This window comes from Methylobacterium tardum, assembly GCF_023546765.1.
Classification (GTDB): domain Bacteria; phylum Pseudomonadota; class Alphaproteobacteria; order Rhizobiales; family Beijerinckiaceae; genus Methylobacterium; species Methylobacterium tardum.
This window is the reverse complement of the sequence record NZ_CP097484.1, coordinates 5700001-5757671: the sequence shown is the minus strand read 5'-3', so window position 1 is coordinate 5757671 and position 57671 is coordinate 5700001. Positions and strand designations below refer to the sequence as shown.

The window sequence follows — 57671 nt, the reverse complement described above, 5'->3', positions numbered from 1 at the left end:
ACCTACACGCAGGGTGCCGTCTGGAGCGCCAATGACTGGGGTATCGATCCGAACCATCAGACCGGCTACACCACAGTCGATGGGACCTCGATGGCGGCGCCGCACGCCACTGGGGCGCTGGCGGTCATCATGCAGCGCTATCCGTACATGACCAACACCCAGGCCCGCGACGTCCTGCTCACAACCGCCTATCACCGTGATGCCGTCGACGGCGTGCCCGACGCCAACCCCAATGCGCCCAACGCGGTCTGGGGCTGGGGCGTGATCGACCTCGACAAGGCCATGAGGGGTCCCGGCCAGGTCCTGGGCCCCGTCGCCGCCAACCTGCCGGCCGGCATGAAGGATACATGGTCCAACGACATCTCCGAGGATGCGCTGATCCAGCGCAGGCAGGAGAACGACGCCGAGACCGCCGCCTGGGCCACCCGCAAGGCGGCCCTTGATCCCCGCCTTCAGACCCCGGTCCTCACGGCCGGTCTTCCGGCCAGCCGGACCGCGCTGGACGGCGTCGTCAGCGCGCTGCGCAACGGCAGCCAATCCGCGATCCTGGGCGCCATCACGACCGCCATCGCTGATCCCGTCGCCAATCAGGTCCTGGCGACCTTCGTCCGATCCAACGGCTATGACGGCGTCTGGCCCCTCACGGACCCGGCCTACGCCTCTTCCCGCGCCGACGCGGGCAATCTCCTGAATACCTATCTTTCAGGGCTCACGGACGCCGATTACGACAGCACCATCGCTTTCATCGTCCGGGATTGGAAGGCCGAGACCCGGATCGAGACAACGCGGATCGCCTCGTTCGCCGACATGCCCACGCAGGGCAGCCTGATTAAGCTCGGGCTGGGCACGCTGACGCTGAGCGGGACCAACACCTTCTCGGGCGGCGTCATCCTGGCGGGCGGCACCCTCTCGGTCGCGCGCGACGCCAACCTCGGCGCCGCCCGCGGTCCCCTCGCCTTCGACGGCGGAACCCTCCAGGTCACCGGAACCGCCTTCACCGCCACCACCCGCCCGATCACCTGGAGCCAGAACGGCGGCGGCCTCGACATCGCCGACCCGGCCAACACCTTCACCCTCGCCCAGGCCCTCTCCGGACCCGGCAGCCTGACCAAGCTCGGCCCAGGTACCCTCACCCTGGCGGGCACCAGCACCTACACCGGCCCCACCACCCTCGCGGCCGGCACCCTCCTGGCTCGGGGCGGGCAGGCCATCGGCGACCTCAGCGCGGTCACCGTCGCGGCCGGCGCCACCCTGGCGCTTGCCGACAGCGAGACCGTCGGATCCCTGGCCGGACAGGGCCGCGTCGCGCTCGGCGCCGCCCGCCTCACCGCCGGAGGGGACGGCACCTCCACCACCTTCGCCGGCACCCTCGACGGGACCGGAGGCCTGACCAAGGCCGGGGCCGGAACCCTCACCCTCACCGGCACCAGCACCTACTCCGGCCCCACCACCATCGCAGCCGGTACACTCAGTGCGGCCGACGCTGCGGCGCTGGGCACCTCCGTCGCCTCCGTCTTCGCCGGTGGCACCCTCGAAGAGAGCAACGTCATCCTCGCCAACACCCTAACGCTGGCGGGCACCGGCGCGGGCGGCGTCGGCGCGCTCACCGGCACCGGCACGGCGGGCGTGTCGGGGGCGATCACGCTGGCCGGCAACGCCGCGCTCGGCGGCCGTGGTATCCTGACCGTCTCCGGCACCATCGGCGACGGCGGCAGCGGCTACGGTCTGTCGAAGGTTGGCGGCGGCGCCGCGATCCTCACCGGCGCCAGCAGCTACACGGGCGCCACCACGGTCTGGAGCGGCACCCTCGCACTCGCCGGGGCCGGGTCGATCAGCGCCTCCAGCGGGGTGGCTTTGGCCACCGGTGCCAGCTTCGACATCTCTGGCCTGACCGGGACCGGCACCACGATCGCCGGCCTTACCGACACGGCCGTCGGCCAAGCCGGCACCGTGACCCTCGGCGCCAGAACGCTCGCGATCTCCAACGCCAGGGGCAGCTTCGGCGGAAGCATCACCGGCATCGGCGGCCTGACCCTCACGGCGGGCACCCAGACGCTGACCGGGGCCAGCACATACGCCGGCCTCACCACGATCGCGGGCGGTACGCTGTCCCTGGCCGCCGCCGGTACGATCGCCGCCTCCAGCGGGGTGGCTTTGGCCGCCGGCGCCAGCTTCGACATCTCTGGCCTGACCGGGACCGGCACCACGATCGCCGGCCTCACCGACGCCACCGGGCAGGCCGGCACCATCACCATCGGCACCAAGACCCTGACCCTGGCCGACGCCAGCGGCAGCTTCGGCGGTACGATCACCGGTACCGGCGGCTTGAGCCTGACCGGCGGCCGGCAGATCCTGACCGGGACCAGCACCTACACGGGTGCCACCACGGTGGCGGACGCCACGCTGGAGATCGACGGCGTGCTCACCGCCTCGGAGGTGACCGTCCGGCGCGGGGGTACGCTGTCCGGCACGGGCAAGATCGGCGACCCGCTGATCGAGGCCGGCGGGCGGCTGGCGCCGGGTAGCGCCGCGGCGATCGGCACCCTGTCGATCACCGGCCCGCTGACCTTCGCGCCGGGCGCGTTCTACACGGTCCGGATCACGCCGACGTCCGATGACCGCACCGCGGTGACCGGCCCGGTGACGATCCAGGGCGGCACCGTGCAGGTGCTGGCGGGTTCGGGCACCTACACGCCGGCCCTGCGCTACACGCTGCTTACCGCCACCGGCGGAATCACCGGCCAGTTCACCAGCCTGCAGACCACGAGCAACCTCGCCTTCCTGACGCCGTCACTGAGCTACGAGGCCCACGGCATCGCCCTCGGCTTCGCCCAGACGGCGCCGCTCACCAGCGCGGCCACCACCACGAACCAGGCCAGAATCGCGAGTGCCCTCAACGGCACCGGGCCGACCGTCACCAGCACGCCGACCACGGCCGGCGGGGCGCGCCCCGCCGTGACGACGAGCGTGTCGGCCACGGGCACTGTCACGACCGCGGTGAGCACCGGCACCGGCACGACGACGGTCGTGTCGAGCCCGGCCGCGCAGGTGACCACGGCGCTCCTGAACCAGACCGCGTCCGGCGCCGTGCGGGCGCTCAACAGCCTGTCGGGCGAGATCCAGGGCTCAGCCGTGATCGTGCGGGCGCAGAGCGCCCTCGCCGCGCAGGGCACCCTGCTCGAACACCTGCGCTTCGGCGCCGGTTCGGCCGGCAGTCCCGGCCTGACAGGCGCTGCCGGCCAGCACTTCGCCCCCGGCACCACCCTGCCGGCCGGCTACACTGCCTTCACTCCGGACGAGCCTGCCACCGGCCTCGTGCCGGTGCGGCCGCTCGCGCCGCGCTACACCGTCTGGGGCCAAGCCTTCGGGGTATTCGGTGCGAGCGACGCCACTCGCAACACTGCCCGCCTCAGCCGGGAGACCGGCGGCTTCGTGCTCGGCGCCGAGACCGGCCCGGGCGTGCTCGGCGACAGGCTGGGCTCAGGCCTCGACGGCTGGCGCCTCGGCGTGGCGGGCGGCTCCGGCGTCACGCAGTTCGACGCGACCACCCGCCAGTCGTCCGGTCGGATCGAGGGCAGCTTCGGCGCCGCTTATGTCACCGGAACGCTCGGACCCGTGCAGGTCCGGCTCGGGGCCATGTATGGCAGGGACGCTCTCGACACCCGCCGTACGGTGCTGTTCCCGGGCTTCTCGCAGGCAGTCAGCGGCCGCGACGGAGGCAGCACGCTGCAGGGCTTCGGCGAGTTAGGCTACCGAATCGGCGGGGCCGAGCACTATGTCGAGCCGTTCGTGGGCGTGGCGGCGCTGCGCCTGCGCCAGGACCGCTTTACCGAGACGGGTGGCTCGGCGGCGCTGGCAGTATTCGGGCGGACCGACATGATCGAGACGGCCACGGCGGGCGTTCAGGCGCAGACGGTGGTGGCAGATCTGTTCGGGGGCGCCGGCCCACTGTTGGCGCAGGGTCTGATCGGCTACCGGCGGGCGTTCGGGGACGTGGTGCCGGCCGCGCTGCTGGCGTTCCGCGGCAGCACGGCCTTCCGGACGGCCGGCGCGCCGCTGGCCCCGGACGCGGCCATGGTGACCGCAGGCCTGAACTGGGCGGTGGCGCCGGGAACAGTGGTGGGTTTGAGCTACGACGGCCAGATCGGGGCGCGGACGAGTGACCACGCCGTCAAGGGCAGCCTCTCGTATCGCTGGTGAGCGGGGTTAGTTTCAGATCCAGTTTCATACCGTATGTTATGAAAATGTAATATAGGAAATCGAGATCTGGATCGTCGGAGTGGAATAACCGCTCGGTAGACGTTCCAATGGATCGAAAGACCTATTTTTGGCTTGAATTGATCAGGTCTATTTGATCGGAGCAGACCGTACTCACCGATTGGCTTGAGCTGCTGATACGCCCGAACGTACAAGTAAGTTCTTCGTCGGTAATTTCGTAATGTGGTGAGTACCGAGTCTAACATCCATCTCGACACTTCGGAACCTTCGCCAGACTTCTGAAGAGAACATCGATGTGCTGGCCCGCGACTTCGACATGTGTGAGAACCAGACCCCAGCATGCCGGGCTTTAACTGCCGCTGTCGACCACCCTCGGGGTTCGGAAGGTTTGCTTAACGGCGGCCTGACCCGCCCTAACGACCGGATCCGACCGAAAGCCGCCGGTCCGCTTCGGAGCGGTCCCACCGAAAAGCAGACGCTCCTCCCGCGATCCAATCAGGTCTCACCGCTACTTTCGGCACCACACCGCGGGAGGCATCTGATCCGGTCATTTCAAACTGCGGTCACACGACGTTAAGGATTTAGGGTGGTCATCCTGCCGCAAACAGGAACTAGCAAGGTCTATTCGTTCAGATAGGCCAGGGCGAGCTGAAGCCTTGAACGGGTCAAACCTCGCCCGTCGCTTCGCCGCATGGAGGCCTGCAGTCGCTCGATGTCTGGGAACCTGCACACCGGGCGGTTTGAGGAAGAGCGCCTGATCGCTCTTCAGCAGCTCGATCTGCTCGACACGCCGCCGAGCGAGAGCTTCGACCGCATCACGCGGATGGCTAGCCAGATCTTCAACCTGCCGATCTCCGCGGTGTCGCTGACGGACCGCGACCGGCAATGGTTCAAGTCGCGCGTCGGCGTCGAACATTGTTCGATCCCGCGTGAGAAAGCACCTTGCGGACAGGTGGCCGAAACGGCCGACGTTCTCGTGATCCCCGACATCCAGGAGGATGCCTGGTACGCTGACAGCGTGCTCGGCCGAAGCGGCATCCGCTTCTATGCCGGCGCGCCGCTGGTCACGCGCGAAGGTTACGGGCTTGGCGCCCTGTGCGTTCTGGGTACCGAGCCACGCTCCGTCAACGAATCCGAGGTTGCCGCCCTCAAGGATCTCGCCGCGATGGTCATGGCGCAGATCGAGTTGCAGCATGCCTTCGGCAGGGTCGACCCGCTCAGCGGTTTGCCGAGCCGCAACCAGTTCCTGGACGATTTGGCCGATCTCGCCGCCGAGCATCCGGACGAGGCGAGGCTTGTCGTGCTCGTGGACCTCGCCCGTCCCGAGCAGATCAGCGACTATGCCCGCGTCATGGGCCCGGGGCGCGTCGACGATCTGGTTCGAGATGCGGCTCGGCAACTTCGGGGGCTACTCGGATCGGATCGCAGGCTCTACCACACGGCGGCCACGCAGTTCGCCTTCCTGGCGCCCCGGGGCGTCAGGCGGGACGAATATGTCCCGCGCTTGGCGGATGGCCATCGGCGGGAGCGGCAGCTCTCCATGACCGGAACGCTTCTGACCAGCGCCATCGGCGTGGCCGTATTCACGCCCCGATCCACGGGTCCGCAGGACGTGCTTCGGGCGCTCTACAGCGCGGTCCAGGACGCCCGCTCGTCGCCCGATCTCGTCAGTGTCTACTCACCCGTCGCCGACGAGGCTTATCAGCGCCGATATCGGCTGCTGCAGGACTTCGGACCGGCGCTGCTCGCCGGTGACCAGTTGCGGCTCGTATTCCAGCCGCGCATCGATCTGCCCACAGGGCGGTGCGTCGGCGCGGAGGCGCTACTCCGCTGGAGTCACCCGGACCTAGGCCCGGTATCCCCCGGCGAGTTCGTTCCGGTCATCGAGCATTCGCCCCATGCGCAGGCCATGACGGCCTTCGTCTTGGAAACGGCGCTCGCGCAGGCGCGGCGCTGGCGTGAGGACGGGTACGAGATCGTGATCTCGGTCAACGTTTCGGCCGCCAACCTGCACGAGGCGGATTTCGGCAGGTCCGTCCAGGACGCGCTCCGGCGCCATGGTCTGGAACCGGAGCGGCTGGAATTGGAGGTCACCGAGAGCGCGATCATGCAGGACGCTGCCCAAGCGCGGCGCCAGCTGGACGAACTCGCCGCCGCCGGGGTGCGCCTCGCCATCGACGATTTCGGCACCGGCTACAGCAGCCTCGCGTACCTCCAGGATCTGCCAGCTCATGTCGTGAAGATCGACCGCAGCTTCGTGCTCAAGCTTGACGAAGGTGACAGGGAGTCGTCGCTCGTCCGTTCGATGATCGGCCTCTCGCACGATCTCGGCTACCGGGTGGTCGCCGAGGGGGTCGAGACCGTCGAGGCGGCCCATCGGCTCCTCTCGATGAGGTGCGACGAGGGGCAGGGCTATCTTTTCGCACGCCCGCTGGAAGTCGGGCAGTTCGCGACTTGGCTTCAGGAACACGAACCGGGTATCCGGCCTGCAGCTGAACGCAACGTCTGAGTCACGGCCTTTTGGTGCGCGCTGCTTCGGGAGGGCGCACTCACGGTGTGGCTCCGGTTTACCAAATAGCGGAAATTGGGCCCACCGGGTCGTGCTACGGGTTGGGAGCGGGCGCGGCAGCCATGTCCGCTTCCATGCGTCGTCGCCCGGCAACGGACTGGTGGTAATCCACCCATCGGAGACGTTCCCGCGGGCGCTTCGCGACGACTGATACTGGCCGAAAGCGGCTGGTCCGCTTCGGAGCAGGCCCACCCCAGAAGCGGACGGGCGCCTACCGACCCAATTTAGTCATACAGCCTCATGTCACAGCCGCCCGAAAGGGAGCTCGGGATCCGTCGACATCAATGAGAGGAAGTGGACGGAAGCGGCTGTCTACCGGCTCGTGGCGTTGCACCTGGCTGGCCGTCACGCATGAAGCCGCTCCACCTCCGCATCCCGGTCAAGCTTTTGAAGAAGGTCGACGATCGGCATCGGCTTGCCGAGGAGATAACCCTGGACATAGCGGCAGCCGTGCCGCTGGGCTGCGTCCAACTGGTCAGCCGTCTCGATACCTTCGGCGATCCCGTCAAGGCCGAGGTTCTGGCAGAGGTCGATGATCGTGGAGATCAGACTGCAGCCAAGGTCGGTGTCGATATCGGCCATGAAGCTGCGGTCGATCTTGATCTTGTCCAACGGCAGACGGTGGACGTAGCCCAAGCTGGAATAGCCCGTGCCGAAATCATCGAGGGCGACCTTGATGCCCAGGGCCCGCAACGTGATGATGGCGTCCTTGGCCTGTTCGAAGTCGCGCATCAGCGCGGTCTCCGTGAGTTCCAATGTCAGCCGGCGCGGGTCGAGACCGCTGAGGCGCACCGCGGCGAGGATCGCGATCACCGTCTCCGGCGAGGCGAGATCGTGGGCGGAAAGGTTAAATGATAGGCCCACCGCTGGCGGCAGCCGCGCACAATCGCCGAGCGCTTTGTGCAGGAGCAGCAGCGTCACGGTGTGGATCATGCCGCAGCGCTCCGCCGCGGCGATGAAGCGATCCGGCGAGACACGGCCGAGCGTCGGGCTGGTCCACCGCGCCAGCCCCTCGACGAGCGCGATGGCGCCCGACCTAGTGTCGAGGATTGGCTGGTAGTGCATCTCCATCTCAGCGGCAAGATCGGCCACGCGCAGAGCGGCCTCCACAGCACGCTCGGCTCGGATCGCGTCTTCGTGCTCCTGTGAGAAGAAGGTTGTGCTGCCGCGGCGGTGTTCCTTCGCGTGATAGAGCGCGTAATCGGCACGATCGAACAGCGAGTCAGCTTCGCGTCCGGCTCGGGGATATTTCGCCAAGCCACCAGAGCACCCCGTGATGACCTGGATATCGCCGACACGGATCGGCGCCTGCAACGCCGAGCAGATGCTGTCGCAGAAGGCGATGATCTCTGCAGGCGGCCCCGGCGCACGGACGAGCAGTCCGAACTCGTCGCCGCCCAATCGCGCGACAATAACGCCAGTGTTGGTGAACGCCGCGAGGCGTCGCCCCGTCTCAGCTAGGACGCGGTCGCCGACGTTGTGTCCGTACGTGTCATTGATCGGTTTGAAGCGATCGAGATCGAAAATGGCCAGCGCAAAGAGCGAGTCGGCCTCACCGGATGTCTCCAGCAACTCGTTGAGCTTCTGAAAGAAATAGCGTCGATTGGGCAAGCCAGTCAGACTGTCCGTGTTGGCGAGACGGGCGTTTTCCTCTGAGAGACGGCTCGCTTCAGCCTGCGATGCGACGAGTTGGACGAAAGCCCGAAAATTGTTGTTGAGAACGCGGACCATAACTACGGTTACGAAGGCCGTGTTGACGGCGATAGCCAAGAAAACATGATTGCCACTCGTGATGCAGCAGTACAGGAAGACGCTCATCACGATGCCGGTCACGAGGAACGCAGCGACGGGCAAGTGTGTCAGGCAGAAGATGCATGCGATCACTGTAACGGCGACGAAGATCGCCACATGGCCCTGCTCATAGGGGCCGCCATACCCGTTCAGGATCATCGCCCAACTCACGAAGGCGATGGAAAAGAGGGCCGTCAAAGCGGTCGTTTGGCGAAGCTGACGGGTAGCCTGCTCTTCGCTGATCGTCTCCGGGCACATTCGCCACCACCGCACCGCGCGGACCATGCAGAGCACGACCAGAGCGCCGGGTACTCCGAGTGTCAGAAAAGCGGGCGCCAGAGGATGATGCGTTATGGCGAGCGCACATGCGTTGACAGAAAGAAGGCCGTAGAGGGTCGGGATCTGCCTGCGCAATTCCACAAGCTGGCGGACGCAGGTCAGATCCGTTTCGGTTCGAGTCCGCGCTGCATTCAGCATCGCGTGCAGGCGGCTAAGGCTGATCATGGTCGGTGCATGCGCGGAGGATCTACAATCCTAGCGAGCAACCGTTAAGAGCAACTTGCGGCCGCCGATGTCGTAGCGCACGGGTAAGATGATCGAGACTTATGTGCTCTTTCGAACAATGTTGTTTTTTGTTCAGTCTAGCCCGAGCCGTGCTGCTCGTGCCGAAGCAGCTGAGAAGCAGTGTTATGAGCTTCTGCCGAGTTCGGTTCACCGTGTTCAGAAAAGGCGAAACCGCCGACCAGCACCATCTGGGTACACGTTCAGTTTTGTGTCGTGAGCTCCCGCAAGCGGACGGGCAGAAACCCACCCATCGCAGACGTTCCCACGGGTGCTGCGCGACGACTAACAAAGTCCGGGAACGGAATATCCGCTTTGGAGTGGACCCGCTGGAGAAGCGGACGGATCTCTACCAACCCACGTTGGCCGAACCGACAGACATCAGCGTTTCCCGAAAGCAGCTGTTCATCGGCCATCCGACAACTTCAACTTGGAGCGGAAAACTGGCATTCCGTCGATCTGCCGCGATACGCCGCTTTGCAACCAGAAGCTGATGTTCCCGGATTGCCCGCTACGCGCCTCACCGCTCGCTGCGCTGTGATGGGCCGACGAGCTTCTCGGCCGCTGCGACTAGGGCCTGTCGTCACTTGAACCATCTGGTGCGGCATGCGTTTTGTGCCTCCGGCCTGAGGAGGGACGATGCTGAGCGACGCGCAATGGGCTGTTCTGGAGCCCCTGGTCGAGGCTTGCCGGCCGAAGGCGAAGACACCGCCGCAGGACCTGCGGCGCACACTCTCGGCCATTCTGTGGCGCCATCAGAACGGTGCCAAGTGGCGTGCAATCCCGCGCGAGCTGGGGCCATGGTTGCGAGCCGCGCAGATCTTCATCCGCTGATCGCGCGGTGGGGTGCGGGAACGTCTGCTCGGCCTTGTGCAGGAGCGCAGCGTTCAGCTGGGCATGGTGTTCCTCGACGGCAGCAACATGCGTGCGCACCAGAACGCGGCAGGCGCCGCTAAAAGGGAGAATCTGCAGCCGAGCGAGACGATCGTGAAGCTCTTGGCCGATCGCGTGGCGGCTATGGCACCAAAGCTTGCGTGATCGCTGACGGCGCCGGCCACGCGATCGCCTTTACAGCGCCCAGGCCGGGTTGGACCTGCTTGAGCGGGATGGTGCCGACATCCTGGTCAGCGACTTGATCATGCACGGCGGCCTGGACGGGCTCGCCTTCGCCAACGAGGCGCGCCGGCGCTGGCCGACGCTGCCGGTGATCCTGGTGGCGGGCTACAGCACCTCGGCGGCACGGGCGACTGAGCTCGGCTACCCGCTCTACATGAAGCCGTTCGACATGGCCGAGCTCGCCAAGGGCATCCGGGCCCAACTGGGCGAGGAAGGCTGGCACCTCGCGGCGGCCGGACCCGGTTGAACGCCGCGGCGAACGCAAGGCGGCATGACCCGGAATCCGGTTAATGCACGTCGCTTCTGGCCGTGTCAGCCTCCCCCTCGGCATCCGTGACCAGCCTCCGCCCTAGGACCTTGCGCAGCATGCGCGAGACCTGGTCGGCCGAGTAGGGCTTCTGCAGCAGCTCGAAGCCGGTCGAGCTCTCCCGTGCCAGGACGTGGCTGTAGCCCGAGGCCAGCACCACCGGCAGGTCCGGCAGGCGCCGCTTGAGGAGCCGCGCGAGTTCGATCCCGCCCATGCCCGGCATGACCACGTCCGAGAACACCACGTCGAAGTCGTCGCCGTCCGGCCCGAGCCTGTCCAAAGCCTCCTCTGCGTTGCCCGCCAGGGTCGTCGCGTAGCCGAGGTCCTGCAGGATCTGGGTGGCGAAGCGCCCGACCTCGATGTTGTCTTCGACCACTAGCACCCGCTGACCCGAGCCGCCGGGTTCGAGCGGGCCAGCCTCGGCGGCGACCACGCCGGGGACGGTCTCGGCCTCGACCTCGGGCAGGTAGAGCGTGAAGATCGTTCCCTGCCCGGGTGCGCTATGCACGTCCACGTCGCCGCCGGACTGCTTGGCGAAGCCGAAGACCTGACTCAGGCCGAGCCCGGTTCCCTTGCCGACGTCCTTGGTCGTGAAGAACGGCTCGAACACGCGGGCGAGCAGGTCTGGCGGGATGCCCGAGCCGGTGTCGCGCAGCGACACAGCCGCGAAGGGCCCGGCCGCTCCGACATGGCCGCGGATCGGCGGCAACGGCACACAGCACCGGAGGGACAGGGTCAACGCCCCCTCCCCATCCATGGCGTCGCGCGCGTTCACCGCCATGTTCACGAGCGCGGTTTCGAATTGGCTGACGTCCACGCGGACGAAGCACGGTTGGTCCGGCAAGTCGGTCTCCACCCTGATGCGGGCGCCGGTGACCGTATCGAGCAGGTCGGCTACCCCGGCGAGTCGCGCGCCGACGTCGAGCGTCTCGGGCTTCAGGGTCTGGCGCCGGGCGAACGCCAAGAGTTGGCCGGTCAGCTTGGCGGCCCGGTCGACCGTCTCGGAGACAGCGTTCAGGTACCGGTTCCTGCGGTCCTCGGCGAGGTCGGGGCGGCGCAGGAAATCCACTGACGAGCGGATGATGGTCAGCAGGTTGTTGAAGTCGTGCGCCACGCCCCCCGTGAGCTGCCCTACGGCCTCAAGCTTCTGCGACTGCCTCAGCGCCGCCTCGGCCTCGACAAGTTGCGAGGTCCGTTCCTCGACGCGCTGCTCAAGCGTCGCGTTCAGGGCTTCGAGGTTCGCGGCTGCCCGCACGCGCTCGATGTGCGCCCAGGAGCGCTCCGTCACCTCGGTGATCAGCGCGAGTTCGTAATCGGTCCAGGCGCGGGCAACCCGGTCGTGGATGGCCATCAGCGCCGTCAGGCGCCCATCCTTGACGAGCGGCATGCAGATTGTGGCCGCGATGCCGATGGCCTGGAAAGTGGCGGCCTCCTCGGGCGCCAGTTCCGCGAGGTTGTCGTGGATGACCAGGGGCCGCCCTGCGCCGAGATCTTGAACGGCACGCTTTCCGAAGTCCGCGAGGCTGTAGTGGCCGACGATGCTAGGCGAGCCCTCAGCCGCCCAGTCGCCCCGGATGGTGAACCCGTCCTCGTCAGGGTCCATGTCGGCGTAGGCACAGCTGGAGAGGCCGAGGTGCTCGGCAACCATGCGGGTGGTCGTGGCGAGGATCTCGTCCGCGTCGGTGACCTTCGCGGTCTCCTTCCCGAGCCGGTCGAGAAACCCGAGGCGCGCCTCGTTGGCGCGCAAGGCCGCCTCGGCCTGGATGCGCCCGGTGGTCTCTGTGCAGGCGCAGAACATGCCCGCGATCCTGCCCTCCTCGTCGCGCAGCGGCGAGTACGAGAAGGTGAACCAAGTCGGCTCGTCGCGGCCATGCCGGTTCATCAGCAGCGGCATGTTCTCCGACCAGGTCGGCTCGCCGGAGAGCGCCTTGTCGACAAGGGGCGAGATATCGGGCCAGATCTCCGCCCAGACGTCGCGGAACCGGTCGCCGAGGGAGCGGGGGTGCTTGTCGCCGAGGATCTCGACGTAGGCATCGTTGTAGAGCAAGCCGAGCTCGGGTCCGAAGGCCACGAACATCGGGAAGCGCGAGCCGAGCATCAGGCTCACGGTCGAGCGCAGGCATGGCGGCCAAGTGTCCGGATGCCCAAGTGGCGAGCCGGACCAGTCGTGGGAGCGCATCATCGCCCCCATCCGCATGCCGCCGGAGAGGAAGAGCGGGAACTCGGACGTGACGCTCTCGGTCATCTGGGTTGGGCTCGACTTACTGGCGTGCTGGTTCGGCTCAGGTGCGGGTCATCCGGTCTCTTTCCCAGTCTTCACCGACCCGGTGTACCTGACGGCAGAACCCGAAGCCTGACAAGGGAGCGCATCGCCCAGGGGATGCGGTATGTTCGCGGCCTCGGGAGCACACGCCGCGTAGCGTCATCGCTCGATTCGCGCCTACCGGCTCGGGAAAGCCTCCGGGGAGGCGCGCACCGTCGGCTCACGTGCCGACGAGGCGGAGCGTCACGGCCGCGGCATCCGAGAAAGTGGGCACCGGGTCTGGTTGCGCCCCCCGGCCTTGGCCTCGTAGAGGGCCACGTCGGCGGCGCTGTACAGCGCTTCGGCTCCTTCCCGGTCTGCGCCGGGGCCGGTCGCCAGGCCGATGCTTACCGTCACCGTGCCGGCGCCACCGAGATGCCGCCGCGCACGCCCGCCCAGGTCAGGAACGGCACGTTGCCGAGCGAGAGGTTGCCGCCCCAGCGGAACAGCAGGACCGGAGCCGAGACCGCGACGAGGCGCGCGACCAGCACGATGGGGACGGCGCAGGCGGCCAGCGCCAAGCTAGAGACCTGGAAGCGCAGGACGAGAACCTCCAAGCCGATCAGCAGGAACAGGACTGAGTTCAGGACCTCGTCGACGAGCGTCCACAGGGCCGAGACGTATTTCTGGGTGGTGTCGCTCATCGCGTAGCGCGGCGCCCGCTCGCCGACGAGAAGCCCCGCCGCGACCACGGCCAGGGGACCGCTCGTCCCGAGCTTCTGGGCGAGCGCGTAGGTCCCGGTGACGAGGGCCAGCGTGATCAGGACCTCGACGGGGAAATCGCCGATGGCCTTCATCGCCAGGTAGGCGACGTAGCCGGTCACGACGCCCAGGAGCACGCCGCCCCCGGCTTCATGCAGGAGGAGTGTCGTGACCTTGCCGACGCTCATTGCCTTGCCACCCGAGCCAGCCGCGTGGGCGAGCAATACCGTGAACAGCACGATGCCTATGCCGTCGTTGAACAGCGCCTCGCCCTGCATCTCCACTTCGAGGGCTTCCGGCACCTTCACGTTCTTCAAGGTGGCCAGTACGGCGACGGGGTCGGTCGGGCTGATCAGGACCCCGAACACCAAGGACCAGGCCAGCGGCACCGGACTGCCGAGCGCCTGCCCCGCCGCCCAGAACATCCCGCCGACCACGGCGGTGGACACGAGCGTCCCGAGAAGCGCCAGGATGGCCACGGCGAAGGCGCGGTCGCGCAGGGCGCCGAGGTCGAGGTTCAGGGCCCCGGCGAAGAGCAGGAAGGCCAGCATGCCGTTCATGACCACGCCGGTGAAGTCGACCTGATCGAGGACGCGGATGAGATCCTCGTAGAGGTGCTGCCCCGGGAAGGTGACGTCGGCGAGCACCAGCGCGAGCGAGGCGAGCAGCCCCATCACCAGCAGGCCGATGCTGTGCGGCATGCGCAGGAAGCGGCGGTTCAGCCATCCGAACACGGCCGAGAGCGTGAGCAGCAGCGCCGCCAGGTCGAAGATCGAGATCAAGGGTTGTCTTTCCCGCCCGCGGCCATCCGGAACGCGCAGAACTGCGCCGGACGGCCCGTCGCGTTCGAACTGCAACGACCGGAACGCCCCTTCGTGCCGGCCGTTGCCGGCGTCGGTGGTGTCGGTCCGCAACGATGAGCGCGCGCGTCAAAGCTTGGCTGGAAACCTTGGGCGACCTGTTCTGGCTTCGCCCGGCCCTCGTCGTGCTCGGCTGCATCCTGCTGGCGCACTTCGGGGTCTGGCTGGAAATGGCCCATGTCGCCGGCTACGACGCATCCTCTCCCGACCAAAACTGGGGGTACTCCGGCGGCGCCGAGGGCGCGCGGGCGCTGCTCAGCGCCATCGCATCCTCGAACATCGGGGTCGCGGGAACGACCTTCTCCATCACCATCGCAGCCCTGACGCTGGCATCGGGCCAGATGGGGCCACGCCTCCTGCGGAACTTCATCCGCGACGCCCGCAACCAGACGGTGCTTGGGATTTTCCTCGGCACCTTCGCCTACGCGCTGATGGTGCTGCGCACGGTGCGCACCGTTGAGGAGAGCCCGTTCGTCCCGCATCTCGCCATCACCGGCGCCATCGTTCTGGCTCTGGTCGCGGTCGGCACGCTCGTCTGGTTCGTTCATCACATCGCCACGAGCATCAACATCGAGACCGTGGTCGATGCCGTCCAGCGCGATCTGTGCGAGGCCATCGCCATCCATACGCGCGACGAGCCGGTGGCCGTCCGTCCCCCGGAGGCGCCAGCCGGTACGGCCGTCGCGGCGACCGGCGGCGGCTACATCCAGGCCATGGACACGGACGCGCTGGCGGATTGGGCCCGCGAGCACCGGGTCACGGTCACCCTGCGGGTCAGGCCCGGCGACTATGTTCCGAGCGGCTACCCGGTCGCATTCCTGTCCGCGCAGGTCGAGGGAGCCGAGGCCGCCATCCTCGACGCGGTGACGCTGGGGCGCCGCCCCGCCGCAATCCAGGACCCGGAATACTCGGTCCGGCAGTTGGTCGAGATCGCGGTGCGGGCGCTCTCGCCCGGCATCAACGACCCGTTCACGGCCGGCAGCGTGGTGGACCATCTCGGCGACGCCCTGTGCCGGATCGCGCCGCGGCACCTGCCCACCGGGGTTGTGCTCCGGGAGGGCCGAGCCGTGCTCGTCCACCCGGTGACGGACTATGACGGCCTGTGCGATGCCATGTTCCACATGATCCGGCAGAACGCCGCCGGATCGGTCCATGTCCTCGGCCGCATGCTCGACGTGCTCGCCCGCGTCGCCGAGGTCGAGAGGCTGAAGGATCGGACGGCCGAACTCTCGCGGCATGCGGATCTCGTCATCGCCGCCGCGCGGCGCGACGTGGCGGACCCATCGGACCTTGCCGACCTGGAAGACCGGCACCGACGGTTTTACGATGCCGCCGCAGTTGGCGCCTAGCGGCCGAAATCCGACGCAAGGCACCTATTCTTGAACCATCTGCTTCCTACCCTCAACTGACGCGCTGCACCCAAGGCGGCGCCCAGCTGCCGTCCAGCAGCGAAGGATTTCCGGCTTTCGGCCAGTACATCCTCAGCATGGGGATAAAATCTCCCTTCGGTGCCGGTAGCCAGTTGCTCTCCCGTTCTGGACCGGGCGAGTCATTTTGAAAATGGAGCGTAATCGAGCCGTCGGTGTTGCGCTTCAGGTCATCGCGCAGGCTGACTGTGAACTTGTTGAGGCGATTGGGTACAAACCACCAGCCTTGGTCGACCTCGTACATGGTGATGGACCAGAAGCCGTTGACGGGGGGCGTCTGCCCGGCGGCGAAAGTGAGCGTGTACTTGTTCGCGCCGTTCAGCACGCGGCCCTCACTGTCTACTGTCGTGTTCGGGTAGACCGCGTCCTCCTCAAGATTGGCGGGCCAGCCGAAGGCGGCGACTACGCCGCGCTTCATGTAATTGATGCCGTAGCGGCCGAGGCCCTTCGTCACGGTCCAGCCATTCACCTCGTTGCCAAGGCTGGAACGACCCGCTCCGATCACGGCCAGCGCCCGCTGCGGAAGGTCGCGCAGGGCTTCGCGCACGGTAAGGTCGAGCTTTGCGGCCTCAAAGGGCTGACCGGGAGCGATGCCTATGCGCGCCATGCGGGCAAGCATAGGCCCATCCTCCGGCGCCGGCGGGGCCGCCGTCCCCATCAGCCGCGCCAGTCGGTTGAAGTAGTCTTCAGCCGACATGCTGAGGATCACCGATTGCGGCTTGTCGGTCATGCTGAAGCCGGGGTTCGGGTCGACCGGCGGTGCGTGGAAGGTGAAGGGTTTTCCGAAGGAGGAGAGCGGAACGAGTTTGTACTGTTCCTGCAGGGCATTGACCGCTGCGAAGTCGGCGTCGGTACCGTTGGCATAGGTGCGACCGAGGATGAGCAGGTAGCGCGTCGGTGACTTAATTTCCCTCATGCCCGACGGAACCTGGCCCGACCAACCAGGCCCAGTGATCAGAAAGCTAGCCGCCCGGCCCCCCGTCGTGCGCGCGCCCGGGCATTCCACCACCGGCATCCAAAGACTGTACATCGGGAACAGGAAATAGCGGTCACCCATATCAGGGTGGGAGAACACCGTCGGCTCAGCGCCGAGATCGAGCCAAGCAGCCGAATAGAGCGTGTCCGCATTGGGCGCCGATACGCCGCGGTAGTCGGCCGGCGGATAGCGTTTGACGTTGATGAACTGCCCCATAGGTCCGTGCAGGCCGCCGAGCGCAGGCACGTTCGACATCTGCACCCGGGTCACCTCCGTGGTGATCAGCGAGTAGCCGTAGATATAGGCGTCCATGGCGATCCGCTCTGCATCGGATGCGCTTCCTACCAGTGCCTCGGAGACTTGCGCCGACACCAGCGACGGGTTGGCGATCAATGGCGCCGCGAGGGCAGCGCCAGTAACGAGGTTGCGCCGGGTAAAAAGAGTCATGGCTTGGCCCCTCCTGCTCGAACGTCTCGCCGTGTGGGCGGCAACACAGACTATCACGGCAACGCTTCGCCAGCCATGCACCAGATCCGATCTGTTCCTGGGTTTTATTATTGTTCATCCAGTTTCCTTCGGAGATTTTGAATTATGAGCTGCCGGTCGGGTACTTGGATCGCCCGACCTGCCAGCCTTTCAGACGTTCGTCGCACGGACGACGAACCGATTCCCACCCGAGCCGAAGTGGCCCGATGGCCGACAAATGGCCGTTTTCGGAAAGCTCGGATCACTGCCGGCAAGGCTGGCATGGGTCGGGAGCAGAACCTCACCACCGGTACCCGGCGCCAGATTTCGACTGCTACTCGGCCCCCTCGTCGGGGATGTTCAGCAGGTTGCCGCAGGCCTTGCAGTGTACGGCGTCCGGCTCGTGGCGCTGCAGCCCGCAGGCTTCGCAGGGAAAGCGCACCTTGTAGGGGCGGTACACCACCTGCGCGAGGCGGAAGAACAGCGTCACGCCGCAGATCATCACGAACACCGACAGCAGCCGGCCCGTCGGCCCCGGCAGTGTAATGTCTCCGTAGCCGGTCGTGGTCAGCGACGTGACCGTGAAGTACAGGGCGTCGACCGGCGTCTGGATGGCTGGGTTGTGGTCGTGCTGGGTCGCGTAGACGATGCCCGTCATCGTGAACACAAACACCAGGAGGTTGGTCGCGGCCAGGATCGCGTCCTCGTTGCGGCGGAACAGCCCGCTGTCCTGTCGCAGCCGCTCCAGCAGGTGGTAGGTCCGCAGCAGGCGCAGCGTGCGCAGGATGCGCAGGAACCCGACGCCCTCGGCGAGCACGGGGGCGAGGAACGAGGCCACCGCCACCAGGTCGGTCCAGGTGCTGAGATGCCGGAACTCGCGCAGCGGCGCGCGGCTGATGCCGAGGCGCGCGGCGAAGTCGAGCAGGACGCACAGGCCAAGCGACAGGTCGCAGGCGACGATCCAGTCCATCAGCGGCAGAAACGAGGTCACGACGACGAAGGCGATGGTCGCCACGTCGAACACGAGCAGGGCGTAGCGGAAGCGGTGCGCGCGCCTCGTGTCCCCTTCGTAGAGCTCGCTCAGCGTCGCGGCGGGTTTCGTCATCGGTCGTCGGGCCGGAAGGGAAGGAGGTCAGGAATCCCGCGTCGCCACGTACCCGGCCACGGCGCCTTCGGCATCACCGGACAGCCACGACAGCAGCATCAGCACCCCCATGCCGAGGAGCAGCACCCCAGCGAGGGCGAGGACCAGGCCCGACAGGCGGCCCTCGATGGCGCCGGGACGACGCCGCGGGAACTGACGAGGCATGATGCTTCACTCGGTTCTGTGAGGTCGAGGGAGGCCGCCGCGGTTCAGTCACGCGACGGCTCCGGCTCAGCGCTGGGACGGACGGGCCGGGGCGAACCGCAGCACCAGCGCCCCAGTGGCCATGCAGGCCAGCGAGCCAATCAGCACGCCGACCTTGGTCTCGGCCTCAAGCTCGGGCGCGTTCGCGAAGGCGAGCAGGCCGATGAACAGGCTCATCGTGAAGCCGACGCCGCACAGGAGCGAGACGCCGTAGACCTGCCACCAGCCGGCATGGGCCGGGCGCTGCGCAAGCCCGAGCTTCACGGCGGCGAGGACGAGGCCGAACACGCCGACCTGCTTGCCGACGAACAGGCCGAGCGCCACGCCGAGCGTGATCGGGTCGAGGAGCATCCCCGGCGTGATCCCCGCCAGCGACACGCCAGCGTTGGCGAAGCCGAACACCGGCAAGATCAGGTAGGCCGACCAGGGATGGACCGCGTGCTCCAGGATGTGGAGCGGCGAGGTCGGGTCGTCCGGCTTGCCGACGCTGAGGCGCAGCGGGACCGTCAGCGCCAGCAGCACGCCAGCGATGGTCGCGTGGATGCCCGAGGCGAGCACGAACACCCAGAGGACGACGCCGAGCAGCAGGTATGGCCAGAGGCGCGCTTCGCCGGCCTTGTTGAGCCCATAGAGCACGGCGAGCGTCGCCGCGGCCCCGCCGAGCATCGGGAGCGACAGGTCGGCGGTGTAGAACAGGGCGATGATCAGCACGGCGCCGAGGTCGTCGATGATGGCCAGCGCCGTCAGGAAGATCTTGAGGGAGACCGGCACGCGCGGGCCGAGCAGCGCCAGCACGCCCAGCGCGAAGGCGATGTCTGTAGCGGCCGGGATGGCCCAGCCGCGCAAGGTCTCGGGCGAGTGCCAATTCACGGCAGCGTAGACGAGGGCCGGCGCGGCCATGCCACCGAGAGCAGCCAGCCCAGGCAGGACCCGGTCGGGCCATGTCCGAAGGCGTCCGTCGAGCACCTCGCGCTTGATCTCCAGCCCAACGAGCAGGAAAAACACTGCCATCAAGGCGTCGTTGCTCCAGTGCAGAACCGAGAGCGGGCCGAGATAGGTCTTAAGCGCGGCGAAGTAGGCGTCGGCGAGCGGAGAGTTCGCGACGGTCAAGGCCAGCGCGGCGCTCGCCATCAGGACGAGACCGCCACCGGCCTCGCTGACGAGGATATCGCGCAAGGCCGACAGGGGGCGGCGAGGCCGCGGAACGGCATGAGACGGCGACGACACGGGCACAGGTCTCCGGCGCTGGCGGCCCGACCAGCGCTCGACCTGCCGATCCGAACTACGGACCGCGCACCCATAGCGGCCTATCGCATCGAAATTGGAGGGGCACAACCCACTCCTGTGCGGCTCGCCATAGGGAGGAGGGCAGCAAGGCAACCTTCGAAGCGAGGCTATCGGGACATTGATAACTACCGAAAGGCAGTCGCCATAGGGCAACGGGCTTTGTTTGCTTTGGGTATGCCGGAAGAGACCGCTGAATGGCCGAGATGGGCGCAAAGCCGAATGTCCGGTCTTACGCGCAATGGCGATCCAGCGTGGCGTAGTCTGGCCGAAAGCCGCCGGTCCGCTTCGGAGAAGAGCCGCCGGAAAAGCGGACGGTCGACTATCAACCCAATGCAGTCGCCTGGAGAGCTCCTGCTGCCTTCCCAAAGCGGCCATTCGGCGGCCATCAGCCAACTCCGGCTTGAGGCGGCAACCGAACCTTGTTCCTCAGTCCGAAAGCAGGCCTTCCTTTCCGATTTTTGCTAGCCATTGCGACGATCGCCTGGGTTTCTCGAGACCAATCATATGGCTGCGTCTGCTCGAAGTCGGCAGGGGTGTGAAGCCTAGGAGCGAAGCTCCGTAACGGTCTATTTGCCTTCGGCACTTATCCGAAAGCGTGACGGTTACAAGGCCCGGTCCTCGGCGGCCGTCGCGCTCCCTTGGCAATTGCGCCGTGCCGTTCCTACCGCGGCATACATCTTCACGATTGGACTCACTGGGCAATGGCACGATCACGCAAGGCTTGGCCTAAACTTGACGCCCCGATTGCGACAGTAAGGCGACGGTATCCGCAAATGAAAGCGTCGGCTCAGCACGAGGATTTCTGGTCGGTGCAGCTCGTTGTCATACCGCTGCTCGCATTTTTAGCCTTTCTCTGGTCGAACAGAACCGATGATCCGATCTGGTCACCGTTATTTGTCGATGCGATTAAATGCATAACGGTGGTAGGCATCCTCTGGTCTCTGTTCAAGATCGTGTGTTCGCATCCTCGGCAGGGGATGTCGCTTCTGGCCGGAATTTTCTTAATGAGCGCGGGCACCTATTTCTGCTCGAATATTTTTATGAAAAATCGTTTGCTGGAGTTCGACCATATTGTTGAGGCGCAACGCGCATCTACAAAACGCGCGATCGTGGGCGCCGCCGCAAAGAGCGTAGAAAGCGACCATGTACCCCTTCGAATGTTTGTTTCCCCGGGGAACTGGCACGGAAATCAGTCGGAAAACGGCGAGTTCTACTACGTTGTTTTCGATGAGACCGACCAAGTGGGACTTTATCCCGAAACGTTGGCGAAATTTCTACCATACCCGGGTACGCATTTCTCGACAGCATCTACTAACGGTCATAAAATCATTTCAAAGATCCGAGATCATTATTATCAGATCATTGAAAACTAGTTTTTGGCACGATCATGAATATTTTATCCCAAGAACTGCGTTCCTTATGTTGAAATGCGCATACGAGGCGCGGTCAAATGTTACAGCAAGGTTCTACAGACCTGCTCGATGTTGGACGCAGCACCTCTGCGCCTCCGTCAGCTGATCCGAGGCGGTATTCGGGGCCTCATCGTTGGATGTGCTTGGCAGCGTAGCGAGCCATGTCTTGAGCGTGAGCTCGGCGAGAGTGGCGCCGTGACTGTGAACGGCGTCGATCATAGTTGAGAGGCAGCGGGAATGCCTTTCCCTCTCCCGACACATGTCGCACCCGGTGGCCTCGTCGCGTAGCGCGTAGCTACGCAATCGTAAGCAAATGATGGCAAGCTTCGGCGCCGGCCAGGGGTTCGATGCCGGTGTGAAGGAACTCGCGTGGCACGTGTTCTTGTAACTGGCGGCTCAGGCTTCCTCGGCTCGCTGCTGATCACGAAGTTGCTCGAAGATGGGCACGCCGTAACCAGTATAGACAGGCTTCCCAGCAGAAATTCGCACCCGAACCTGCGCGCAATCGTTGGTGACATCCGTGACCGGCCCCTACTCGACAAGCTGCTGACAGGCTCCGGTCACGATGTCGTATTCCATTGTGCGGCGCTTCTTGCGCATGGCTCGATCCCGCCGGGCGAGTTGTGGTCGGCCAATGTTGAAGGCACGCGGACGCTCGCGGCGGCAGTCACTACGGCTGGTATCCGGAGCTTGATCTACATCTCTAGCAATTGCCTGTGGGGGCGTGGCTTCAGCCGACCGGTGCACGAGGACGATCCGCCGGAGCCTTGCGAAGTCTACGGCGCGAGCAAGTGGGAGGGCGAGAAGATACTCGCTGACCACGCGGGCGATTTCACCACCACTGTCCTGCGCTCGCCCACCATCATGGACGAGGGACGGCTCGGCCTTCTTTCGATCCTGTTCGAGTTCATCGCGGATGGGCGACGGGTTTGGGTCGTCGGCGATGGATCGAACCGGTATCAGTTCATTGCCGCGCGTGATCTGATCGCGGCGATGTTGCTGGCGTGGCAGCGTCGAACGGCCGGGGTATTCGGCATCGGCTCGGACGATGTCGGCACGATGCGCGACAGCTACGCGTATGTCATCGCAAATGCCGGCAGCCCTTCAAGGATCGGTAGCCTCCCCAAAGCGCCGACAGTCCTGGCGATGCGTGTCGCTCATGCACTCCGGGTGTCGCCGCTTGGGCCATACCATGCGCGGATGATCGCCTCGGATTTCGTTTTCGACACAACGCGGATCAAAACCGAACTGGGTTGGCGGCCGACGCTGACGAACCGCGAAATGCTGCTCTGTGCCTATCGCTACTACGCTGCCAATCGTTCCGAGATCGCGACGCGGCGTGGCGTGTCCGACCATAGCCGCTCGGCCGATATGGGCGTGATCCGCATCCTTAAATGGGTGTCTTAATGCGCTCACCTGCCCCGATGCCGTTGCCAGCAGTGCTGAGCCCCACCGCCCCTTCGCGATCAAATGAGAATGCCTCACCGGCGATCGGCGCGGCCGGCTTCGCGGCTGTCCTAATCGCGGTTGGCTCGCACCATGAGGCTTGGTTCGACGAGGCGCAGGCGTGGCTCCTGGCCCGCGACAGTGCACTGCCGGACCTCCTTCTCCACCGTTTGCACTACGAGGGAACGCCCGGTCTCTGGCACATGCTGCTGTGGCTGGCCTCGCACGCTGGATACCCGTTCTTGGGCCTCTGGCTCATCAGCTCCGCGATCGCAGTGTCGGGCGCGTTTCTCGTCTTGCGCACCGCGCCATTCCCCGTATGGCTTCGGCTCGGCATCATTGGGTCTTATTTTTTCGCCTACCAATATTCTGTCGTGGCACGCAGCTACGCGCTTGATCTTTTGTTGATGCCGCTTGCTGCCTTGCTGTTCCCGCGGCGGGCAACACAGCCGATGCCCTATGCGATCGTTTTAGGACTGCTCGCCAACGCTAATGCACACAGCTTCATGGTTGCCGGAACGCTGTATGCTGAAGCAATCCTTCTAGCCTTACATGCGGGCAACTGGCGGCAATCCGCCTTCTACCGCAGCACAGCGTTGTTCGTCTTCCTGGCACTGTGTGCCATCCTGCAGGCATGGCCCGCCTCGGACGTCAGCTTTAATGCGTCGGGCATTGACTTCGACCGCTCGGGCAGGCTGCTCAGGGAAGCCTTCGTCGATCGCGTAGGCTTCGGAACCCACGATGCGCCCTTCGAAGTCCAGAAGCTCGCCTCAGTACTAATTCTGCTCCCCTCGCTAATTCTGTTCCGCCGTGCCGGAACCTTCATCCTTGTCGGTTCCTTAGCTCTCAGCTTGTTGGTCTTCTCGGCGCTGCAGCCGACTAACGTCTGGCACTCCGGAATTCTGTTTCTCGTCTGGATCTTCGGGCTCTGGATCAGCTGGCCAACGCTGAACGCTTGCAGTCGCAGCCTGCGCGGGCTCGTCTTGACGAGCGTCGCGGCCCTTGTCCTGCTCCAAGACGCTCAAACCGCCGCAGCCTGGATTAGAGAGGTCAGGGAACCCTATTCATCAGGTCTGGGGGCGGCCGCGATCGTGCGTGCCGCGCGCGAGCGAGATCCAGCGGTGCGAGTCGCGGCGGTAGGCTTCAAAGCATTTTCCCTACAACCGTGGTTCAATCATAATGTGTTCGCGAACTATGATGGGGGACGGTCGAGGCCGGCATTCTATGTTTGGCAACGTCAGCAGGCCTTCTCACCGAATGTGGAGCTAAGTTTCTTCCGCACCACCTTGGCCGGGAGGTACGAACTGATCGCGCTCTCGACTGACCTCCCGACTGGCTCCGATCTGAAGGACTACGTTTTGGCGGGATCAGAAAACGGGTACTGTCCAACCGCGAGGGTCTCTGGTCACCTTATCTGGAAGGCCTATCGTCGCGAGGATGACGGCATCCTCTTCTTTGAGCGGTGCCCTACCTAGCGGGGCGCTGCTGGCTGAGGCCACTCGGCCCCAGCTGCAGTTCGCTGCCCTACTGAGCAGCCTGCATGCCGACGTCCCCGGCTTTGGTAATGGGTCGTGAGCGGGCGCGGCGACGGTGTCCGCTTCTATGCTTTGCCGCCCGGAAGCGGACCGGCCGAAATCCACCCTCAGCGGACCTCCAGACAACGCACAGCATGAACGTGTGTGCCGCCCTTCGCTGTGGCCCTCCGGCACCTCGACGGAGTACTCGACGCACCCGCGCGCGAGGAAAGCATCATGGCCGGGGATGCTGACGAGGCCATTGAGGTGGCCAAACGAATCCACGTCGACATGGTCGGCACGGGCACAAACTCGATCTATCTCACCGACCCCGCAGGGCACGTGATCTGGTCGCTGCGCCTGGGAGAGGTGTGGCTGGATCGAGACTGCTGAGGAGGAGCGGACGACCGGGCACGCCTACAGACGGCAACCGGGAACGCCGCCGCGGGCCGGCGGGTTTTGCGGCCATGAAAGATAGAGCTCCTTTCGTCGTCATCGGCGCCGTGGCTCCCGGCTACACGATCGCCCTCCTCGCCGCCGTGGCGGTTCAGGCATTGTGAGCAATGCCAGCTATCGGGACCGTGCCGTTCATCATGGCCGCGCTATTCACCGGAGGATGTATCGCAATCCGGCGGCTTGAGCGACATGCCGACAAGGTCACAGAGTTTCTTTCAATCATTCTTATCATAATGTTGGTGTTCGTTGTGATCGGATGGTTCGGAAATTACATGGACTCCAGAGCGAATAACTACGAAAAAGAGCCGGTAGCACAACATAATAATCAATCTAGAGCTATTTCGGCGGCACCCGCCAGGGATTTCGGGACTGATTAGTCTTCAAACCCTCGGGTAGACCACGCCCACATCAACCATGTCGACACTCAACGACGGCCGATTGCCCGCCCGGAACATGTGCCGTATCGTGTTCGACGCGATGCGCTCGCCATTGAGGTTCACATGGGTGCGCACAACGGTCTCGGCCCTGCTGGGACGGGGGCGCTCGGCCTCAACGTAGCAACCTTCCCCGGTTCTGCGCGCCCGAGACCTCAGTGCGTGTGGTGTGATGCCCCTGGTGCTGCTGTGCCGTTACAATTTGGACCACGCTGTGTTTCGAAATGATCGATCGATACGCAGCGTGGCTGTTTCAATATTGTATAGCACGGCTCCATAGAGGTGCGTTGACGCTCTTTCGCGGCATGCTTTAGTGCGTGGCTGCTGCCCCGCTCACGCGCCAGACCGTGTTGCCGACATCGTCCGCCACGATCAGGGCGCCGGTCCGGTCGAGCGCTACGCCGACCGGCCGTCCGCGAACAGTCTTATGGTCCTGCGCGAGGAAATCGGTGACCACTGGGACTGGGTCCCCGTTCGGGCGTCCATCGGCGAAGGGTACGAAGATCACCTGATAGCCGTTCAGCGGATCGCGGTTCCAGCTGCCATGCTCGCCTACGAACGCGCCATTGGCGAATTGCGGTGACACCTTCTGACCTTGGGTGAACGCGACACCGAGGGTCGCGACGTGGGAGCTCAATCCATAATCCGGCTTGATCGCCTTCGCGACCATGTCCGGCTTCTGCGGCTGGACGCGGTCGTCCACGTGCTGCCCCCAGTAGCTGTAGGGCCAACCGTAGAAGCCGCCCTCCTTGATCGAGGAAAGATAGTCCGGATCCGCATCCGGCCCGTTCTCGTCGCGTCCGTTGACGACGGCGAACAACTGCCCTGTTCCGGGCTGGACGGCGAGGTTCGTCGGGTTGCGTATCCCGGTCGCGTAGAGGCGTTTGGCGCCGGTCAGCCTGTCGACCTCGAAGATGGCCGCACGATCCTCCTCGATATCCATCCCGTTTTCGGCGACGTTGCTGTTGGACCCGACGCCGACGTAGAGCTTTGATCCATCGGGGCTGGCGACCATCGCCTTGGTCCAATGATGGTTGATCGGGCCGGCCGGGAGATCCACGAGCTTGGTCCCCGGCTCCTTGATCTCGGTCTGCCCGGGCTTGAACGGATAGGCGATGATCGCGTCGGTGTTGGCCACGTACAGCGTATCCGCCACCACCGCGACCCCGTAGGGCGAGTGCAGATTGTCGGCGAGCACCGTCTTCATCTCCGGAATGCCATCGCCGTCGACATCCCGCAGCAACGTGATGCGATTGCCGCCCTTGTCGGCAGCACCGCCGCGGGCCTTGATCAAACCCGAGATGTAATCCTTCGGCCGTAAAGGCTTGGTGCCAGGGCCGTTGCTTTCGGCGACCAGGATGTCGCCGTTGGAGAGCGGGTAGACGATACGCGGATGCATCAGCCCGTTCGCCATGGCTTGGATGCGCAGGCCGGCGGGAACCGTGGGCGTTTCCCCCTCCTTCCAGCCGACGGCCTGCGGCACGCTCATCGGGGGGACGAGGTACTCGCGGGACTCCGGAATGTCCGGGTTCGACCCGTATTGCTTCGCGGGATCGCCTCCCTTGTCGTTGCAGCCGGCAAGCAGGGCAACGACCATCAGGCTGGAAGCCGCGCGGAATCGCTTCACGGTCATGCGATGTCTCCCTGGGCGGGCATCTTGAGGCCGGTCACGCACCAGCCGCGAAGGCCGGCTACGAGGAGCAGGATCGCGACGATGGCCGACACAGTGATCCCGGACGGAACGACAGACCTCCAGCCATCGCGCGTGTGGATGAAGACGTTGACGATCGAGAGGATCGCGACGACGGCAAGCAGGGCGAAATCCGGCCAGCTGATCGGCCCGGCCCTGCCGAGCACGAAATCGAGCACGAGCACGAGCGCGGCGATGAGGGCTAGCACGAGCCCGCCGGTGATCAGCCACGCCGAAAAGTTGGCCCACTGCATCAGCGCATTACTGAAATACATGGAGTCCGTGAATAGGGCGGCCATCAGCAAGGCCCCGCCAAGTCCGACGAACAATGGGTGCAGCGGCCTGGGCGTACGGGCCCCGCCGATTTGCCTAGTCATTTTTACCTCCAAAGAAGCAACGACTTGAGAAAGCTCGGTCGAGCATGGGTGAAACGCGAAATCTCGGGAAGGGGACAAACGTACTTGATGACTTTATCGCGAATGCGACGCGCCAACGCCGTAATACCACCGAGGCCACAACGAGCAGTTATGGTGCCATTCGCACAAAATCGGATCTGCGGTAGCGACGCGGTGCCGCAAGTGCGCAACAGATTTCCCGGGTTGTAAGAAGTAATAAGTTTCTGATTTGTATCACATTTTTGCTTCGAGTTCGGTGCAGTCCCACCATCGTCAGAAGCTGATGGGCCGGTGTAGGCTAGCTCCTGCCGAACCTCAAACGACCGCATGTTGAACCTGAAGTCCGGAAGCAGACCGGCAGGTACCCACCCCAGCAGGTCATAGGCGTTTGCCTTATCGACAACTTGGAGGCGGACCTTCATAGGGCCTGCTATGGGTCGAGAGTGGCAGAAGATACGACGTCCGCTTCCGTGCACCGCCACCCGTAAGCGGACAGGCGGAGATCCACCCATCTGAGACGCTCAGCAGCCTCTCGACGCCGGCTCAAACTGGCCGAAAGCTGTCGGTCCGCTTCGGAGCAGTACGACCGAAAAAGCGGACGGCCTCCCACCGACCCAACCTTGCCGTTCCGACCGCCAACAACGCTCCCCGGAAGCGGTCATCCGTCGGCGGTCCGGCAACTTCGGCTTAGTGTAGGAAACTGGCACTCAGCCGAGCTGCCGAGGTGGACCGCTTTGCCGCCGGAATCTGACGTTCACGGATAGCCCGCTACGCGCTGCGCCGCTCGCCACGCCGTGAGGTGCCGACAAGCTTCTCGGCCGCTGCGACTAGCTCGAGGCTCAGGATCGGCTTCTCCAGGCGAGGGCAGCGCTCGTACTTCGCATCCTTGAGGATCCGCATGTCGCCCGTCGCGAACAGGTAGGGCACACCCAGCCCATCCAGACGGTCGGCCACGGGGAACACCCTCTCGCCATCGCCGAGGTTCACATCGAGGATCGCTGCGTCGGGGGCCCCCTCATCCTCGATCAGGTCGAGGGCCTGTTCCACGCTCGGCACCGGCCCGATCACCTCAGCGCCCGCGTCGCGCAGCCAGCGCTCCATCTCCATGGCGATCAGGTACTCGTCCTCGACCAGCAGGATGCGGTGACCGACAAGCGGCCCAGCGGCGTTCAGCATGTCGGTTCCGATCAGCGGTGCAGCATCCGAGGTTCTGGCAGGCCCAGTCTGCCCCCGCGCTGACGCAGGTTAAGCGAGCGGCAGCTCGATCCGGCATCGCACCCCATCCGCGCCGAACTCGAACTTGGTCTTGGCCCGCAGCGCGTAGCTGAGAGCGTTCTCGATCAGCTGTCGGCCGTAGCCACGCCGGGTCGCGGCCTCCGGCAGCATGATCACGCCGCTCTCGGCCCAGGTCAGGGCAAGCCACCGCCTGTTCTTCTGGTCCCGCTTCACCGTCCAGGCGACGGCAAGCTGGCCAGTGCCGCTCTTCAGGGCGCCGTACTTGACCGCGTTCGTCGCGAGTTCGTGCAGGGCGAGTGCGAAGTTCTGCACCTGCCGCACCGTGAAGTGAACCTTCGGGCCGGAGACGGCGATCTTCGCCGGCTCGGCTTCGATGTGAGCCGCGAGTTCTGCCCGCACGAGAGTGCCAATCTCGACCGTATCGCTGCCGAACTGGCTCAGCAGTCCCTGAGCGCGGCTGAGGGCCTTCAGCCGCGTCTCAAACGTCTGGACTGAGCTGCTGGGCTCAAGCGTCTTGCTGGCCACCGCGGTGATCACGCCGAGCAGATTGCGGCTGCGGTGCTGCAACTCCTCGACCAGCACCTCCAGGCGGGCAGCGTTCTGCTTGCGCTCGGTGACGTCCTTGGCGATGCCGCCGAGGCGCTGCACACGGCCAGCGTCGCCGAACAGCGGAAAAGCCGTGCTCTCGACCCAGCGCTGCTCGGCCTCCGACGGGCTGACCAACCGAAACTCATAGGTCGCCGGCGAGCCACCGCGAGCGCGTTCTACGCCGGCGAGCACCCGCTCTCGATCATCTGGGTGGACGAACGTCAGCCAAGCGTCGATGTCGTTGTTCGCGAGCGCCGCAATCTGGTCTGCATCATAGATCCGCTCTGAGGCGGGGCTGACGTACTCGAGCCGCAGCGTCCCGGCGTCACGCATCCAGACCAAGTCCGAGGATGCCTCGCTGAACTTCCGAAACCGCGCCTCGCTTTCGCGCAATGCTTCCTCGGCGTGCTTGCGATCGGAGACGTCGAGCACGAACTCGACCACTTCGTCGCCGACGCGGCGCGGTGCGAACAACCCCCACCAGCGCGAACCGTCTTTGCGGAAGTACTGCTTCTCGTAAGGGACCGCTTCGCCGACCGTCATGACCTGCTCGACGGCGTTGAGAGATGCCGGGTAAAACTCCGCCGGGGTCAGCTCCTGCCACGTCTTGCCGAGCGCCTCCTCCCGGCTGAACCCGGTCATCTCCAGAAAGGCGTCGTTCGCCTCGGTGAGACCGAAGCCGGGTCCCCAGAAGATGATGCCCACCGTCTTGATGGCGAGCGCGGTGCTCAGCCGCTCCTCGGCCTCACGCCGCTCGGTGCCATCTTGACCGATCTTCAGAAAACCGCGGAAGCGGCCAGCTCTGTCGAGCAGCTTGGTGACGGATCCCTCGATGAAGACCCGAGAACCATCCTTGCGCTGATGCCAGCGCACGTTGGGTGCCCATCCCTCGCGGCACGCGAGTTCCGTCTCCCGCGCATCCTGACCGTCCGCCCGGTCTTCTGGCGTGAAGATGATGGCTGCGGGTTGGCCGATGGCCTCCTCGGCGGACCAGCCGAACACGGCCTCCGCGCCGGGGTACCAGTCAGTGATCCTATCGTCAGGATCGGTGGTGAAGATCGCATAGTCGCGCGCGCTCTCGGACGACGAGCCGGAAGCGCTCCTCGGTCAGGTGCTGGCTGCTCACCCTCAGCAGACGGTCGATCACCGGGCCGAGGATGGTGGCGTAGGTGCGCAGGAACTCGGTGTCCTCCTCGGCGAAGGCGCGCGGCTCGGTCGCGTCGACCTGGAGCAGACCGTAAGCCCGCCCGCCGGGGACGCGGATCGGCACGTTGACGAGCGCGACCACGCCGGCCTGCTTCATGAAGGCAGGAAGCTCGAAGCGCTCCTCCTTGCTGATGTCCTGCGTGATGACCGGCTTACCCTGGCGGACCGCGAAGGTCTCCGAGGAGTGCTCGCCCATAGGTAACCGCAGCCGGCCGACGATGCCCGGATCCCAGCCGACACCGGCGCGCACGATGAGCCACTGCCCGTTGTCCTGGATCTCCAGGATCTTGGCCCGGCCGGTACCGAGCGCCTCTCCAACGAGGCGGCAGGCCTCGCAAAGCACCTCGTCGAGATCGTCGCTGTGCAGAGCGAACTCACCGAAGTCGGCCAGCACGCGCTGCCGCTTTATCATTTCAGCGTCGACCGGCATCGCGTCTCCTTGGCGGTGCGCGGTTACCTAACCTGTCCAAGAGCAGCACGGTTCAGAGGCAGCACAGGTCGCAACGTCTCCTGTGAACGCACGAGCCGGTGCCAAGTCCACGCCGTCTCTCTTGGGCTAGCCCGTACGAGACATCCCTCAGCGCTGTCAGGCGGATGTTCGGAAGGACAGCTTGCGGAAACGGGGTGTACGAGGCGAGCCTGCTGGATACGAACTCCCTGAGGCGGACAGGTCTCGCGCGGCCAATTCAGCCGATTCCCGCCTTTGGCACGCTTCTTGGTTCATATTCGCCAGCGCAGCGTCGCTCCGGCGGCGGCTAGAGGTTGGCGTGCCGTCGATGTGGTGAGGTGCCGGGCGGCCGGATCTCCGCGACTGCCTAGAGCCTGTTCCGAGCTCCGATCCCTCCGTTTCAGCACCGGCACGTGGTCCGGCGGATCGTGCGATCCGCCCTCTGAGGAGAGTCGATATGTGCGACCGTCACGGCGATTATCGCGTCCCCGACTTCTCGCGGTTCAAGCCCAGCCGCAGGCGCTTCCTCGGCGGGACCGCCGCCGCGCTGACCCTGGCGGTGGGCCCGGGACTGACGAGCCCGGCCGCGGCGGCCACCGGCATCCGGGCGACCCACGGCACCGGTTTCTGCAACCTGAACTTCTTCCTGGCCGAGGCGATGCAGCTCGCCAAGGATGACGGGCTCACCATCGACTTCGTCAACACGCCGACCTTCTCGGATCAGGTCACCTTCCTCGGGATGGGCCAGGTCGATGCCGGCGTGATGCCCTACACCAGCTTCATGGCGCTATACGACGCCGGCGCCCCGGTGACGATCGTTGCGGGCGGCGGCATCGAGGGCTGCGTGCTCGTGGCCCAGCCCGGCCTCGACAGTCCGGAGAAGCTCAAGGGCAAGACGCTTGGCACCTTCCAGCTCGATACGCTCGAGGTGTTGCCCTACGACTGGCTGAAGAAGAACGGTGTCGCCTTCAAGGACATCACCGTCCGCTACATGGGCTCGACCCCGGAGGCCGTGGAAGCGTTCCGCGCCGGGGCGCTGGACATCATCTCGACCATCGAGCCCTACGGCACGGCGCTGCTCACCGACGTGAAGGGCGCGGTCAAGCTCTCTGACGGCACCGACATCTACGGCAAGGGCTACACCGACTGCGTGCTGGCGGTCCGCAACGAGCTGATCGCCAAGAACCCGGCCGCCGTGAAGGCCCTGATCAAGGGCATGATGAAGGCCCAGGCGATGGCGGAGGGCGACCCCCAGGCCGCCCTGAACAAGCTCGTCGGCTCCTACTACAAGACCTCAATGAGCAACGCCCAGCTCGCCATGGGCCGGCAGCCCTCGGTGGTGGACGCCCGCAACCAGACGCAGTTCATCCTCGACCGGACCGATTCCGTGGCCGAGATGGGCTACATCAAGAAGAAGCCCGGCCGCGACGCGATCGACTGGACCCTGCTGGAGCAGGTCATCGCCGAGAACCCGGACCTCTACAGCAAGCTCAAGCTGAAGTCGGCCTGAGCGGATGGCCGTCGATCTCGCCCGCGCCGCCGTCCCGCACGTCCGGCCGCGCCTCCCGTTCGGTCAGCGCCTCGCGCTGCCCGACGGGCTCGTCCCGCTCCTGCAGCGGACCGGCTGGATGCTGGTCTCGGTCGGCTGCTTCGCCGGTCTCTGGGAGCTGCTCTGGGCGCTCGGCATCGCCGACGCCAAGCTCCTGCCGCCGCCGCACATCTTCCTCGGCAACCTCGCCGAGCAGGCGCGCTTCTTCAACACCGCGCAGCGCTGGCAGATCGGCACCGGGATGAATACCGGCCCGAGCCCCGCCATGGCGGTGCTGATCACGGTGCTCGCCTCTACCGGCCGCGTGCTGGCGGGCCTCGCCCTGGCGGCCTCTCTGTCGATCCTGGTCGGCGTCGCGATCCGCTACTTCAAGCTGTTCGAGCGTCTGACTCTGCCGACCATCACGCTCCTGGCGCCGGTCTCGCCGATCGCGTGGCTGCCGGTGGCGATCTTCATGTTCGGGATCGGCAACGCGCCGGCGATCTTTATGGTGTTCATCGCCCTGTTCTTCACGATGGTGCTCTCGACCATCCAGCAGATCGACGGAGTCAACCGGAACTACATCAATGTCGCCCGCACCATGGGCGCGTCGAAGCGCCAGATCTACGCGCGTGTAATCGTGCCTGCGATCCTGCCGGGCCTGCTCGCGGTGCTGCGCCTCAACCTGTTCGGCGCCTGGATGGTGGTGCTGGTCGCCGAGGCGACCGGCGTCGGCTACGGGCTCGGCCAGGTGATCATGCTGGCGCGCAACACCTTCAACCCGTCGCTCGTGTTCTTCACCATCACGTTGATCGGCCTGCTCGGCTTCGCCTTCGACCTGCTGTTCCGGCTGGTCCAGCGGCGGCTGCTGTACTGGCTGCCGCGCGACGCGGGGTCCTCCCTTGGCCTCTGATCCCGCATCCCAGGACGCCGTCTCCTGCCGCGGCGTCGCCAAGGTCTGGGCGGCCGGCACCGCCCGCGCCCACGAGGCGCTGCGCGACATCGACCTCACCGTGCGGCCCGGCGAGTTCGTGGTGTTCCTCGGCCCCTCGGGCTGCGGGAAGAGCACGCTGCTCTACCTGATCGCCGGGCTCGAACCCGCCTCCGGGGGCGAGCTTCTGGCCTTCGGCGAGGCCGTCACCGGGCCGTCGCCGGAGCGCAGCCTGATCTTCCAGGAGACCTCGCTGCTCCCCTGGCTCAGCGTCTGGCAGAACGTCAGCTTCGGCCTGTCGCTGAAGGGCGTGCCGGAGGTCGAGCGCCGGAGCGTCGCCCGGGCGGCGCTCCAGCGCGTCGGCCTCGCCGAGGCCTTCGACAAGCGGCCGGACGAGCTGTCCGGCGGCATGCGCCAGCGGGTGGCGGTGGCCCGAGCGCTGGCCATGCGCCCAAAGGTGATGCTGATGGACGAGCCCTTCGCGGCGCTCGACGTCCAGACCCGTCAGAAGATGCAGGATTTCCTGCTCGACGTCTGGCGCGACAGCGGCGCCTCGGCTCTGTTCGTGACGCACCACATCGACGAGGCGGTGGCGCTTGCCGACCGGGTGGTGGTGTTCACTGCCCGTCCCGGGCGGATCAAGACGATCGTCCGCAACGACCTGCCCCGCCCGCGCGACCCGTTCTCGCCCGAGGCCGAGGCGCTGCGGCGGCACCTTACCGAGCTCTTGCGCGACGAGGTCGACCGGGCCTTCGCCGAGCAGGAAGCGCTCGCCTGACCCTTTTCCAATCAAACGGACCCAACCATGGCCACATCGCTGATCCGCAGCCGGCGGATGATCACCCGCACCCTCGACCACGACCGCTGGGAAGAGATCGCCGACGGCGCGGTGCTGCAGACGGACGGAATCATCGCGGCGGTCGGCACCTACGCGGACCTGCATGCCCGCTACCCCGACGCCCCGGTGATCGGCTCCGGCCGCGAGATCCTGCTACCGGGCTTCGTCAACGGCCACCACCATGTCGGCCTGACGCCGGTGCAGCTCGGCTCCCCCGACATGCCCCTGGAGCTGTGGTTCGTCACCCGCATGGTGGCGCGCAACCTGAACCTCTACCTCGACACCCTGTACTCGGCCTTCGAGATGGTCGGCTCCGGGATCACCACGGTCCAGCACATCCACGGCTGGATGCCCGGCAGCCTGGAGGAGGTCGAGGCGCGCTCCAACGAGGTGCTGCGCGCCTACCGCGATATCGGCATGCGGGTCTCGTACTGCTTCGCGGTCCGCGACCAGAACCGCCTCGTCTACCAGGCCGACATGGATTTCGTGGCGAGCCTGCCGGCCTCGCTGCAGGACCCGATGAAGCGCTGGTTCGAGCGCTTCCAGATGTCGTTGGAGGACAATTTCTCCCTGTTCCGCAGCCTTCATGCCGGCCGTGCCGGTGCCTCGCGGGCCAAGATCCAGCTCGCGCCCGCCAACCTGCACTGGTGCTCCGATGCGGCCCTCGAAGGGCTGGCCGGCCTGTCCGAATCCTACGACGTGCCGATGCACATGCACCTCGTCGAGACCGCCTACCAGAAGGCCTACGCGGAGAAGCGCGGCGGCGGCACCGCTGTCGAGTACCTCGACCAGTTTGGCATGCTTGGGCCTCGCCTAACGCTCGGCCACGGCGTCTGGCTGAACGAATCAGACATCGACCGGGTCGCCGCGACCGGCACCTGCATCTGCCACAATTGCTCGCCGAACTTCCGGCTGCGCTCGGGCGTGGCGGCGCTCAACCGCTTCGAGGCCAAGGGAATCAACACCGCGATCGGCCTCGACGAGGCCGGCATCAACGACGACCGCGACATGCTCCAAGAGATGCGCCTCGTGCTGCGCGCCCACCGGGTGCCCGGCATGGACGAGGCCGACGTGCCGAGCATGGCGCAGGTGCTGCGCATGGCGACCGTCGGCGGCGCCCGCACCACCCCCTACGGCGGCAGCCTGGGCACGATCGAAGTCGGCAGGGGCGCCGACCTCGTGCTGATCGACTGGGACCAGATCGCCTACCCGTATCTCGACCCGGAGACGCCGCTCCTCGACGCGGTGATCCAGCGAGCCAAGACCGGGGGCGTCACCACCGTACTGTGCGAGGGCGAGGTACTCTACGCCAACGGGCGCTTCACCCGGGTCGACAAAGACGCCGCCCTAAAGGCGCTTCACGACGACCTGTCGCGGGCACTGTCGGACGACGAAGTCGAGCGGCGCCAACTCTCCAAAGCCCTGCTGCCGCACGCGAAACGCTTCTACGCCAACTACATCGACCCGTCGCGGCACGAGCCGTTCTACCGCCCGAGCTCGCGCGTCTGACGGCGTGCGGCTCCTCCTCGTCAACCCGAACACGTCGGCCGCCATGACGGCCCGGATGGAGCGGGAAGCGGCGGCCGCGCTCGCCCCCGATGCGCATCTCACCGCGCTGACGGCCGCCCGGGGCCTACCCTACATCGCGAGCCGCGCCGAGGCGCAGCTCGCCGGTGCCTCGGTGCTCGAGAGTCTGGCCGAGCATCAGGCCGGCTACGATGCCGCCGTGATCGGGGCCTTCGGCGACCCCGGGCTTATCGCGGCGCGCGAGCTGTTCGACCTGCCCGTCGTCGGCATGGCTGAGGCGGCGATGCTCACCGCTTGCCAGCTCGGCCAGCGCTTCGGCATTGTGACCTTCTCGACCACGCTGCTGCCCTGGTACGAGGACGCGGTCACGCTCGCCGGCCTGTCGGGCCGCTGCACCTGCGTCCGGGCGGTCTCAACCGCCTTCGGTTCGGTTTTGGAGGTGCAGCACGAGTTGGAGGCCGAGATCGTCGCCCTGGCCAACCGGGCCGTCAGCGAGGACGGGATCGACGCGGTGATCCTGGCCGGAGCCCCGCTCACCGGCCTCGCCGCACGGGTCGCCGACGCCGTGCCGGTGCCGCTGATCGATCCGCTGGCAGCCGCCCTGGGGCAGGCGCAGACGCTGGTCCGGCTCGGTGCAAGACCCGCACGGTCGGGCCGCTTCGCACGGCCTCCGGCCAAGCCCGCCACCGGACTGGCGCCGGCCCTGCGGCGATGGATCGAGCGGGGCGACGGCGACGACGCCTGAGAAGAGCCGCTCAGGCCGTCGCGAAGACGCTGCCCCACCCGGTGACCGACGCGGTCCCCAGTCCGGCGAGATCCATCGCCTTCCACAGGCTGACCGCGACGGAATCGTAGACCGGGATTCCGAGCTCTGCCTCGAGGGCAGGCGCGAGGGTGGCGCCCGCGAGGTTGGTGCAGACGATGGCAGCCGCTTCGGCACCCTCGGCCGCCACGGCGCGGACCATCCCGGCGATCTCGGCCTCCCCGATCTCCGCGAAGGCGAAATTCTCCGACAGGCCGAGGTGCCGCTCGGCCGAGCAGTCGAGCCCGTCGGTCTGCCAGTTCGCCTGGATCCGCGCCTGGACTTCTCCTGTATAGGGCGTTACCAGCCCAACGCGCCTGATCCCGCGCCTTCGGAACAGGTCGCGAAAGGCGAGCGCCGAAGTCGAGGCCGGCACGCCGGTCCGCCGCGTAATCGCCTCAGACAGGACCTCATCGTTCGCGAAGCCGAGCCAGGCGCCCGCCGTGCCGTTCCACAGGATCGCGGCGACCCGGGCATCAGCCAGCAGCGCGGAGGCGGCCAGCATCGGCGCCTGGTCGAACTGATCGAGCGCCGCCATCGACAGGCCGATCTCCGTCACCCGCAGGCGCGCGAAATGGGCCGTGATCCCGGGCTGCTCCGCCAGCAGGCGCGCCGTCATCGGTTCGAGGATGCTGTTCGAGGACGGTGTCAGCATTCCGAGCCTGGCCGTCGGCCGCATGTCCACCATTTTGGCTGTCTCCCCTGCGCCTCGGTGCGAGCCCGGCCCTGGCCGGTGGCAAGGATCGTTCCGTTGGGGCGGCACGAAGTGGCAGGGTGGCGCCGTCGAGGTTCGCTCCGGACCCACACACCGGGAGCGGTGGGACGGACACGGTACCGGCGATCGGCGAGTGGGCCCTCGACCATCTGCGGCGTGGCGCGGAAGGCGCCGTCCATGCCGTAGAGGGTTTCGAAGACCATGTAGCCGAGTTGCGGGTGAAGTAAGCGAAGGTCGTCAGGAACGAGGCCGCGGTCCAATCCAGGAAGGAGGCGCCTCAGAATTTGGCTGATCTGACCGCATCGAGGACCAGTGCCCTCGGGCTGACGGTCCGGGTTGCATCGACACAGAATGTCTGTTCCTGGGATGGCACTGCGGTCACTTGCACGATCGGAATGGGCGCATTGCGGATCGTTCGCATACGCTAGGCGGTCAACTTCCGCAGTCGACCCAGCTCAGGCCCCTGCGACGTCGGCTTCAGGGTAATCTGATCAGCGGCGCGAGCTACTGATGGTGGCCGATAGCTGCCGCATACCGCACTGATCCGGGACGCACGGAGCAAACCTCACGGTTGCCCTCAACGGATGCGCCGGGCGCTTCACGGGCTGTTGTTCGGCGACAATCGGGACTCATTGCAACAATGACCGCAAAGACATGGCGCGCGTGCTCTCGCGATGGTCTGGCCGTTGCTATGCTCACACATCTCGCTGGGGTGCCACAATGAAGCGACGCACATTCCTCGCCGCAGGTGCCTCGACACTGGCAGCGCCACTCGTCGGCCGAGCGCAGGACGCCCGAGTGCTGCGCATGGTGCCCCAGGCGAACGTGACGTCCATCGACCCGATCTGGACAACCGCGATCGTGACGCGCAATCACGCCTATATCGTTTATGATACCCTGTTCGGCCTCGATGCCGACCTGCAGCCCCAGCCCCAGATGGCGGCCGGCTACCGGATCGAGCAGGATGGGCGGAAGGTGACGATCGCCCTCCGAGAAGGGCTGCGCTTTCATGACGGCACCCCCGTCCGCGCGCGGGATTGCGTGGCCAGCATCAGGCGCTGGGCCGCGCGGAACGGGTTCGGCCAGACGTTGATGGCCGCGACGGACGAGATCGTGCACGACGGTGACGCGAACATCGTCTTCCGTTTGAAGGCGCCTTTCCCGCTGCTGCCGAACGCGCTGGCGAGCGTCAGCCAACCCGCCTTCATCATGCCGGAGCGGATCGCGCAGACTGATCCGTTCAAGCAGATCACCGACGCCACCGGCTCCGGGCCGTTCCGCTGGAAGGCGGACGAGTTCAATTCGGGCAGCTTGATGGTCTACGAGCGGCACGCGGGATACGTGCCCGCTCCCGGTGCCCCAAGCCTGACCGCCGGCGGCAAAATTGCCCATTTCGACAGGGTCGAGTGGCAGATCATCGCCGACGGCGCCACTGCGGCGGCCGCGCTGCAGAACGGCGAGATCGATTGGTACGAGCAGCCGCCGCCGGAACTCCAGCAGCTTCTCGCCCGCAATCGCAACATCGTCGTGGAAGGGCTCGACCGCTTTACCAATCCAGCCATCCTGCGCATGAACCACCTGCAGCCGCCGTTCGACGATGTCGAGGTGCGCCGGGCGGTGCTGCCGGCCATCGTCCAGAGCGACTTCATGGCAGCTGTGGCCGGTGATGATCCCGCCAACTATGACGACCGGTGCGGGATCTTCACACCGGGAACGCCGATGGCGACGGATGCCGGCATGGAGGTGCTCACGCGGCCACGTAGCCTCGAGACGGCGCGGGCGGCACTGAGAGCCGCGGGCTATAACGGCGCGAAGGTCCGGCTGATCGGTCCGACGGACATCCTGGCGCCCTCGGCGATCACCCAGGTCGCGGCCGATCTGCTGCCTCGTATCGGCTTCAACGTGGATCTGGCCCTGAGCGACTGGGGTACGGTCATCCAGCGTCGCGTCTCACGCGAGCCCGTCGATAAGGGCGGCTGGTCCGTGCTGCTGACCACGTTCTCGTCGTTCGACAATGCTGATCCGGCCGCGCTTCAACCGCTCAGGGCCAACGGCGCCGGTGCCTGGTTCGGTTGGCCGTCGATTCCGAAGCTGGAGGAACTACGCACGGCCTGGTTCGCTGCTCCGGATACACATGCGCGCAAGGCGCTCTGCGCGGAGATGCAGCGAGTCGCGCTCGACCAAGTGGTCTACGTACCTGTCGGCTCCTATCGGTCCATGACCTCTTACAGGCGCAATCTGACAGGCCGGGTCCTCGGATTTCCCATCCTCTGGAACATCAGAAAGACCTGAGCGAAACTCCGGTCACCGATGAGAAGGCCGGGGAGGTGGCCGTTGGGCTCTGACGGGCCGCACCGGATGGCCGGACCAGACGTCTTATGCCAAGGCAAGTTCATGATGCGCATCCTCGGCCGCTCGACCTCGATCAACGTCCGCAAGGTTCTTTGGGCCGCGGCCGAGGCCGGGTTGAGCTTCGAGCACGAAAACGACTGGGCTCTGACCAAAGACACGCAAGGTCCAGAGTTTAGAGCCCTCAACCCGAACGGGCTCGTTCCCGTTCTCGTGTGCGCGGAGGGTGTCCTCTGGGAGAGCAATACGATCTGCAGATATCTGATTGCGAAATCAGACCGGCATGATCTTCTACCCGACAGTCCGTTCGCGCGTGCAGCCGTGGAAAAGTGGATGGACTGGCAGGCCGCCGATCTGAATTGTGCTTGGCAGGCGGCTTTCCTGGGATTGGTCCGAAAGAATCCTGCTTTCAGGCATGATCAGGTCGCGATTGCACGGAGCGTGGAACGGTGGAATGACTTGATGCTCATTTTGGAGCGGCACTTGGCCGAGACCGATGGCTTTGTCATCGGCGACACCTTCACCTTGGCCGACGTGGTGGTCGGCCTTTCGCTTCAACGATGGCTCCTGACGCCCATTGCGCGACCATCGACGCCAGCGCTCATCGCGTACCGGCAGCGCCTGCAATCCCGCCCAGCCGTGCAGGCGTGGATTGCCGCCGACGTACCCTGAGACGAAGGGTGACGAGCGTTTGCCTTAAGTCCCCGCGCAGGCGCTCTATGGCAACGGCGAAGCCAGGTGTTCAAAGAGTGGCGCCGCGAGCTGGATTTTCGCGATCAGCCGGACCTGCCGAACTGAGTGGGCTGCCAAAATCCACGTCCGTGCCTGAGGGGCGTCTGAATCAGCTCGAATGACCGGGATGGGCGGGAAGCCGAGCGTCCATACCGGCCGTCGAGTCGAGGTACGGAACTGTCCGTCGTCAGATGATTTGAGACGACTTGAGGCGCTCAGGAACGGAGGCTCTGGTCCATCTGGGTGAGAAGTTAGGCAGCCTGCGCGTGGTGGCGCAAGCGGCGATCGATGAGGGTCTGGCGCTTGATCCGCGCCCGCTCCTGCAGGATGGCCTCGCCGCGGCCGAAGTAGACGTCGGCGGGAGTGAGGTTGCCCAGGCTCTCGTGAGCCCGAGCGTGGTTGTAATGCTCGACGAAGGCGGCAACCCGCGCCTCCAGTTCGCCGGGCAGGTAGGCGTGTTCGAGCAGGATGCGGTTCTTGAGCGTCTGGTGCCAGCGCTCGATCTTGCCCTGCGTTTAAGGATGGCGGGGCGCACCGCGGATATGGGTCATGCCCCGGCTGCCAAGCCAGTCGGCGTGTGATTAGGCGTGGAATAAGGACCCCGTTTTCGGGGTGATCGGCGTCCAAACGGGACCCCCAGGACAAGTCATCCACACTGCCTTCCGGCTCGAACGGGAGGCTTGCGCGGGATGTTGGTCGTGGAGACGGTCGCAAAGATCCGCCGCGCGTACTTCGTGCAGCAGAAGCCGATCAAGCAGATCTGCCGGGAGCTGAGGGTCTCGCGCAAGGTCGTGCGCAAGGTCATCCGCTCCGAGGCGACGGCGTTCCGGTACACCCGCGCCATCCAACCTGCTCCGAAGCTCGGATCGTGGCGGGACGAGCTTGACCGAATGCTCCTGGCGAACGCCAGCAAGGCGCGGCGCGAGCGACTGACGCTGACGCGTGTCTACGAGGCCTTGCGCGATCTCGGCTACGAGGGCGGCTACGACACGGTGCGCCGCTACGCCAAGGGCTGGAAGCGCGAGCGCACCGCGGTCACAGCCCAGGCGTTCGTGCCACTCTCCTTCGCGCCGGGCGAGGCCTACCAGTTCGACTGGAGCCACGAGACGGTGCTGATCGGCGGCACGACCACAGAGATCAAGGTCGCCCACGTCCGGCTCTGCCACGCGCGCATGCCGTTCGTGCGGGCTTACCCGCGCGAGAGCCAGGAGATGGTGTTCGACGCCCACGACCGGGCGTTCGCCTTCTTCCGCGGCGCCTGCCAGCGCGGGATCTACGACAACATGAAGACCGCCGTGGACGCGATCTTCGTCGGACGTGAGCGCGCCTACAATCGCCGCTTCCTGCAGATGTGCTCGCACTACCTCGCCGAGCCGGTGGCCTGCACACCGGCCTCGGGCTGGGAGAAGGGGCAGGTCGAGAACCGAGGTCGGACTGGTGCGCGAGCGTCTGTTCACGCCACGCATCCGGGTGAGGAGCTACGACGAGTTGAACGCCCTGCTGCTCGACGGGGTGATCGCCTACGCCAAGGCCCACACGCATCCCGAGCAGCCCGACCGGACCGTGTGGCAGGCCTTCGAGGCCGAGCGGGCAGCCCTAGTCCCCTACGCCGGCCGCTTCGACGGCTTCCATGCCGTGCCAGCGGCCGTGTCCTCGACCTGCTTGGTTCGCTTCGACAACAACCGGTACTCGGTCACAGCCTCTGCCCTCGGGCGGCCGGTCGAGGTGCGCGCCTATGCTGAGCGCGTGGAGATCCGTCAGGACGGGCGCATCGTCGGCGAGCATGCCCGCGGCTTCGGTCGCAACCAGACGGTGTTCGATCCCTGGCACTACGTCCCCGTGCTCGCCCGCAAGCCCGGTGCGCTCAGGAACGGCGCGCCATTCAAGGACTGGGTTCTGCCTGCCGCCCTCGACCGGATCCGACGCAAGCTCGCCGGCTCTGCCGATGGCGACCGGCAGATGGTCGAGATCCTCACTGCCGTGCTGCGCGACGGGCTGAGCGCGGTCGAGGCCGCCTGCGCCGAGGCGCTACGTGAGGGCGTGCACTCGGCCGACGTCGTGCTCAACATCCTCGCCCGTCAGCGCGAGCCCACTGCACCCGTCACCATCCTGACGCCCGAGAGCCTGCGGCTGCGCCATGAGCCGGTCGCCGATTGTGCCCGCTACGACAGCCTGAGGAGAGCCCCATGATGGAACGTCAGGACATCCTCGCCACCATGGGCGAGCTGAAGCTGTTCGGGATGAAGGCGGCCTACGACGAGATCATCAAGGTCGCGCTCAAGCGCACCCACGAGCCTCAACAGGTCGTCGGCGACCTGCTCCAGGCCGAGATCAGCGAGAAGCAGGCGCGCTCGATCCGCTACCAGATGACGATCGCCAAGCTGCCCCTGGCCAAGGACATCGCCGAGTTCGCCTTCGCCGACACGCCGATCAACGAGGGGCTGGTGCGCGACCTCGCTGGCGGCGAGTTCCTGGCCCATCAGCGCAACGTCGTGCTGGTCGGCGGCACCGGCACCGGCAAGACGCACCTGGCCATCGCCATCGTGCGAGCGTGTATCCGGGACGGGAAGCGCGGCCGGTTCTACAACGTGGTCGACCTCGTCAACCGGCTCGAAGCCGAGGTGCGTGCCGGCCGGCAGGGCCGCATCGCCGACCATCTCATGCGGCTCGACTTTGTGGTGCTGGACGAACTCGGCTACCTGCCGTTTGCGCAGTCAGGCGGCCAGTTGCTGTTCCATCTGATCAGCAAGCTCTACGAGACCACCTCGATCGTGGTGACCACCAATCTTGCCTTCGGCGAGTGGCCGAGCGTGTTCGCTGGCGACGCCAAAATGACCACGGCGCTGCTCGACCGGCTCACCCATCACTGTGAGATCGTCGAGACCGGCAATGAGAGCTGGCGCTTCAAGAACCGCGCCTGAGGCCAGCGCCTACGACGCCAAAGCTGGACGTCGGATCAGTTCAGCCGCGCCGTACCCAGCTTGCGAAGGGGTCCCAATTGCACGCCGATCCGGGGTCCCGTTCCAACGCTTTTTGACAGACCCACTTCGCCACGCAGGTCTGCGCCGAGCGCTCGCGCCGGGCGCAGGCCGCCGGAGCCGCGATGGTGATGATCATGCCGCCCTATCACGGCGCCACGATCCGGGTGCCGGAACTCGGCGTCTACGAGTTCTTCCGCGCGGTGTCGGACGCGATCTCCATCCCGATCATGATCCAGGACGCGCCGGTGGCGGGCACGCCGCTCTCGGCGGCGTTCCTCGCGCGCATGGCCCGGGAGATCGAGAACGTCGCGTATTTCAAGATCGAGACCGCGGGCGCCGCGGCCAAGCTTCGCGAACTGATCGCGCTGGGCGGCGACGCGGTGGTCGGCCCCTGGGACGGCGAGGAGGCGATCACCCTGATGGCCGACCTCGATGCCGGCGCCACGGGGGCGATGACCGGCGGCGGCTATCCGGACGGGATCCGGCAGATCACCGACGCCTACGCGGCCGGCCGGCGGGAGGCGGCCATGGACGCCTACGCGCGCTGGCTGCCGCTGATCAATTACGAGAACCGGCAATGCGGCCTTCTGGCCTGCAAGGCGCTGATGAAGGAGGGCGGTGTCATCGCCCACGAGACCGCGCGGCTGCCGATCCAGCCGCTGCACCCCGACACACGCGCCGGCCTGATCGAGCTCGCCCGCCGGAACGACGCGCTGGTGCTGCGCTGGGGGCGCTGAGCCGTTCGCACGACGGGAAGGCAATCGCATCTCACTGCGATGCTGCGCGATGTTCCGCATGCCGCCGATGCGCGAACGGTCCAGCGGCTCCTTGTGGAGTGCCGCGCCGCGGATGATCACAACCCTGAGTTACGGCAGGATCTCGGCCTGTAACAGGGCGCAGCCGGCGGAAATGAACTCGAAAATCTCCCGCATGACGCGGTCCCAGAACTCCATGACGCGGAAGCGGTCGAGTTGGTTCTCGACGTTGGCAAGACTGGCCTGGACGCGGGCGACCTTGCCCTCGGCGACCCTGGCGCAGGCGGCGAGCGCGGTCTTCTCGGCCTGGAGGGTCCCATCATCCCGAGCAGATGCTCGCGGCCCTGCTTGTTGTCCGCGGCCATGTTTGCTTCTAGGGCCACCGATGACGTGCCAAATGGCTGGAACGGGCGCCAAGCCGAACGTCCGGTTCTGCGCGCGATAGCGATCCGGGGTGACGCAGTATGGCCGAACGCCGCCAGCCCGCTTCGGGGAAGGGCACCTGCAAAAGCAGACGGGCGCCTACACACTTGATGCTGATGCGGGCCGCTTGTCGGACGAGACGTTTTCCGAGCCGCTCCAAGTCGACCACCATCCGCTCGTGCGTCCCAGCTCCGATCTGCTCTGCCTCATCCCAGGCTGCAACGCGGAAGTGGATCTGACGCCCCATCACACCGACCACCTCGGCCTCCGCTCTCACTCGGTGCCCGACTGGGGTCGCCGCCATATGGCTCACGTCGACCTTCGTACCGACGGCGCTCTCGCCGGGGTCGAGGAATTGCCGGATGGCGTTCAGCGCTGCGTTTTCCATCATCAGGATCATCATCGGTGTCGCAAAGACGGGCGGCAGGATGGTGTCCTTGAACTGGTTCGCCAGATGCGGGGGACGGACCAGCATGGCGAAGCTGCCCTTTGCGCCCAATGGGATATCCTGCATCTGCTCTCTCCTGATCCGCACCACTCTACCGGTCCGAACCGCTAAGCACCTTGCGGGTTGCGCAGACCTGCCGGCCGGATCTGGCCGGAAGCAGCTCGCCCGCTTCAAAGCAGATCCGACGCAAGGTCGGACAGACATGAAGCGGCTCATTCCGATCTGGACCTTGTGACGGGCAGACGATCCTGATCCGCCTCCACGAGACCGGCAAAACGTCAGTGAGCATGGGTTCCGTGACGGAGCTTGCGGCAAAAGCGTCAGGCCACGGCTTTCGGAGATCCGAAACAATCGCCGCAGCTCTCGATGTCATGCGCAAACCTGAAGCCTCTTTCGAGAACGAGCCGGCTCGCAAGCTCGGCGTCACGCAGCTCCAGCGCTTCGATAATGGCCCTGTACGCGGCCCTCAGATATGCGAGGTCGATGCTCTGGCGGAATATCGTCTCGTGAACGCTCCGCAAATGCAGCAGGAGGTGGTTGAGCATAGACAGGATCTCCGCGCATTGCGCGAGCGTGGCGGCATGGCGGCAGAACTGCCAACGAGCCTCGAAGTAGCGGTGATATCCGCCTGTCGGATCCGCCTCATAGAGGGCGCGGAAGCTCGCACGAAGCGCGCCGAGCTGCGCCTCCGTCGCTTTGGCGCATGCCAACCGGACCGCCATGCTCTCCAGTGCAGCGCAGGCATAGACCATCTCGATGATCTCACGCCTGGTTTTCTTGACAACGAACACACCGTGTCGCGGCCGCCGACGGACGAAGCCCTGGTGTTCCAGGATCGTCAGAGCCTCTCGGATGGGCGTGCGGCTGACCCTAAGATCCCCGGAAAGTTTGCACTCATCGAGCTGCAGCTCGCCGGGATGATCATAGATACGCAATTCGGCGATCACACCCAGTATAGCTTTATAGGCGAGAGCGCGCAGGCCCGATTCGGAACAGGCCGGGACCGCATCGGCTAAGAAGCTATCCAATGTGGACACCAGCCCAACTCCAAAGCGAGATCAGGGTTGATCCGTGTCTGGCCAGACACCGTCTTCTGTCACGATGATGTCCATAGGAACGTCGTGCGCCTGCGGGTAGATTGTCGCGAGCCGCGCAAGGGCAAAGCCGACGCCAATGACCAGCGGCTTCGTCGGTCTGGACGCGATGGTTCGGTCATAGAAGCCCCCACCATAGCCGAGGCGGTATCTGGCCGGATCGAAGCCGACGAGCGGTGCGATCAGAACGTCGGGATCGACGGCCTCGCCCTCGGCGGGAATGGGAATGTTCCAGACGCCGCGAGTCATGCGGTCACCTGGCGACCAAGTTCGAAACTGGAGGGGGTGCCCCTTCTCCACGACGATCGGAAGCGCGAGTCGTGCTCCCTCTTCACGCATCCCTGTGAGGAGGGGTCTGACATCGAACTCGCCCCTGAAGGGCCAGTAGAGGCCGATCAAGGTGCCTGATGCCGAGGGTAGAGCGGCTCGGAGAGCTTGCCCGATGCGCGCGCTCCAAGCAGCGCGATCCTGGGCAGAGATGCTGACCCGCCGCTCGATCAGGGCGGTGCGGGTCTCCTTTCGCCACCGCCGCACGCTCGGCCAGTCGGATGCTGAGACTTCAGAGGCGCACGGTTCGGAAGGTCGCCTCTCGATCTTCGGGCTGACGAAGTCGGGATCGAGCTCATGCATGAAACAGGGTGGAGAGCTGTACTCGCCGAACTCAGGGCGTTCGGGAGCCGCAGAATCCGACGGCATCTCAGGCGGTTTGGTTGAACGCCCAGCCATGATGCGCTCCCTCGCTATGGTGTGCCCGCGTGCCGCTCGGTGAGCTTGGCCAAACGCTGTCTCAAAACCTTCAGTTCGGTGAAGCGGATCGTGACATCCCGCATCATCGCGACCATGCCGGTCATCGCCACCTGCTCATCTCTGAGCGGCACGATGGTGAACTCGAGCGAGATCTGCCGCCCATCCTTGCGGATGCCCGGGACAGATAGGAGAGCACCCTCACCATAGCGGCTCTCCCCGTCGCCATAGACTTGCGGTACCCCTCCCAGTGGCGCTTGCGCAGCCGCTCGGGCGTGATGATGTCGAGCGATCGGCCGACTGCCTCGTCGGCCGTGTAGCCGAAGACGCGCTCTGCTCCCGGGTTCCAGACGCGGATGATCCCCTCGCTGTCCGAGGCAATCACCGCATCTGCCGCGGTAGACAGGATCGCGTCGGCCACTTTACGCGCGTAGTCCACGCAGGCGCTCCTCCGGTTGTGGCGCCGCTCACCTGAAGGAGCGGCGCCATCGTGCTCAGGCGGCTTGCCGCGGCTCTTCGATCAGCTCATCCGCCGGACCGAAGAACTCGAACCGGATGCGCTCGGCCGGAATGCCCTGACGCTGAAGCCCATTCACAAGCGCGCTGAGGAACGGCTTGGGACCGCAGAGATAGTAGGTCGCCTCCTCGCGGGGCGTCTGTGCCACGAGCCAGTCTGCGCTGATCAAGCCGGCCGCATCGTAGTGCTCGCCCTGCCGATCCTGCGCTTCCGGCTCCGCGTAGAAGGTGTGCAAACGGACGTTCTCGTTGCCGGCGGTCAGCGCCTTCGCGTGATCACGCATCGCGTGCACACGACCGTTGAGTGCCCCGTGAACGTACCAGGTTGGCCGCTCAGGTGTCGCCGCTGTGATCGTCTCCAGCATGCTCATCATCGGCGTCAGCCCGACGCCTCCGCTGACGAGCACGACGGGGGCGTTCGACGCCTGGTCGAGGAAGAAGTCACCGGCTGGCGGTGCCGCGCGAAGAACCGTCCCGTATCTGGCATGATCGTGCAGCCAGTTCGAGACGATCCCGGCGGGTTCGTCTGCCCGGCCCTCACGCTTGACGGTGATGCGGTACGCCCGGTCGTTCGGCGCGCAGGAGATCGAGTAGTTCCGCTTCAACACCCCGTGGCCCGGCAGGTTGAACAGGAAGCCTAGGTACTGCCCGGGCCGGTGCCGCAGCACCGGGCCCCCGTCAACCGGGGCTAGGACGAAGGAGCTGATCATCTCGCTCTCCTGCGCGACGCTCTCGACCACGAAATCGCGCCAGCCGTTCCAGCCCCCCGGCTTGGCCGACAAATCGCGGTAGATCGTGGCCTCGCGGCCGATCAGCAGCTCCGCCAGGAACCAGTACGCCTCACCCCAGGCCGCGCAGATCTCCGGCGTGGCGGCCTCGCCGAGCACGTCGCCGATGGCGCCGAGCAGCGCGTCGGCCACGTAGGGATAGTGCTCCGGCAGGATGTTCAGCGCGACATGCTTCTGCGCGATGCGCTCGACCGCTCCGGCGAGGACGCCGAGATTGTCGATGTTGCGGGCATAGGCCAGCACCGCCTTGGCCAGGGCCTTCGGTTGCGAGCCGGTCTCGCCGTGGTGGGACTGGTTGAAGAGGTCGCGGATCGCTGCGTCCTGGAAGAGGCGCTCGTACATGCGCTTCGTGATCGTCAGGCCGTGCGCCTCGAGGGCCGGCACGGTGGCCTTGATGATGGCTATGGTGGCAGGGCTGAGCGGGTTGGGCATCAACAACTCCCAAAGGTGCACTGACGATGAACCTTATGGGCTATCGGTTGAAAAGATGCAACTGGAATGTACCTTAAGGGCAGTACGGAGCCGCCATGCGCCTGACCCGCTATACGGACTACGCCCTGCGCACACTGATCTACGTCGGCCTGCACGAGCCGCGGCAGAGTTCGATCGCCGAGATCGCGCGCGCCTACGGCATCTCGGAGAGCCACCTGACCAAGGTGGTGCATCAGCTTGGACGTCTGGGCTTGATCCGCACCATCCGGGGCCGGGGCGGCGGGCTGCGGCTCGCCAGGGCGCCGGGCGAGATCGTGGTCGGCGCGGTCGTGCGCCAGACGGAGGACGATCTCGCCTTGGTCGAGTGCTTCTCGGGTGGCGCTTGCGCGATCACGGCACCATGCCGTTTGCGACGCATTCTGGGAGAGGCTCTGTCGGCGTTCCTCGCGGTGCTCGACCGCTACACGCTCGCGGACCTGATCGAAGACCCTGAAGGCCGCGACATCGCCAAGCTGTTAGGGCTCCATCAGGACGGCGACGAATTCGCACCTGTTGCGACGGCCTAGCCAGCCTCGCCCGATCTGCGATGCCGAAACCACATCGCAACCTTCGGAGGTGACGCCGCGCCCGTTCCGGTCGCGATCGCGCCTATGGCTCGATCGAGCTTCGATTGCAGCTCCCACGGACAGCGATACTGCTTTGTGAGCTGGGCGGCACCGGCGGGATGGAGCTGGTGTCCGCTTTCGGCGTCGAAGAAGAACGCCTTGAATGGCCGGGATGGGCGCAAAGCGGCACGTCCGCTTATCGGCGCCGAGTTTGGCTCAGTTCTGGCGCTGTCATGAGCTAAGGGCCTCGCAATCCGGCAGCACTACCGGTTACCGGATCGTACGATGGTACCTGTTTGCCCTGAGAGCGGGTGATCGCGCGTCGTCGAACCCTTTCCCCGCGTTTGACGGGTGCCCCGAAACGTCGCTACGAAGTCCCGACGCGGAGCGAGCAAAAGCCTTTATTTGCAGTGGGCTCAGGCGTGCGTCAGAGAATCCCCCCATCCGTCAGTCTACCCTCAAGCCACTGCGATAAGGGTATCTTTTTGACTCCGTAGGCTTCTGAGCGCGCTCCTGCTACGAAGGAGTACTACGAAGCCATGAGGCAGATGGTGGGCTTGGTCCAGCGTCCGGGCATCTTCTATTGCCGCCGCACCATTCCGGAAGCGCTGCGCGCGAACATGCCGGCGGTGCTTGGTACTGCAGGGCCCGGGATCTTCGGCGAGGAGGCCCCCGTCTCGCTGAAGGGAAGCCGAGCCGGTCGCGAGTTTCGGGTTAGCCTCGGCACCCGCGACCGGGATGAGGCGAGGGTGCGAGCGCCTCAGCCAAACAGTACCTCCGCGAGGCTGCTCGGATTGACGGGCTTGCTGCAATGCCGGATCGCGCCATGCTGCGGCGGGATCACGGCCGCATCGTAACCGGTTGCAAACACGAACGGCACGCCACGTTCGGCGAGCGCGTCGGCGACCGGAAACACCATCTCGCCCTGAAGGTTGATGTCGAGCACCGCGGCATCGATCCGGGGCGACAGTCGGACCAGGTCGAGCGCGTCCGGAACGTTCGAGGCCGGGCCAATGACGGTCGCACCGTCACGCTCGAACTGGCGGCGCAGATCCTTCACGATGAAGTAGTCGTCCTCGACGAGCAGGATTGCACGACCGGCGAGAGAAGCGGCGGACGATGACACAATCAGGTCTCCGTGCTGCCGCGCTTGTCGAGCGGCAACTCGATCCGGCAACGCACGCCGTCGGCATCCAGTTCGAACCGGGTGCGCGCGCCGAGCGCGAACGGCAGTGCATCTTCGATCAGTTCCCGGCCGTAGCCACGGTGCTCCGGGCGTTCGGCCTCCTGAAGCGCCGGCTGAGCACTGGTCTCGCGCCAGTCCATCACTAACCAGCATCTCTGGCGCGCAGACCCGTCTTCGATGCGCTTCGACCAGTTCACCGTAAGACATCCTCCCGGCGTGGCGAGCGCGCCATGCTTGCGAGCGTTCGTCGCCAGCTCGTGGATAGCCAGAGCCAGCGTCTGCACCATCGAGGGGCGAAGAGACACGGGAGGGCCGCGCAAAGTGGCGTGCAGGTCACCCACGCCGAGGGCGTCGAGTTCCATGCGCACCAGCGCTTCGATCGTGATCGGCGTCTCGTTCGAGCGGGAGAGAAGGCCCTGAACCCGCGACAGCGCCGCGAGACGATCCTGGAATTGTGCGACGAAGGCTTGTCCGGGACCGGTCTGCGCCAAGGTCTCCTTCGCGATACTGGTGACGACGGCGATCAGGTTGCGGGTCCGGTGCTGGAGCTCGGCGACCATCACCTGCTGCTGCTCCTGCAGGCGGCGCAGGTCGCCGATGTCCGTCGAGGTGCCAAACCACTCCAAGATCGCGCCGTTCGCATCCCGCACAGGCACGGCACGGGTCTGGAACCAGCGGTAGCGATCCTCGGCGGCGTTGCGCAGGCGATACTCGACGTCCAAGGAACCGGTTCGGGGAGCCTGAGACCAGGCACTCAAGGCACGCGGACGGTCGTCCGGGTGCATCGGCTCCAGCCACCCGAATCCACGGCTCTCCGGCTCCGGCTGACCTGTGAATGCCGTCCACTGCGGGCTCGCCCAGGTCCAGTGCCCGACGCCGACGGCGCGCCAGACGAGTTGCGGAACGCCCTCGATCAGCGCGCGCTGGCGGGCCTCGCTCTCGCGCAGGGCGGAGTCCGCATGGACCCGGTCGGTAATGTCGACGCTGACGATCAGGACGGCGGAGATCGTGCCGTCGTCGGCGCGCACGGGCGTTACGCTGTTGCGCACCCAGACCACCTCGCCGTCGGGACGCAGATACCGCTTCTCGATATCGAAGCCGGTCCCCTCGAGCCGCACTGCCTGGAGCAAGGGGATGTTACGTGTCAGATCGTCCGGATGCGTGATGTCCTGCATGGTCAGGCCGAGCAGTTCGCCACGGGCTCGACCGACGATCTTGCAGTAGGCGTCGTTCGCCTCGGTGATGCCACCGGCGAGGTCGGTCATCGCGAACCCCGCACCGGCTTGAGAGAAGACGGCTTGTAGCCGCGCATCTCGCTCGAAACTCGCAGCTTCGGCCTGTTTGCGCGCGGTGATGTCCCGGGCGGTGCCGATCACGCGCACGCATCGCCCATCCGCAAATAGGCCCCGCCCCGTCGCGGCGACCCAGCGGACGCGCCCGTCTTCCCTGCCGATCGTGCGGTACTCCACGTCGTATAGGGCAGGGCTGGCAGGATCCTTGGTGGCGGCGTAAGCCGCACTCGTCGCCTCGCGATCGTCCGGATGCAGACCGGCGTAGTAGTCAGCCATCGAGACCGGCACGTCGGGCGAGATCCCGAACATCGCCTTGACGCAGGGCTGCCAGAACAGGGTGTCGTTGACCTCGTCCACATCCCACAGGCCGATCTCGCCTGCCTCTGTAGCCAGCCGGAGTTGCTGCTCGCTCTCGCGCAGCCGCTCCTCGGCACGCAGCCGCCCGGTCGTCTCGGTGCAGGCGCAGAACATGCCGGCAACGGTGCCATCCTCATTGCGCACCGGCGAGTAGGAGAAGGTGAACCACGTCAGCTCGTCATGACCATGCCGGTTCATGCTCAGCGGCATGTCCTCGACCCATGTCGGCTCGCCAGACAGTGCCTTTTCGACCAGCGGCACGATGTCGGACCAGATCTCCCGCCAGACGTCTTGGAACCGCGCACCGAGCGCGGCGGGGTGCTTGCCGCCGAGGATCTCGGCGTAAGCGTCGTTGTAGAGGAAGCCGAGCTCAGCCCCGAATGCGGTGAACATCGGGAACCGCGAGCCGAGCAACAGGCTCACGGTCGAGCACAAGGACGCCGGCCATTCCGTGGGCGGGCCGAGGGATGAGCTCGACCAGTCGTGCGCGCGCATCATCGCGCCCATCTGCCCGCCGCCTTCGAGGAAGTGCGGGAATGCGGATGTGGCAATCTCAGGCATGCGGTGAGAGTGGGCGGGCCGTTGCGCTCCGGCAAGGCATGACGAAGCACGGAAGCCGATCAACTGATCCGGGAAGTTCGCGCACGACTCGACAGCGTGCACACGCTTCCAGAGCCGGCGGCCCCGATCGTTCCGGCCGGACTGCCGCTCGAGAACGGCACGCCACTCGGCGACGGTTCCGTCGGCACCGCGGCTCCCACACGCGAGCCCGACAAGACCTGAACCCGCCAGGTCGCGGTCGCACAGCTTTTCGACTGCGCTCACAGGAGATCAGGATCTCAAGCTGGCAGTGCGGAGGAGCCGGCCGGCTGCGATGCGGCGCGCTGACGAGCATTCCTACGGCGACATGCCATCGAATGTTGGCTTTCATACAAAGGAACCCGCGCGGCTTGCGCGCGATCTTGTTGTGGTTAGTTGAGGCCCTTGCCAAAACTTAACCGACGCGATGAGCCGACCGGCTCGGGGGATAGGCGCAAGAGAAACTATGACGGAGCGCTGGTCAGATGCGACGGGCAATCCCTTCCTGCGCAAGCTGGAGGGCTTCGTGCCGCTTCCGGAGACAGACAGCACACTCCTGCTGCAGGCCAGTCAGAACGCGCAGGAGGTGTCGGCCGGAACGGACCTGATCCGGGAAGGTGATCCGCCTGCCGGCTTGTTCCTGATCCTGGAGGGGTTCGCCTGCCGCTACAAGCTGCGGGACAACGGTACGCGCCAGATCATGGCGTACCTCGTGCCGGGCGACGCGGGTGATCCCGATGTGTCGCTGCTGAAAGCCATGGATCACTCGATCCGCACCCTGTCCGACTGCAAGGTGGTGCAGATCGCGCCAGGGACCGCTCGAGAGCTGTTGGAGCGTCCGGCTATCGCCTCGGCGCTGCGGAAGTCCGCGCTGGTGGACGAGGCGACCCTGCGCGAGTGGCTGCTCAACGTCGGCCGTCGCTCGGCGGTGGAACGGCTGGCGCACCTGTTCTGCGAAGTGCACCTGCGCCTGCAGGCGGTCGGCCTAGCTGATGAGAGCCGCTTCGAGCTGCCACTTACCCGGCAGGACCTCGCCGACACCACAGGCCAGACCAGCGTGCACGTGAACCGTGCCCTCTGGGAACTGAGCGAAAAAGGGCTGATTGAACTGGGGCACGGGCACCTAACAATCCTGGACCTACCGCGCCTCAAGCAGCTAGCGGAGTTCAAGCCAGGGTACCTACACTTGGGGGAACAAGCCGCAGCATGAGCCTTCGCCTACAGCCGGTCCAAGTTGCGACGGGAAGCGCCGACCGGAATAGCCAGTTGGTGTTCGATGACGGCTTCCTGGTTGCGGTGCTGGTGCAGCTCTCGGACGATCACGACGAGACTGCTGGCATGTGGTTCCTGGAAGCGGGGTTCGGACCCGTCGATGATCCGGACCCACCTACGTTCGCCAACCTCGATGTGGCGCAGAGCTGGATCGAGCGGCGGCTGGGGCATGCAGCCTGAACCCGGGGTGGATGATCGGGCCTTGCGCTCTGCCTCATCGTCAAGAGGCGGTTAACTGTGGCAGGGGCCAGTTGTCGCGGGGGACGCTCGCACGGCTTCCGGAGACGCAGATGCCCCGCTTCTACATCGATACGGACGACGGAAGATCTGCGGTCATCGACGAGGATGGTGCAGAATTTCGGGATCTAGCCGGCGCCGAGGATGAGGCGATGCGCTCGCTGCCTTGAGATGGCGCAATCCCGCTACCCGGCACGCGACTGGCGGCAGGTCACCGCGACGAGGCGGGTACCGTGCGGTTCCGAGCTTCTATGGCGCCAAGCATTGAGCGAGTGCGTGCGGGCCGGACTGCCGCGGACAAGGCAGCCGCCTGACGTCTATGACTTGACCGAGGCCAGCTCCTGCAAGGCTAAATCGATTGCCCTGACAAGCCGCTCGGCGGTCTCAGCTATGGTGGGGTCCTGTGACATCGCGCCAGCGGCGTGCTGCAGCGTACGAAATTCTCGAAGGCGTGTGGCTGGATCGACCCCTCGGGCGATGGCTGATTGCACCAGACCCTGGACAAGCTCGTGCACCAAGCGGTCGCCGAGGCTCGGCGCCGTCCAGCCCGACGACGGCGGAGAAGTCGTGTTCGTGCACATGTCGGCTGTCGAACGGTTCGGCCGGCGCCACCTCGGATGGCGTCGGCCACCCACTCGCTCGATCAGACCTTCATCCTCCAAGACGTCGCACGCCAGTTTGACAACTTCTCCGCGCCGTCGCGCCGTGATGCCGGCCCGCTCCGCAATCTGCTGGGCGCTGATCGGCTCGTCGGTAAGAGCAGTCAGGATGCGAGCACGGATCGGAGGTCGTCGGCTCATGGTCAGAAGAACCCAATAGCCATGATAACGGCGGCTTGTCGTCCAACGTCGCTGCTCCCGCAACGGTTTAACTGATCAGACAGTTCATGGATCCTTTAATGGAGACCTGCAGTCCGTGACTCCATCAGGCACGGCCCGCTTTTTCGACAGCGTGTAGCACCTGGTCTGCATGGTACCGCTTCGGCACGAACCAGCCCGAGTCCGGCACCTCCTGGTTGGTCAACCTGAAACGCCCGGAGGTAACCACCAGGCGGATGTGCGGCCAGCGCTCGGCGACGCGGTCGGCCAGATCCAAACCCGACATCGAGCCTGGCATGTCGATGTCGGTGAACAAGACAGCGATGGCTGGATCGGTCTCAAGGATGGTCAGCGCGGCATCGGCGGTCGCGGCCTCGACTACCTCAAAGCCGGCATCCTCCAGCATGTCGACGGCCATCATGCGGACCAAGCCCCCGTCCTCGACAACCAGCACGACGGGTATGGAGGTGGTGCAATCGGCCGACATAGGGCGTCCAACAGCGCGAGCCTGCGCCGGGTTTCAACCATAAGTCAGCTACGCATCGCCGCCTCAATCTCCTCGTTCGTCATCTCGGGCTTGCGGCGCAGGTTGCCGACGCTGGGGATCTCTTTGGCCATCACGCGGGGCTTGAGCGTGCTCGCCGGGGAGCCACATCGTCTCGGCTCGCCGGCTCTCGCATCATCTGAAAAGGGGAAAGCCCGGCCTTTCGGCTGAGTCTTCTCCTTTATCGGTGGTGTTCGGTGTCAGCGGTCAACGCGTTTTCTCTAGCCGCCACCATTGCCACCGGCTCCGCCGCTGCCCGTAGAGCCGACGCGCGAGGGCTGATCCTCATTGCCGGCTGCGGCCGAGTCCGTCTCGATGCCGTCGGCTGCCCGACCGGACGGCGAATAGGTGAATGCGCCCTCATCTCCGGTCGAACCGGGCTTACGCGTGATCACGCCCGGTGCATTGGGCGGCACGATCACCTGGGTGCTGGTCGGGGTTTCGACGACTTGCGCAAAGGCAGGAGACGCCACGGCCGCAAAGGCGGCTACGGCGAGTACAAGTCTATTCACGTTGAGTTCCTATCGAGATGAATGCGCCAGAAAGCCGCTGGTGCGTTCGCCAACCCGTGCCCTGGACGAGAGATCCGCCAGATCGTGTATGGCGGCATACTGGATGTGCGGCTTCACACGCTGCTTACAGTCAGCAAAAGAGTTTCTATCGGGAAATTCCGCGGTAGATGTCTATGGATTTGTGCGCTTAGCTTCGCTGCATTCTATCAGTTGTGGAGCATCGCAGCTGACCCAGAGGTCGCCCCATGGTGGCCCATCGCGAGCCGACCGTGAGCCAACGCCGTTGTAGCTTGGCTCACCGCCCTCCATCGTTCTGTGTCTCTGGCCGCGTCGCGCATCTGGCCCTCGCCGTGAGAACGGCACCAAGCCCCGTCAGCCCGTGAGCAGATCGGGCGGCGGGGCTGACAAGACGGCGAGCGACGATTTGAGGGGGCGACCACTATGTGCCCTCCGGTGCGTCATCCTCTTGCCAAAGCCGGGCCCGCAGTAGGCGCCGTTGATCGGCACGCGTCCATGGCACGCCGGGCAGCGCTTCACGGCATCCCCATAGCGCCTCACGGCCTCGCCGAGGCTGACAAGACGCCACTTGCCCTCGATTCTCACTTCGCACGTTCCCGCATCCAAGACTGCCATCAATAGGGTGGGCTCAGACGAGCGGACATGGCGGCAGTAGTTACCGCGGTTCGGAACACCTTCTCCTTCGGCCCTGGCCGCGCCACCATCCTGGCGAACTCCTTCGACATGGCGACAGCTGCCGCTATGTCGAGGCGGTGACCGCTAGCAAAGCGATACGGTCCTGCAGCAGGATCGTGGACGTATGCATCGACCGCTGCGACGATCTCGGAGCTGGTGATCGTGCCAGCCTTGCGTAGATTGCGAGCGTCAGGCGTTCGGTGGCCATGACGGTGAGGTACTGCAGCGTATCGACGTGGTCTATTTCATAGGTTTGCCGGGCGGCAATACCATCACGGCTGGCCCGGCTCGCACACTCACGGCCGCGCCGTAGCCGCCACTCCGCTGGCGTTGATCCGACCAGCGATTGTGGGCACTCTGATGGTGGCTTAGCCGGTCCCTACAGCTGCCTGCCAGGAGGCTGCCCGTGAAGCTCCTCACCGAACACCTGAAGGCGAGGGGCTATCTGAAGTGAGGAACGCGGCTATCGTCGTCCTGGCAGCGACGAGCGTATTCCTTGCGTACCGCCTGACTGAGGTCGAGTACCAGCGGTACGCATTGGTGATCGGCATGTGCCACGGCGAAAACGGATCCTCAGCGCCGGATCTGAAATGCCTGCGCACTGTCGAGATCCGAACCTCGCCGCTCTGGCATTTCTACTATGCCCTTATAGGCTGACTCCTTCCCCGTCTCATGGAAGAGGCTTCCTAGAGGCTGTTATGAACCTGTGGCGAGTTGAGCTGCTTGTCTGAGCATGAGGCAGACGAAGGCGACGAGGTGCAGGTCTGCCAGGGCGCTGGCATAGCGCTCGTAATCTTTGACGAGCCTGCGGAAGCGGGTGGCCCAGGCAAAGGAGCGCTCCACGACCCAACGGCGTGGGAGCAGCACGAAGCCGCGCTTGGCCTCGGGCAGCTTCACCACCTCCAGTGCGATGCCATGCTCGCGGGCTGCCGTGGCCGGCTTCTCACCGGTGTAGCCCTGATCGACAAAGGCGACCTCGACGCTCTCACCGGTCGCCACCTGCACGGCCTTGGCGAGCCGGCCCATCTGGGCCCGATCATCGGCATCGGCGGGCGTGACGTGCAGCGCCAGGAGATGGCCGAGGGTGTCCACCGCCATGTGCAGCTTCGAGCCCTTCTTGCGCTTGGCCCCATGGTAGCCGGCCCGCGCGCCGCTCTCGGGCGAGGAGCGCAAAGTCCGGCTGTCGAGCACAGCCGCCGCCGGCTCCGGCGCACGACCC

46 protein-coding genes and 5 pseudogenes (2 of these 51 only partly in view) are annotated in these 57671 nt (G+C 65.7%); 24 read left to right on the top strand and 27 right to left on the bottom strand.

Translation table 11 applies throughout. The features are described from left to right. Positions 1-4200: the 3' portion of a S8 family serine peptidase gene (locus M6G65_RS33585; protein ID WP_284042362.1), read on the top strand. It extends 969 nt beyond the left edge of the window; the window shows 4200 of its 5169 coding nt (coding positions 970-5169); its start codon lies off the left edge, out of view; its stop codon occupies positions 4198-4200. A gap of 730 nt (positions 4201-4930) precedes the next feature. After that, positions 4931-6727: a putative bifunctional diguanylate cyclase/phosphodiesterase gene (locus tag M6G65_RS27505; RefSeq protein ID WP_238199563.1), complete on the top strand. Its 1797-nt coding sequence runs from the start codon at positions 4931-4933 to the stop codon at positions 6725-6727. A 405-nt stretch (positions 6728-7132) separates the two neighbouring features. Here the strand turns inward: M6G65_RS27505 and M6G65_RS27500 are convergent, their stop codons facing one another. After that, the gene (locus M6G65_RS27500; RefSeq protein WP_238199567.1) at positions 7133-9055 is read right to left on the bottom strand and encodes a putative bifunctional diguanylate cyclase/phosphodiesterase; all 1923 of its coding nucleotides are present in this window, start codon (positions 9053-9055) and stop codon (positions 7133-7135) included. Positions 9056-9778: 723 nt separating this feature from the next. On the opposite strand from M6G65_RS27500, the pseudogene M6G65_RS27495 reads away from it, so the two are divergent. Next, a pseudogene (locus tag M6G65_RS27495) lies at positions 9779-10209 on the top strand (IS5 family transposase); the annotation flags it as partial. A gap of 17 nt (positions 10210-10226) precedes the next feature. Further along, positions 10227-10502: a response regulator gene (locus M6G65_RS27490; RefSeq protein ID WP_250103129.1), complete on the top strand. Its 276-nt coding sequence runs from the start codon at positions 10227-10229 to the stop codon at positions 10500-10502. A 40-nt stretch (positions 10503-10542) separates the two neighbouring features. On the opposite strand, the gene M6G65_RS27485 is transcribed toward M6G65_RS27490, so the two are convergent. The 3 genes and pseudogenes from M6G65_RS27485 to M6G65_RS27475 all read right to left on the bottom strand — a co-directional run bounded on the left by M6G65_RS27485 (position 10543) and on the right by M6G65_RS27475 (position 14348). Continuing rightward, on the bottom strand, positions 10543-12807 hold the full coding sequence (locus M6G65_RS27485) for an ATP-binding protein (RefSeq protein ID WP_250103128.1): 2265 nt from the start codon (positions 12805-12807) through the stop codon (positions 10543-10545). A 261-nt stretch (positions 12808-13068) separates the two neighbouring features. After that, positions 13069-13233 (bottom strand): annotated as a pseudogene (locus M6G65_RS27480) (diguanylate cyclase domain-containing protein); the annotation flags it as partial. After that, a complete protein-coding gene (locus M6G65_RS27475) occupies positions 13218-14348 on the bottom strand; it encodes a cation:proton antiporter (RefSeq protein WP_250103126.1) in 1131 nt (376 codons plus the stop codon). The gene M6G65_RS27475 and the pseudogene M6G65_RS27480, both read right to left, overlap by 16 nt. Positions 14349-14482: 134 nt before the next feature. On the opposite strand from M6G65_RS27475, the gene M6G65_RS27470 reads away from it, so the two are divergent. Next, positions 14483-15775, top strand: a complete 1293-nt coding sequence (locus M6G65_RS27470; RefSeq protein ID WP_238199559.1) for a DUF2254 domain-containing protein — start codon at positions 14483-14485, stop codon at positions 15773-15775. Between the two features lie 52 nt (positions 15776-15827). Here M6G65_RS27470 and M6G65_RS27465 read toward each other — a convergent pair whose 3' ends face one another. The 4 genes from M6G65_RS27465 to nhaA all read right to left on the bottom strand — a co-directional run bounded on the left by M6G65_RS27465 (position 15828) and on the right by nhaA (position 19869). Continuing rightward, on the bottom strand, positions 15828-17276 hold the full coding sequence (locus M6G65_RS27465; RefSeq protein WP_238199558.1) for a DUF1254 domain-containing protein: 1449 nt from the start codon (positions 17274-17276) through the stop codon (positions 15828-15830). Between the two features lie 352 nt (positions 17277-17628). Then, complete coding sequence (locus M6G65_RS27460) at positions 17629-18399, bottom strand: potassium channel family protein (RefSeq protein ID WP_250103125.1); 771 nt, start codon at positions 18397-18399, stop codon at positions 17629-17631. A 27-nt stretch (positions 18400-18426) separates the two neighbouring features. Further along, complete coding sequence (locus tag M6G65_RS27455) at positions 18427-18603, bottom strand: hypothetical protein (protein ID WP_238199556.1); 177 nt, start codon at positions 18601-18603, stop codon at positions 18427-18429. A gap of 66 nt (positions 18604-18669) precedes the next feature. Next, complete coding sequence (gene nhaA, locus M6G65_RS27450; protein ID WP_238199555.1) at positions 18670-19869, bottom strand: Na+/H+ antiporter NhaA; 1200 nt, start codon at positions 19867-19869, stop codon at positions 18670-18672. An 869-nt stretch (positions 19870-20738) separates the two neighbouring features. Between nhaA and M6G65_RS27445 the strand changes: the two genes are divergently transcribed. The 4 genes from M6G65_RS27445 (at position 20739) to M6G65_RS27430 (ending at position 24694) form a co-directional block, all read left to right on the top strand. Further along, positions 20739-21302, top strand: a complete 564-nt coding sequence (locus M6G65_RS27445; RefSeq protein ID WP_238199553.1) for a hypothetical protein — start codon at positions 20739-20741, stop codon at positions 21300-21302. A gap of 408 nt (positions 21303-21710) precedes the next feature. Beyond that, on the top strand, positions 21711-22748 hold the full coding sequence (locus M6G65_RS27440) for an NAD-dependent epimerase/dehydratase family protein (protein WP_238199552.1): 1038 nt from the start codon (positions 21711-21713) through the stop codon (positions 22746-22748). A gap of 32 nt (positions 22749-22780) precedes the next feature. Further along, positions 22781-24262, top strand: coding sequence for a hypothetical protein (locus M6G65_RS27435; protein ID WP_238199551.1), 1482 nt, complete (start codon positions 22781-22783; stop codon positions 24260-24262). 276 nt (positions 24263-24538) lie between these two features. Beyond that, a complete protein-coding gene (locus M6G65_RS27430; RefSeq protein ID WP_238199550.1) occupies positions 24539-24694 on the top strand; it encodes a hypothetical protein in 156 nt (51 codons plus the stop codon). Between the two features lie 807 nt (positions 24695-25501). Here the strand turns inward: M6G65_RS27430 and M6G65_RS27425 are convergent. The 5 genes from M6G65_RS27425 to M6G65_RS27405 all read right to left on the bottom strand — a co-directional run bounded on the left by M6G65_RS27425 (position 25502) and on the right by M6G65_RS27405 (position 30718). Beyond that, positions 25502-26824 (bottom strand): PQQ-dependent sugar dehydrogenase, encoded by a 1323-nt coding sequence (locus M6G65_RS27425; RefSeq protein WP_250103124.1) that lies wholly within the window; start codon positions 26822-26824, stop codon positions 25502-25504. Further along, positions 26821-27180: a DUF2231 domain-containing protein gene (locus M6G65_RS27420; RefSeq protein ID WP_238199565.1), complete on the bottom strand. Its 360-nt coding sequence runs from the start codon at positions 27178-27180 to the stop codon at positions 26821-26823. The genes M6G65_RS27425 and M6G65_RS27420 overlap by 4 nt, the downstream gene beginning before the upstream one ends. 864 nt (positions 27181-28044) lie before the next feature. Continuing rightward, positions 28045-28452, bottom strand: a complete 408-nt coding sequence (locus tag M6G65_RS27415; protein WP_238199549.1) for a response regulator — start codon at positions 28450-28452, stop codon at positions 28045-28047. A 69-nt stretch (positions 28453-28521) separates the two neighbouring features. Beyond that, a complete protein-coding gene (locus M6G65_RS27410) occupies positions 28522-30132 on the bottom strand; it encodes a PAS domain S-box protein (RefSeq protein WP_250104294.1) in 1611 nt (536 codons plus the stop codon). A 7-nt stretch (positions 30133-30139) separates the two neighbouring features. Next, positions 30140-30718, bottom strand: coding sequence for a GAF domain-containing protein (locus M6G65_RS27405; RefSeq protein WP_250103123.1), 579 nt, complete (start codon positions 30716-30718; stop codon positions 30140-30142). Between the two features lie 493 nt (positions 30719-31211). Here M6G65_RS27405 and M6G65_RS27400 point away from each other — a divergent pair, with 493 nt between their 5' ends. The 5 genes from M6G65_RS27400 to M6G65_RS27380 are packed head-to-tail and all read left to right on the top strand — an operon-like array spanning position 31212 to position 36323. Next, positions 31212-32264, top strand: coding sequence for an ABC transporter substrate-binding protein (locus tag M6G65_RS27400; protein ID WP_238199547.1), 1053 nt, complete (start codon positions 31212-31214; stop codon positions 32262-32264). Positions 32265-32268: 4 nt separating this feature from the next. Continuing rightward, entirely contained in the window at positions 32269-33195 is a 927-nt protein-coding gene (locus M6G65_RS27395) for an ABC transporter permease (protein WP_238199546.1), read from the top strand. Continuing rightward, a complete protein-coding gene (locus tag M6G65_RS27390; protein ID WP_238199545.1) occupies positions 33185-33991 on the top strand; it encodes an ABC transporter ATP-binding protein in 807 nt (268 codons plus the stop codon). Before M6G65_RS27395 ends, M6G65_RS27390 begins: the two co-directional genes overlap by 11 nt. Positions 33992-34018: 27 nt before the next feature. Beyond that, positions 34019-35560 (top strand): amidohydrolase family protein, encoded by a 1542-nt coding sequence (locus M6G65_RS27385; protein ID WP_250103122.1) that lies wholly within the window; start codon positions 34019-34021, stop codon positions 35558-35560. A gap of 4 nt (positions 35561-35564) precedes the next feature. Then, complete coding sequence (locus M6G65_RS27380; RefSeq protein WP_238199542.1) at positions 35565-36323, top strand: aspartate/glutamate racemase family protein; 759 nt, start codon at positions 35565-35567, stop codon at positions 36321-36323. A gap of 10 nt (positions 36324-36333) precedes the next feature. Here M6G65_RS27380 and M6G65_RS27375 read toward each other — a convergent pair whose 3' ends face one another. Next, positions 36334-37068: a maleate cis-trans isomerase family protein gene (locus tag M6G65_RS27375; RefSeq protein WP_238199541.1), complete on the bottom strand. Its 735-nt coding sequence runs from the start codon at positions 37066-37068 to the stop codon at positions 36334-36336. Positions 37069-37815: 747 nt separating this feature from the next. On the opposite strand from M6G65_RS27375, the gene M6G65_RS27370 reads away from it, so the two are divergent. Together M6G65_RS27370 and M6G65_RS27365 are read left to right on the top strand one after the other, a co-directional pair. Further along, the gene (locus M6G65_RS27370; protein ID WP_238199540.1) at positions 37816-39387 is read left to right on the top strand and encodes an ABC transporter substrate-binding protein; all 1572 of its coding nucleotides are present in this window, start codon (positions 37816-37818) and stop codon (positions 39385-39387) included. Positions 39388-39489: 102 nt separating this feature from the next. Next, complete coding sequence (locus tag M6G65_RS27365) at positions 39490-40116, top strand: glutathione S-transferase family protein (protein ID WP_238199539.1); 627 nt, start codon at positions 39490-39492, stop codon at positions 40114-40116. A gap of 311 nt (positions 40117-40427) precedes the next feature. On the opposite strand, the pseudogene M6G65_RS27360 reads toward M6G65_RS27365, so the two are convergent. Further along, a pseudogene (locus M6G65_RS27360) lies at positions 40428-40751 on the bottom strand (integrase core domain-containing protein); the annotation flags it as partial. Positions 40752-40874: 123 nt separating this feature from the next. Here M6G65_RS27360 and istA point away from each other — a divergent pair. From istA to M6G65_RS27340, 4 genes and pseudogenes are all read left to right on the top strand, one after another. Next, the gene (gene istA / locus M6G65_RS27355; RefSeq protein ID WP_250103121.1) at positions 40875-41918 is read left to right on the top strand and encodes an IS21 family transposase; all 1044 of its coding nucleotides are present in this window, start codon (positions 40875-40877) and stop codon (positions 41916-41918) included. After that, the gene (locus M6G65_RS27350) at positions 41812-42366 is read left to right on the top strand and encodes a Mu transposase domain-containing protein (protein WP_430929517.1); all 555 of its coding nucleotides are present in this window, start codon (positions 41812-41814) and stop codon (positions 42364-42366) included. Before istA ends, M6G65_RS27350 begins: the two co-directional genes overlap by 107 nt. Next, positions 42366-43097 (top strand): IS21-like element helper ATPase IstB, encoded by a 732-nt coding sequence (gene istB / locus M6G65_RS27345; RefSeq protein WP_238200339.1) that lies wholly within the window; start codon positions 42366-42368, stop codon positions 43095-43097. Before M6G65_RS27350 ends, istB begins: the two co-directional genes overlap by 1 nt. A 119-nt stretch (positions 43098-43216) precedes the next feature. Next, a pseudogene (locus tag M6G65_RS27340) lies at positions 43217-43894 on the top strand (dihydrodipicolinate synthase family protein); the annotation flags it as partial. A gap of 129 nt (positions 43895-44023) precedes the next feature. On the opposite strand, the gene M6G65_RS27335 reads toward M6G65_RS27340, so the two are convergent. The 6 genes and pseudogenes from M6G65_RS27335 to hmpA form a co-directional block, all read right to left on the bottom strand. Next, positions 44024-44329: a hypothetical protein gene (locus M6G65_RS27335; RefSeq protein WP_238200087.1), complete on the bottom strand. Its 306-nt coding sequence runs from the start codon at positions 44327-44329 to the stop codon at positions 44024-44026. After that, positions 44286-44849 carry a thioesterase family protein gene (locus M6G65_RS27330; protein WP_250103119.1) on the bottom strand — a complete coding sequence of 188 codons (564 nt, stop codon included), beginning with the start codon at positions 44847-44849 and terminating at the stop codon, positions 44286-44288. The genes M6G65_RS27335 and M6G65_RS27330 overlap by 44 nt, the downstream gene beginning before the upstream one ends. 254 nt (positions 44850-45103) lie before the next feature. Next, positions 45104-45820: a GntR family transcriptional regulator gene (locus tag M6G65_RS27325; RefSeq protein WP_238200086.1), complete on the bottom strand. Its 717-nt coding sequence runs from the start codon at positions 45818-45820 to the stop codon at positions 45104-45106. Between the two features lie 21 nt (positions 45821-45841). Beyond that, positions 45842-46603: a 5-formyltetrahydrofolate cyclo-ligase gene (locus M6G65_RS27320; protein ID WP_163006167.1), complete on the bottom strand. Its 762-nt coding sequence runs from the start codon at positions 46601-46603 to the stop codon at positions 45842-45844. 14 nt (positions 46604-46617) lie between these two features. Continuing rightward, positions 46618-47060, bottom strand: a pseudogene (locus M6G65_RS27315) (PAS domain-containing protein). 55 nt (positions 47061-47115) lie between these two features. Continuing rightward, positions 47116-48357, bottom strand: a complete 1242-nt coding sequence (gene hmpA / locus M6G65_RS27310; RefSeq protein ID WP_238200084.1) for an NO-inducible flavohemoprotein — start codon at positions 48355-48357, stop codon at positions 47116-47118. Positions 48358-48452: 95 nt separating this feature from the next. Here hmpA and M6G65_RS27305 point away from each other — a divergent pair, with 95 nt between their 5' ends. Further along, positions 48453-48923, top strand: coding sequence for an Rrf2 family transcriptional regulator (locus tag M6G65_RS27305; RefSeq protein ID WP_122161930.1), 471 nt, complete (start codon positions 48453-48455; stop codon positions 48921-48923). Between the two features lie 799 nt (positions 48924-49722). On the opposite strand, the gene M6G65_RS27300 is transcribed toward M6G65_RS27305, so the two are convergent. Together M6G65_RS27300 and M6G65_RS27295 are read right to left on the bottom strand one after the other, a co-directional pair. Then, the gene (locus M6G65_RS27300) at positions 49723-50088 is read right to left on the bottom strand and encodes a response regulator (protein ID WP_238200083.1); all 366 of its coding nucleotides are present in this window, start codon (positions 50086-50088) and stop codon (positions 49723-49725) included. Positions 50089-50090: 2 nt separating this feature from the next. Next, a complete protein-coding gene (locus M6G65_RS27295; protein ID WP_250103118.1) occupies positions 50091-52622 on the bottom strand; it encodes a PAS domain S-box protein in 2532 nt (843 codons plus the stop codon). Positions 52623-52842: 220 nt separating this feature from the next. Between M6G65_RS27295 and M6G65_RS27290 the strand changes: the two genes are divergently transcribed. The 3 genes from M6G65_RS27290 to M6G65_RS34115 all read left to right on the top strand — a co-directional run bounded on the left by M6G65_RS27290 (position 52843) and on the right by M6G65_RS34115 (position 54055). Then, positions 52843-53586 carry a Crp/Fnr family transcriptional regulator gene (locus M6G65_RS27290; protein ID WP_238200081.1) on the top strand — a complete coding sequence of 248 codons (744 nt, stop codon included), beginning with the start codon at positions 52843-52845 and terminating at the stop codon, positions 53584-53586. A 56-nt stretch (positions 53587-53642) separates the two neighbouring features. Next, entirely contained in the window at positions 53643-53828 is a 186-nt protein-coding gene (locus tag M6G65_RS27285; RefSeq protein WP_250103117.1) for a hypothetical protein, read from the top strand. A 110-nt stretch (positions 53829-53938) separates the two neighbouring features. Further along, the gene (locus M6G65_RS34115) at positions 53939-54055 is read left to right on the top strand and encodes a DUF6894 family protein (RefSeq protein ID WP_373323943.1); all 117 of its coding nucleotides are present in this window, start codon (positions 53939-53941) and stop codon (positions 54053-54055) included. A gap of 754 nt (positions 54056-54809) precedes the next feature. Here the strand turns inward: M6G65_RS34115 and M6G65_RS27280 are convergent. From M6G65_RS27280 to M6G65_RS27270, 4 genes are all read right to left on the bottom strand, one after another. Continuing rightward, positions 54810-55190 carry a response regulator gene (locus M6G65_RS27280; RefSeq protein ID WP_238200079.1) on the bottom strand — a complete coding sequence of 127 codons (381 nt, stop codon included), beginning with the start codon at positions 55188-55190 and terminating at the stop codon, positions 54810-54812. Between the two features lie 278 nt (positions 55191-55468). Beyond that, positions 55469-55759, bottom strand: a complete 291-nt coding sequence (locus M6G65_RS27275) for a hypothetical protein (protein WP_238200078.1) — start codon at positions 55757-55759, stop codon at positions 55469-55471. A gap of 372 nt (positions 55760-56131) precedes the next feature. Continuing rightward, on the bottom strand, positions 56132-56392 hold the full coding sequence (locus tag M6G65_RS34210) for a hypothetical protein (RefSeq protein ID WP_488600461.1): 261 nt from the start codon (positions 56390-56392) through the stop codon (positions 56132-56134). Between the two features lie 756 nt (positions 56393-57148). After that, positions 57149-57671 carry the 3' portion of an IS5 family transposase gene (locus tag M6G65_RS27270; protein ID WP_238200089.1) on the bottom strand. Its footprint extends 233 nt past the window's final position, so the window shows 523 of its 756 coding nt (coding positions 234-756); its start codon lies beyond the right edge, outside the window; it ends in the stop codon at positions 57149-57151.

Bases quoted from the DNA above. Each gene is read 5' to 3' on its own strand.
- M6G65_RS27470 (WP_238199559.1), top strand. From the start codon at position 14,483: ATGAGCGCGCGCGTCAAAGCTTGGCTGGAAACCTTGGGCGACCTGTTC.
- M6G65_RS27425 (WP_250103124.1), bottom strand. From the start codon at position 26,824: ATGACCGTGAAGCGATTCCGCGCGGCTTCCAGCCTGATGGTCGTTGCC.
- M6G65_RS27365 (WP_238199539.1), top strand. From the start codon at position 39,490: ATGATGCGCATCCTCGGCCGCTCGACCTCGATCAACGTCCGCAAGGTT.
- M6G65_RS27430 (WP_238199550.1), top strand. From the start codon at position 24,539: ATGGCCGGGGATGCTGACGAGGCCATTGAGGTGGCCAAACGAATCCAC.
- M6G65_RS27485 (WP_250103128.1), bottom strand. From the start codon at position 12,807: ATGACCGAGAGCGTCACGTCCGAGTTCCCGCTCTTCCTCTCCGGCGGC.
- M6G65_RS27415 (WP_238199549.1), bottom strand. From the start codon at position 28,452: ATGCTGAACGCCGCTGGGCCGCTTGTCGGTCACCGCATCCTGCTGGTC.
- istB (WP_238200339.1), top strand. From the start codon at position 42,366: ATGGAACGTCAGGACATCCTCGCCACCATGGGCGAGCTGAAGCTGTTC.
- M6G65_RS27455 (WP_238199556.1), bottom strand. From the start codon at position 18,603: ATGCCTCGTCAGTTCCCGCGGCGTCGTCCCGGCGCCATCGAGGGCCGC.
- M6G65_RS27385 (WP_250103122.1), top strand. From the start codon at position 34,019: ATGGCCACATCGCTGATCCGCAGCCGGCGGATGATCACCCGCACCCTC.
- M6G65_RS27370 (WP_238199540.1), top strand. From the start codon at position 37,816: ATGAAGCGACGCACATTCCTCGCCGCAGGTGCCTCGACACTGGCAGCG.
- M6G65_RS27330 (WP_250103119.1), bottom strand. From the start codon at position 44,849: ATGCAGGATATCCCATTGGGCGCAAAGGGCAGCTTCGCCATGCTGGTC.
- M6G65_RS27460 (WP_250103125.1), bottom strand. From the start codon at position 18,399: ATGACGAAACCCGCCGCGACGCTGAGCGAGCTCTACGAAGGGGACACG.
- M6G65_RS34210 (WP_488600461.1), bottom strand. From the start codon at position 56,392: ATGGCAGTCTTGGATGCGGGAACGTGCGAAGTGAGAATCGAGGGCAAG.
- M6G65_RS27305 (WP_122161930.1), top strand. From the start codon at position 48,453: ATGCGCCTGACCCGCTATACGGACTACGCCCTGCGCACACTGATCTAC.
- M6G65_RS27405 (WP_250103123.1), bottom strand. From the start codon at position 30,718: ATGATAAAGCGGCAGCGCGTGCTGGCCGACTTCGGTGAGTTCGCTCTG.
- M6G65_RS27400 (WP_238199547.1), top strand. From the start codon at position 31,212: ATGTGCGACCGTCACGGCGATTATCGCGTCCCCGACTTCTCGCGGTTC.
- M6G65_RS34115 (WP_373323943.1), top strand. From the start codon at position 53,939: ATGCCCCGCTTCTACATCGATACGGACGACGGAAGATCTGCGGTCATC.
- M6G65_RS27320 (WP_163006167.1), bottom strand. From the start codon at position 46,603: ATGGCTGGGCGTTCAACCAAACCGCCTGAGATGCCGTCGGATTCTGCG.
- M6G65_RS27500 (WP_238199567.1), bottom strand. From the start codon at position 9,055: ATGCTGAATGCAGCGCGGACTCGAACCGAAACGGATCTGACCTGCGTC.
- M6G65_RS27420 (WP_238199565.1), bottom strand. From the start codon at position 27,180: ATGGCCGCCCTATTCACGGACTCCATGTATTTCAGTAATGCGCTGATG.
- M6G65_RS27465 (WP_238199558.1), bottom strand. From the start codon at position 17,276: ATGACTCTTTTTACCCGGCGCAACCTCGTTACTGGCGCTGCCCTCGCG.
- M6G65_RS27505 (WP_238199563.1), top strand. From the start codon at position 4,931: ATGTCTGGGAACCTGCACACCGGGCGGTTTGAGGAAGAGCGCCTGATC.
- M6G65_RS27290 (WP_238200081.1), top strand. From the start codon at position 52,843: ATGACGGAGCGCTGGTCAGATGCGACGGGCAATCCCTTCCTGCGCAAG.
- M6G65_RS27375 (WP_238199541.1), bottom strand. From the start codon at position 37,068: ATGGTGGACATGCGGCCGACGGCCAGGCTCGGAATGCTGACACCGTCC.
- M6G65_RS27395 (WP_238199546.1), top strand. From the start codon at position 32,269: ATGGCCGTCGATCTCGCCCGCGCCGCCGTCCCGCACGTCCGGCCGCGC.
- hmpA (WP_238200084.1), bottom strand. From the start codon at position 48,357: ATGCCCAACCCGCTCAGCCCTGCCACCATAGCCATCATCAAGGCCACC.
- M6G65_RS27280 (WP_238200079.1), bottom strand. From the start codon at position 55,190: ATGTCGGCCGATTGCACCACCTCCATACCCGTCGTGCTGGTTGTCGAG.